This window comes from Streptomyces sp. NPDC096046 (genome assembly GCF_040303285.1).
Classification (GTDB): Bacteria; Actinomycetota; Actinomycetes; order Streptomycetales; family Streptomycetaceae; genus Streptomyces.
In genome coordinates this window covers 1-47,477 of record NZ_JBEOSZ010000031.1, presented here as the reverse complement: position 1 = coordinate 47,477, position 47,477 = coordinate 1, and the positions used below count along the sequence as shown (strand labels likewise).

The 47,477-nt window shown below is 72.3% G+C and carries 25 protein-coding genes and 1 pseudogene; 7 read left to right on the top strand and 19 right to left on the bottom strand.

The genetic code is table 11. The features are described from left to right. Positions 1-670: 670 nt before the first annotated feature. The 8 genes from ABTX62_RS24765 to ABTX62_RS24730 all read right to left on the bottom strand — a co-directional run bounded on the left by ABTX62_RS24765 (position 671) and on the right by ABTX62_RS24730 (position 20,766). Positions 671-2,371, bottom strand: coding sequence for an ABC transporter transmembrane domain-containing protein (locus tag ABTX62_RS24765; RefSeq protein ID WP_352118249.1), 1,701 nt, complete (start codon positions 2,369-2,371; stop codon positions 671-673). Continuing rightward, complete coding sequence (locus tag ABTX62_RS24760) at positions 2,361-13,286, bottom strand: non-ribosomal peptide synthetase (protein ID WP_352118248.1); 10,926 nt, start codon at positions 13,284-13,286, stop codon at positions 2,361-2,363. Before ABTX62_RS24760 ends, ABTX62_RS24765 begins: the two co-directional genes overlap by 11 nt. Before the next feature lie 57 nt (positions 13,287-13,343). Continuing rightward, positions 13,344-15,131, bottom strand: a complete 1,788-nt coding sequence (locus ABTX62_RS24755) for an ABC transporter ATP-binding protein (protein WP_352118247.1) — start codon at positions 15,129-15,131, stop codon at positions 13,344-13,346. A 4-nt stretch (positions 15,132-15,135) separates the two neighbouring features. After that, positions 15,136-16,194 carry an iron-siderophore ABC transporter substrate-binding protein gene (locus ABTX62_RS24750; RefSeq protein ID WP_352118246.1) on the bottom strand — a complete coding sequence of 353 codons (1,059 nt, stop codon included), beginning with the start codon at positions 16,192-16,194 and terminating at the stop codon, positions 15,136-15,138. A 91-nt stretch (positions 16,195-16,285) separates the two neighbouring features. Next, the gene (locus ABTX62_RS24745; RefSeq protein ID WP_352118245.1) at positions 16,286-17,140 is read right to left on the bottom strand and encodes an ABC transporter ATP-binding protein; all 855 of its coding nucleotides are present in this window, start codon (positions 17,138-17,140) and stop codon (positions 16,286-16,288) included. A 39-nt stretch (positions 17,141-17,179) separates the two neighbouring features. Continuing rightward, a complete protein-coding gene (locus ABTX62_RS24740; RefSeq protein ID WP_352118244.1) occupies positions 17,180-18,241 on the bottom strand; it encodes a FecCD family ABC transporter permease in 1,062 nt (353 codons plus the stop codon). Next, positions 18,238-19,299, bottom strand: a complete 1,062-nt coding sequence (locus ABTX62_RS24735; protein ID WP_352118243.1) for a FecCD family ABC transporter permease — start codon at positions 19,297-19,299, stop codon at positions 18,238-18,240. The genes ABTX62_RS24740 and ABTX62_RS24735 overlap by 4 nt, the downstream gene beginning before the upstream one ends. Positions 19,300-19,410: 111 nt before the next feature. Continuing rightward, positions 19,411-20,766: a lysine N(6)-hydroxylase/L-ornithine N(5)-oxygenase family protein gene (locus ABTX62_RS24730; RefSeq protein ID WP_352118242.1), complete on the bottom strand. Its 1,356-nt coding sequence runs from the start codon at positions 20,764-20,766 to the stop codon at positions 19,411-19,413. 247 nt (positions 20,767-21,013) lie between these two features. On the opposite strand from ABTX62_RS24730, the gene ABTX62_RS24725 reads away from it, so the two are divergent. Then, on the top strand, positions 21,014-21,961 hold the full coding sequence (locus ABTX62_RS24725) for a methionyl-tRNA formyltransferase (protein ID WP_352118241.1): 948 nt from the start codon (positions 21,014-21,016) through the stop codon (positions 21,959-21,961). 21 nt (positions 21,962-21,982) lie between these two features. On the opposite strand, the gene ABTX62_RS24720 is transcribed toward ABTX62_RS24725, so the two are convergent. The 4 genes from ABTX62_RS24720 to ABTX62_RS24705 all read right to left on the bottom strand — a co-directional run bounded on the left by ABTX62_RS24720 (position 21,983) and on the right by ABTX62_RS24705 (position 26,879). After that, complete coding sequence (locus ABTX62_RS24720) at positions 21,983-22,684, bottom strand: response regulator (RefSeq protein WP_352118240.1); 702 nt, start codon at positions 22,682-22,684, stop codon at positions 21,983-21,985. Continuing rightward, positions 22,681-24,309 carry a sensor histidine kinase gene (locus tag ABTX62_RS24715; RefSeq protein WP_352118239.1) on the bottom strand — a complete coding sequence of 543 codons (1,629 nt, stop codon included), beginning with the start codon at positions 24,307-24,309 and terminating at the stop codon, positions 22,681-22,683. Before ABTX62_RS24715 ends, ABTX62_RS24720 begins: the two co-directional genes overlap by 4 nt. 121 nt (positions 24,310-24,430) lie before the next feature. Continuing rightward, complete coding sequence (locus ABTX62_RS24710) at positions 24,431-24,919, bottom strand: hypothetical protein (protein ID WP_352118238.1); 489 nt, start codon at positions 24,917-24,919, stop codon at positions 24,431-24,433. A gap of 76 nt (positions 24,920-24,995) precedes the next feature. Next, on the bottom strand, positions 24,996-26,879 hold the full coding sequence (locus ABTX62_RS24705; protein WP_352118288.1) for an ABC transporter ATP-binding protein: 1,884 nt from the start codon (positions 26,877-26,879) through the stop codon (positions 24,996-24,998). 299 nt (positions 26,880-27,178) lie between these two features. On the opposite strand from ABTX62_RS24705, the gene ABTX62_RS24700 reads away from it, so the two are divergent. Together ABTX62_RS24700 and ABTX62_RS24695 are read left to right on the top strand one after the other, a co-directional pair. Then, entirely contained in the window at positions 27,179-28,078 is a 900-nt protein-coding gene (locus ABTX62_RS24700; protein ID WP_352118287.1) for a lysylphosphatidylglycerol synthase transmembrane domain-containing protein, read from the top strand. 264 nt (positions 28,079-28,342) lie between these two features. After that, the gene (locus ABTX62_RS24695) at positions 28,343-29,440 is read left to right on the top strand and encodes a mechanosensitive ion channel family protein (protein ID WP_352118237.1); all 1,098 of its coding nucleotides are present in this window, start codon (positions 28,343-28,345) and stop codon (positions 29,438-29,440) included. Between the two features lie 13 nt (positions 29,441-29,453). On the opposite strand, the gene ABTX62_RS24690 is transcribed toward ABTX62_RS24695, so the two are convergent. Further along, positions 29,454-30,998 (bottom strand): M1 family metallopeptidase, encoded by a 1,545-nt coding sequence (locus ABTX62_RS24690; protein ID WP_352118236.1) that lies wholly within the window; start codon positions 30,996-30,998, stop codon positions 29,454-29,456. Positions 30,999-31,185: 187 nt separating this feature from the next. On the opposite strand from ABTX62_RS24690, the gene ABTX62_RS24685 reads away from it, so the two are divergent. Further along, complete coding sequence (locus ABTX62_RS24685) at positions 31,186-33,405, top strand: NADP-dependent isocitrate dehydrogenase (RefSeq protein WP_352118235.1); 2,220 nt, start codon at positions 31,186-31,188, stop codon at positions 33,403-33,405. A 167-nt stretch (positions 33,406-33,572) separates the two neighbouring features. Here ABTX62_RS24685 and ABTX62_RS24680 read toward each other — a convergent pair whose 3' ends face one another. Continuing rightward, positions 33,573-35,228, bottom strand: a complete 1,656-nt coding sequence (locus ABTX62_RS24680; protein WP_352118234.1) for an ABC transporter substrate-binding protein — start codon at positions 35,226-35,228, stop codon at positions 33,573-33,575. Positions 35,229-35,233: 5 nt separating this feature from the next. Next, positions 35,234-37,399 (bottom strand): amino acid adenylation domain-containing protein, encoded by a 2,166-nt coding sequence (locus ABTX62_RS24675; protein ID WP_352118233.1) that lies wholly within the window; start codon positions 37,397-37,399, stop codon positions 35,234-35,236. Positions 37,400-37,879: 480 nt separating this feature from the next. On the opposite strand from ABTX62_RS24675, the gene ABTX62_RS24670 reads away from it, so the two are divergent. Further along, positions 37,880-38,668, top strand: coding sequence for an N-formylglutamate amidohydrolase (locus tag ABTX62_RS24670; protein ID WP_352118232.1), 789 nt, complete (start codon positions 37,880-37,882; stop codon positions 38,666-38,668). A 212-nt stretch (positions 38,669-38,880) separates the two neighbouring features. On the opposite strand, the gene ABTX62_RS24665 is transcribed toward ABTX62_RS24670, so the two are convergent. From ABTX62_RS24665 to ABTX62_RS24655, 3 genes are all read right to left on the bottom strand, one after another. Further along, positions 38,881-39,471, bottom strand: coding sequence for a hypothetical protein (locus ABTX62_RS24665; RefSeq protein ID WP_502998006.1), 591 nt, complete (start codon positions 39,469-39,471; stop codon positions 38,881-38,883). Further along, positions 39,468-40,043 carry an RNA polymerase sigma factor gene (locus ABTX62_RS24660; protein ID WP_352118231.1) on the bottom strand — a complete coding sequence of 192 codons (576 nt, stop codon included), beginning with the start codon at positions 40,041-40,043 and terminating at the stop codon, positions 39,468-39,470. The genes ABTX62_RS24665 and ABTX62_RS24660 overlap by 4 nt, the downstream gene beginning before the upstream one ends. A gap of 62 nt (positions 40,044-40,105) precedes the next feature. Next, positions 40,106-41,536, bottom strand: coding sequence for a S8/S53 family peptidase (locus ABTX62_RS24655; RefSeq protein WP_352118230.1), 1,431 nt, complete (start codon positions 41,534-41,536; stop codon positions 40,106-40,108). A 170-nt stretch (positions 41,537-41,706) separates the two neighbouring features. Between ABTX62_RS24655 and ABTX62_RS24650 the strand changes: the two genes are divergently transcribed. After that, positions 41,707-44,274, top strand: coding sequence for a CHAT domain-containing protein (locus ABTX62_RS24650; protein ID WP_352118285.1), 2,568 nt, complete (start codon positions 41,707-41,709; stop codon positions 44,272-44,274). A 42-nt stretch (positions 44,275-44,316) separates the two neighbouring features. On the opposite strand, the gene ABTX62_RS24645 is transcribed toward ABTX62_RS24650, so the two are convergent. Beyond that, the gene (locus ABTX62_RS24645) at positions 44,317-46,038 is read right to left on the bottom strand and encodes a LuxR family transcriptional regulator AbsR2 (RefSeq protein ID WP_352118229.1); all 1,722 of its coding nucleotides are present in this window, start codon (positions 46,036-46,038) and stop codon (positions 44,317-44,319) included. 99 nt (positions 46,039-46,137) lie between these two features. Here ABTX62_RS24645 and absR1 point away from each other — a divergent pair. After that, a pseudogene (absR1, locus tag ABTX62_RS24640) lies at positions 46,138-47,221 on the top strand (beta-glucuronidase AbsR1). The last annotated feature ends 256 nt before the right edge of the window (positions 47,222-47,477 follow it).

Here is a 47,477-nt window from a genome sequence, read left to right as displayed (position 1 = left end):
TGGGCCCTCGCCGAGTAGTCCCCTGCCGACCGGTGGAGGCCCGTCGCGCCCACGCGGCGCAGCCGCACATCGGCTCAGCCCCGCGCCCCTAAGGGCATGTCCTCCAGCCCTCTGGGCAGCTCACCGGGCGACCGTGGCCCTCCCGCCCGCGTCGAGGCCATGACCCGGCCGGGTGGCCTCATGCCCCGCTCAGGGACGTCGGCTGGGCCCTCGCCGAGTAGTCCCCTGCCGACCGGTGGAGGCCCGTCGCGCCCACGCGGCGCAGCCGCACATCGGCTCAGCCCCGCGCCCCTAAGGGGTCCTTTCACTGTGAGCGTCCGATCAGGGCACGTGGTCTGGTGCCGTGCATCGCAAGGCGCCGGGAAGCCCTCGTAGCGGAGCTACTAGGGCGTTTCGGCAACGCGGCGAGGTGCGGCACCAGGCCGCGCGACCCGGACGGGCATAGTGAAAGGACCCCTAAGGGCGTGTCCCCCAGTCCTCTGGGCAGCTCACCGGGCGACCGTGCCCTCCCCGCCCGCGTCGAGGCCATGACCCGGCCGGGTGGCCTCATGCCCCGCTCAGGGACATCGGCTGGGCCCTCACCGAACAGTCCCCAGCCGGCCGGCGGGGGCCCGTCGCGCCCACGCGGCGCAGCCGCGCATCGGCTCAGCCCCACGCCCCTGACCGCAGCTCACCGGGCGACCGCCTGACCGTACGCCTCGTCCTCGGACAGCAGGTTGCGGTGGGTGTCGTCCGCCGTGATCGTGCCGTCGTCCAGGACCAGGACCCGGTCCGCCGCGTCCAGGAACGCGGGGCTGCTGGTGATCACGATCGTCGTGCGGCCCCGGCGCAGTTCCGCCACGTTGCGGGCGATGAGCTGCTCGGTGACCGCGTCCACCGCCGTCGTCGGGTCGTGCAGGACGAGGACGTCGGTGTCGGCGGCCAGGGCGCGGGCCAGGGCAAGGCGTTGGCGCTGGCCTCCGGAGAGGTTGGCGCCCCGGTCGCGGACGCCGTAGTCGAGGCCTTCGCGGTGCAGGGCCACGACGTCGGTGAGCAGGGAGGCCTCGACGGCGGCGGGGACCGTGCGGCTGGTGCCCGCGGGGTCGATGTTCGTGCGGAGGGTGCCCGCGAAGATCTCCCCGTCGTACGGGTTGACCAGCATGTGCTCGCGGACCGCCTCGACGGAGAGGTCCGCCAGCTCCTGGCCGCCGAGCCGCACCGTTCCCTCGTACGCGGCGGGCGGGACGCGCACGGCCAGGACGGCGGCGAGGTCGGCCGCCGCCCGTGGCTGGTAGGGGGCGATGGCGACGAACTCCCCCGCTTTCACCTGGAACTTCAGGTCGGTCAGGGTGCCGTGGCGGACGCGGTCGATCTCCAGGTCGCCGCCCGGGGACGGGCGTCCGGAGCCCGGGGTCATGACCGGCGGGGCCGACAGCACCAGCGCCATCCGCTCGGCCGAGGCACGCGCGATCATCACGTACTTGGGCATCTCCGAGAACAGCTTGAGCGGCTCCATGATGAACTGCGCCAGGCCGACCGCCATGACGAGTTCGCCGATGGTGATCCGGCCGTCGAAGGCGAGCCAGCCCGCCGTCAGCGTCACGGCACCGGCGAGGACCGCGTTGAGGGCGAGAGCGGTGCCCGCGTAGGCGCCGTTCACCTTGGCGACGGTGATCGCCTGGTGTCTCGCCTCGGTGCTGACCTTCCGGTAGGACCGGAACGCGGCCTGGTTGCCGCCGAAGCCGTGCAGCGGGCGCAGGCCGGTGATCAGGTCGGCGACCTTCGCACCCGCCCGCGCCACCCGGGCCTGCTGCTCCTGGGTGCTGCTGCCGATCCGTTTGGACATCACGCTGAGGGTCGACAGGATGGCGACGGTCCCCGCGATCACCAGCAGGCCGAGCCGGACGTCGGCCAGGCCCAGCGCGACCGCCGCGACCAGCACCGCGACGAGCGAGCTGATCAGCAGCGGCACCACCTCGATGATGTCGGCGGTCTGGTCGGCGTCCTCGGTGGCGATGGTCAGCACCTCGCCGGACTTGAGGTCGACGTCCCGGGCCACGGGTAGCAGGCCGCAGGCGGCGACCTTCACCCGCCAGCGGTGCGCCTCGGTGGTGTTGGCCTTCTGCAGGATCCGCATGCCGAACCGCCACGACAGCGACACCGTCGTGATGATCACGGCCAGCGCGCCGATCGACAGGGCGAGCGCCTCAAGGCTGCGGCCGTCGCGCATCGCGTGCTCGACGATCAGGCCGAGCGCGATGGGGAAGGCCGTCTCACCGGCCTGGTAGAGGCCCATGAGGAGGGTGCCCCAGGCCATGGCGCCGATGTTGCGGCGCAGGGCGGTGCGGAGGATGGCGGCCCCTTGGCGGGGCCGCTGCGTGTCAGTTGTCATCGAGGTGGCGGGCAATCGCTTCCGGGGTTCGCAGGGTGAACAGATCGCGGATCGTGATCACGGGACCGTACTCGCGGCGGAGCAGCCCGACGAGCCGAACCGCCAGCATGGAGTGTCCTCCCAGGGACACGAAGTCGCTCACCGCGCTCACCTCGTCGTCGTCCAGGTCCAGTGCCTCGGCGAAGTACTCGCACAGCACGGTCTCGGTCTCGGTCTGCGGCCCCCGCTCCCCCGCCGTGGTCAGCGCGCCCAGCGGCTTGGCCTCGGGCAGCGCCTTGGTGTCAGCCTTCCCGTTCACCGTCAGCGGGATGCCGTCGACCTGCGCGTAGTGCGTGGGGCGCAGGAAGTCCGGCAGCCCGGCGCCCACGTCGGCGGCCACCGTCGCGAGTTCCGCGCCCTCCAGCACCAGGTAGGCCGCGAGCCGGTACGCGCCGTCGACCTGCGGGTCGGACTGGGCGACCGCGGCGGCGAACCGCACCGCCGGGTGGGCCGCGAACAGGGCCTCGACCTCGCCGAGTTCGACCCGGTGGCCGCGGATCTTGACCTGCTGGTCGGTGCGGCCGAGGTACATGAGGTTGCCGTCGGGCCGGCGGACCACCAGGTCGCCGGTGCGGTACATGCGCTCGCCGGGGGCGCCGAACGGGCAGGCGACGAAGCGGTGCGCGGTCTGGGCGGGCTGTCCGAGGTAGCCGCGTGCGATGCCGACGCCCGACACGTACAGCTCGCCGGGTACGCCGTCCGGCAGCGGCCGCAGCCACGGGTCCAGGACGTACACGTCCGTGTTGTCGATGGCGACGCCCACCACCGGGTCGGCGCACTCGAAGGTGCCGACGCCGAGGGTGTTGATGGTGTACTCGGTGGGCCCGTACAGGTTGTAGCCGACCGTGCCCTCGGTCTCGGCGAGCCGCTGCCACAGCGTCGGCGTGACGGCCTCACCGCCCAGCAGCACCAGCGCCGGCCGCCGATCGGGGTTGTCGAGCAGGCCCTCGGCCACCAGTTGCTGTGCGTAGGTCGGGGTCACGTTGACGACGTCGATCCCGTGCTCCAGGCAGTACGCGACCAGCCGGGGCGCGTCCCGGCGCAACTCCTCGTCGCAGATGTGCACTTCGTGGCCGTCGGCGAGCCACAGCAGCTCCTCCCACGACATGTCGAACGCGAACGACACGGTGTGGGCGATCCGGAAGACCCGGTGGCCGTGCGCGGCCAGCACCGGTTCGAAGATGCGGCGCTGGTGGTTGATCAGCATGTTGGTGAGCCCGGAGTACTCGGTCACCACGCCCTTGGGCCTGCCGGTCGAACCGGACGTGTAGATCGTGTACGCCGGGTGCCGCAGCCGGTCGGGATCGTCCGGTGCGAACGTCACGTACGGCTCCGCGGCCGGGAGCGGGCGGTCGAGTTCGATCAGCTCGCCGGTCAGCCGGGGTGACACGGCGCTCACGGTGAGGATCAGCTCCGGCCGGGCGTCCTCGACGATGGCGGCGATCCGCTCGTCCGGGTGGTCCAGCTCCAGCGGCACGTACCCGGCGCCGACCCGCAGGACGGCGAACAGGGCCGCGATCCAGTCGAGGGAGCGCGGGACGGCGAGGCCCACCGCCGTCTCGGGCCCGATGCCGCGCGCGGCGAGCACGCCCGCCAGGGCCCGGCTGCGGTCCCGGAGTTCGCCGAAGGTCATCGTCGAGCCGTGGGCGACGAGCGCGACCCGCCCCGGGTCGCGGTCCGCCGCCCGGTCGAACCGGTCGACGACGGTGTCCGTGCCGATGTCGGTGCGTGCGCCCGGCTCGGGCACCGGTCCGAGGCCCCGCAGCGCGCCGACCGGCCCGGTGGCCCGGGCGAGCTCCTCCAGGACGCTCAGGTAGTCGTCGAGGAGACGGCGGGCGTTCCCGGTGTCGCCGTCGCGGTACTCCAGCTTCACCGTGAGCCGGTCGCCGGGCGTGACCACCCAGGTGAAGGGATAGTGGGTGGAGTCGTCGGCCTTCACCGAGGTGATGCCGTGCCGGGCGTTCATCGCGGCGAACGCGTCCATGTCCAGGAAGTTCTGGAGCACGAACAGGTTGTCGAACAGGGTGTCGTGTCCGCCGGCCCGCTGGATCTCGCCGAGCCCGAGGTGCTCGTGTTCCATCGCCTCGACCCGGGCCGACTGGACGGCCGACAGGTAGGCGCCGACCGTGTCGTCCGGGCGGGGCCGGGTCCACATCGGCACGGTGTTGAGCAGCACGCCGACGATGCCGGACAGCCCCTCGCCCTCGCGGCCGGACACGGTCACGCCGAACACGGCGTCCGCGCGGCCCGTGTGCGCGCCCAGCAGCAGTCCGAACGCGCCGGTCAGCACCGAGTTGAGGGTGACGCCGTGTACCCGGGCCGCTTCCCGCACCAGGTCCGACTGTTCGGCGGACAGCGTGTGCGTGAGCGCGCTCGGCAGGTCGTCCGAGAAGGACGGGGACGGTCCGGCGAGCAGGGTCGGGCCCGGGAGGGCGGCCAGTTGGTCCGCCCAGAAGCGCTCCGACTCCGCCGGGTCCTTGGCGGCGAGCGTGCGGGCGTACTCCTCGAAGCCCGGCGTGGCCGGCGCCGGGTCGAGCGGCTCGCCCGCGAGGACGGCACGGTAGGCGTCGAACAGGTCGCGCAGGACGATCTCGCGGGACCAGCCGTCCCACAGCAGCAGGTGGTAGCTGAGCAGCAGGCCGTCCCGGTCGCCGGGCAGGTGCACGACGGTCAGCCGGATCAGCGGCGGTTCGCCCGGGTCGAACCCGGTGTCCCGGTCCCGGGCGCGCAGGGCGTCGATCTCGGTGTCCGAGGACAGGGCGATGGTGCGGACGTCGACCCGTCGCCCGGCCTTGAGGACCTGCACCGGGTTTCCGGCGTCGTCGGTGGCGAAGCCCGCGCCGACGACCGGATGACGCGCGATCACGTGCGCCATCGCCTCGGCCAGCGCACCGGTGTCGAGGCGCCGGTCGAAGGTGAACCAGTTCTGTGCGACGTAGTGTCCGGCGGAGCCCGCCATCTGGGCCTGGAAGAACAGGCCCCGCTGGAGCGGGGTGACCGGGGCGGTGCGCTCGGTCGTGGTCGCCGCGTCCGCGAGCTGCCGGAGGGCGCTGCGCCAGTGCTCGGTGATCTTGTCGGGGATGCCCTCGGCGAGGACGAACTCGGCGAGCAGGCTGCCGGTGGTCTCGTCGGTCCACGCGTTGACCTCGACGGCGTACGGGCTGCCCTGGTCGCCCTCGGCGAGGTGCAGCGCCTGGGACTCGCTGCCCCGGCCGAGGTAGTTGAACAGCACCTGCGGGCGGGCCGTCAGCAGCGGGGCCGTCTGCGGATTGAGGTACCTGAGCCGGCCGTAGGCGACGTGCCCGGCCTCGTCCGGCTGGCGCTCGACGATCTCGCGTGCGGCGGCGAGGGGGTCGGTGTGCGGGGTCAGCCGCACGGGTGCGACGGAGGTGAACCAGCCGACTGTACGGGTGTAGTCGTGGTGTTCGAGGACCGGGACCCGGCCGTGCCGCTCCAGGTCGACCGCTAGGTCGGTGGGCGACGGCTGGATCCGGGTGAGTGCGGTGCGCAGGGCGCCGCACAGCAGCTCGGTGAGGCCGACACCGAGTGTGGCGGGTGCGGTGCGGGTGAGCCGGTCGCTCACGTCGGGGTCGAGGACGACGGTGGTCCGGCGCAGTTCGCCGGGGGCGGGCAGCAGGTCGGGCGCCCGGAGTGCGGTGATCCAGCGGCCGACGTCGTCGACGGTCCGGGCCGACTGGAGTGCCAGGGCTTCGGCGTACTCGGCGTAGGACGTCGTCGGTGGGGGCAGGGGCTCCCCGCGCAGGGCCGCGGCCAGGTCGTCCAGCAGGATCAGCCAGGAGACCGCGTCGACGGCGAGGTGGTGCACGGTGATCACGAGGGTTCGGCTCGCCTCCAGCCATGTGAAGGCGACCACCTCACCGGACTCGGGGTCGAGCCGTCCGGCGGCCTCGTTCGCGACGGCTGTCGCGTCGGTGGTGTCCGGGCGTGTGACGGTGACCTCGCGGGCGGGGCCGGTGCGCAGGGTCCACACGCCGTGTTCCGTCCGGAGCCGCAGCCGGAGGGCGGGATGGGCGGCGACGACGGCGTGGGCGGCGCGTACGGCGTCGGCGTAGCCGGTGCCTTCGGGGGCCCGGAGGGTCCTGGCCTGGGCGAAGCGGGTCAGGGAGCCGCCGAGTTCGCGCTGGCGCAGGATGACCGGGGTGGGGGGCAGCGGGCCGTCTTCGCGGTGGGCTGCCGCCGGTGTGGGGCGGGGTGCGTTCGTACCCAGGTGTTCCGCCAGTGCGCGGGGCGTCTTGAGCAGGAAGACGTCCCTCGGGGTGACGGGCAGGCCCAGTGTCCTGGCCCGGTTCACGACCGCGATCGCGATGATGCTGTCGCCTCCGGCGCGGAAGAAGTCGGTGTCGGCGTCCACGGCAACGCCGGGCAGCGTCTCGATGAAGATCTTGGTGAGTGCGGCTACCGCGGTCGTTTCGTCCGCGGACGCGTTGTGGCTTGTCGCGCCCCGCGGCGGAGCCGCACATTGATACAGCCCCGCGCCGCTGAGGGCACGCTCCACCAGCGCCTTTCGATCCAACTTGCCGTTCACCGTCAGCGGTAGGGCGTCGGTCGTGAGAATCCTGCCCGGGATCATGTGAAGGGGGAGCTTCTTCGACAACTGGCTTTCGACCTCACCCGGCACTCTGCCCACCACATGCGCCACCAGATGGTCCCCGGTGTCCGCCACCGTGACGGCCACGTCGACCACACCCGCGAGTCCGCGGATCGCGGACTCCACCTCGCCCAACTCGATGCGGAAGCCCTTCAGTTGCACCTGGTCGTCGGCGCGGCCGGTGAACCGGAGTTCGCCGTCGAGGGTGCGGATCGCGAGGTCGCCGGTGTGGTACATGCGGGAGCCGTCGGCCGCGAAGGGGTCCGCCACGAAGCGGGCCGCCGTGAGGCCGGGCCTGCCCAGGTAGCCGAGCGAGACCTGGTCGCCGGCGACGTAGATGGCGCCGACCCGGCCCGGCGGCACCGGGCGGAGCCGGTCGTCGAGGAGGTGGATGACCAGGCCGGGGATCGGGCCGCCGATCGGGCTCACGTCGTCGCCGGGACCGAAGTCGGCGTCGGTCAGGACCCGGTGGGTGACATGGACGGTGGTCTCGGTGATGCCGTACATGTTGACCAGCTCGGGGACGGCCGTGCCGTGCCGCTCGACCCAGCCGCGCAGCCGCCCCGGGTCCAGTGCCTCGCCGCCGAAGACGATCCGGCGCAGTGCGGGCAGCGGCTCGTCGGTCAGCCGGTCGGCCTCGATGAACTGGTAGAAGGCCGACGGCGTCTGGTTGAGCACCGTCACGCCGCGTTCGCGCACCAGCCGGTGGAAGTCGACCGGGGAGCGCGTCAGCGCGTACTCGGGCACCAGCAGCTCACCGCCGTACGCCAGCGCGCCCCACAGCTCCCAGACCGCGAAGTCGAAGGAGAAGGAGTGGAACTGGACCCAGACGTCCTGCGGGCCGAAGTCCATGGCGGGCCGGGTGTTGGCGAGCAGGGTCACCACGCTGGAGTGGGGGACGACGACGCCCTTGGGGCGGCCGGTCGACCCGGAGGTGTAGATCACATAGGCAGGGGTGTGCCAGTCGGGCTCGGGAACGGGGTGCGCGGAAGCGGACGAGGGCTCCTCGCCCTGCACCAGGACGCGCGCCGGCACTCCCGCCCGGTCCAGCAGCCGCGTGAAGCGGTCGTGCTGGTCGCGGTCCACGAGGACTGCCTGAGGGACCGCGTCGGTGAGGATGTACTCCAGCCGTTCGTCCGGGTACGCCGGGTCCAGCGGGACGTAGGCGCCGCCCGCGCTCACGATCGCGACCAGGGCGACGACCTGTTCCAGGGAGCGTGGGACGGCCACGGCGACCTGCTTGCCCGGGCCCACTCCGGCCGCGCGCAGCGCCGAGGCGAAGTCGTTCTTGGCGGCGGACAGTTCGCCGTAGGTCAGGGAACGGGTGGCGCCGTCGAGGGCGCACTGGGTGACGGCGGTGGCCGCGGGGTCGCGGCGGGCGGCGGCGTCGAAGAGTCCGCCCAGGGTCGTCGGGGTGACGGGTGCCGGTCGCCGTGCGCTCCCGGGCGTCAGGTCGTCGACCGGGGTGTCCGGGTGGGTGAGCAGACCGGCCAGGGTGCGGGTGAAGGTGCGCAGGACGGTCCGGGCGGTCGGCTCTCCCAGCAGTTCGGCGTCGTAGATGAGGTTGAAGCGGGGGCGGCCGTCGGGTGCGCGCTCGACCACCAGGGTCAGCGGGTAGTGCGGGGCGCCCTCGTTGACGATGTCCGTGATGGCCAGGGTGTCGCCGGGTCGCCGGAGCGACGTCGTGTCGGTGGCCACGTCGAACACCACGAGCGTGTCGAAGAGGGAGCCGGTGCCGGCCTGCCGGGCGATGCGCGCCAGGGAGACGTGTTGGTGCGGAAGGATTGCGCCCTGGTGGTCGCGCACCGAGGCGAGCAGGTCGCCCGCGGAGCTGCCCGGCGACCAACGGGCGCGTACGGGGACGGTGTTGATGAACAGGCCGACCATGTCCTCGATGCCGGGGACCTCGGCGTCGCGGCCGGAGACCGTGGAGCCGAACACGACGTCCCGGCCCTGGAGGATGCCGCCCAGGGTGACGGCCCAGGCGCTGTGCACGGCCACGCTCAGCGGCACGCCGGCCTCGCGGACGGCGGCGTCCATGTCGCCCTCGGGTTCCACGGCGGTGTCGGCGAACCGGTCGGAGGGGGTGTGTCCCTCGGCGACCAGTGAGGGGCCGGGCAGTCCGGCGAGTTCCTCGCGCCAGACGCGGTCGCTCTCCTCGGCGTCGCGTCCGGCGAGCCAGTGCACGTAGTCGGCGAAGCCGCCGAGCGGGTGGACGGTGCCCGGCGCGTGGTACTCGGCGAGCAGCGCGCGGAGCATGGGAGGCACGGACCAGCCGTCGGCGATGATGTGGTGCACGGTCTGCACCAGGACGTTCCGGCCGGAGCCGGCGCGGACGAGGGTGTAGCGCATCAGCGGGCCGGTGGCCAGGTCGAAGCCGGTGCGGCGGTCCTGTTCGGCGAGGTCGCGTATCTCCTCGTCGGTGATACCGGGGCGGTCCAGCGTGGTGAAGGGTGCTTCGGCGCCGTTGTCCAGGACGGAGACCACCCGGCCGTCGGCCAGGGCCGTGAAGCGGGCGGCCAGGTTCGGGAAGAGGGTGAGCAGCCGGGTGGCCGCCGCCGCGAGCCGGTCGGCGTCCACCTCGCCTTCCAGGGTGAGGAGTTGCTGCTCGACGTAGGCGCCGGCGGAGTCGTCGTCGAAGACCGAGTGGAAGTAGAGGCCTTCCTGCAGCGGGGTCAGCGGCAGGATGTCCCGCAGCCGCGGGCCGTCCAGGGTGTCGACGTCGGCCTGGGTGAGCGGGACCAGGGGGAAGTCGCTGGGCGAGTGGCCGCCCTGGTCGAGCGCGGCGAGTCCGGCCAGGGCCGTGCGGAAGTAGTCGCCGAGGGTCGTGATGTCGGCGTCGGTGAACATGCCGTCGGGCCAGGAGATGGTGGTGACCAGTTCGTAACCGCCGGTCGCGGAGGGTTCGGCGATCGCGTTGAACTCCAGGGCGCGCGGCAGGCGCATCCTGGGGTCGCGCTTCTCGCCCAGTTGGCCGGTGGTGCCCGCGAGTTGCCAGTCGCCGGGGGCGCCGGCGGCGAAGCGGCCCAGGTAGTTGAAGAGCACCTGGGGTGCGGGGGCGTCGAACTCGCTGTGGGTGAGGTAGCGCAGGGCGCCGTAGGAGACGCCGTTGTCCGGTACCCGGGCGAGGTCCTCCTTGACCGCCTTGAGGGCGGCGGTGAGATAGGCGGGAGCGGTGAAGTCGGCTGCCGTGCCGGGGTCCACGGTCACCGGGAAGAGGGTGGTGAACCAGCCCACGGTGCGCGACAGGTCGGGTTCGAAGCCGGCGGAGCCCGCCACGAACCGCCCCTCGCGGCCGTGGCCCTCGAGCTCGATGTGGGCGAAGGTCTGGTCCTGGCCGAGGTCGCGGCGCCGACGGGCGAGGGCGACGGCGAGCGCGGTGAGCAGGACGTCGTTGACGCCGGCGTGGAACTTCGCCGGGATTTCGTTCAGCAGGGCGGCCGTGACCTCCGGGCCGGCCGAGACGGTCCGCAGGCGTTCGTTGGCGACGGTGTCCGTCCTGGCCAGGGCGCGGTGGGCCAGCGGCTGGTCCTCGCCGGGCAGGGGGCGCCGGTAGGAGGAGCTGTCGGCGTCGAACGCGGCGCGTTCCAGCAGTTGGGTCCAGCGCCGGAAGGACGTGCCCGTCGCGGGGAGTTCGATGGGCTCGCCGGAGGTGAACTGCCGCCAGGCGGTGGCCAGATCCTCCATCAGGACGCGCCAGGAGACGCCGTCGACGACCACGTGGTGGGCCACGAGGACGAGGTGGCGGGCCCGGGGGCGCCAGACGGCCCGGAGCATCGCGCCGCCCGCGGGGTCCAGTCCCTCGGTGGCGAGGGCGATGCACTCGTCGAGCGGCCGGTCGCTCTGCTGCCAGCCGGGCTCGGCACGGTCCGCTTCGGGGATGTCGAAGCTCCAGCGGTTGCCGCGTACCAGCCGGGCGCGGAGCATGTCGTGCCGGGTGACGAGCGCGGTGAGGATCGCGTCGAGGGCGTCGGCGGTCAGTTCCGCGGGGGTGTTCAGGACGACCGACTGGACGAAGCCGTCGATGGCGTCCGTGGTCTCGCCGAGCCACTGCACGATGGGCGAGCCGACGACGGTGCCGGTCGCGACATCGGCGTGGTCGACGGTGGAGACGTCCTCGCGGCTCGCGACCGCGGCCAGCGCGCCCACGGTGCCGTGGGTGAAGATCTGCCGGGCCGTGATGTGCAGGCCCCGCTCGCGCAGCGCGCTGAGCAGGGAGATGGCCAGGATGCTGTCGCCGCCGAGCTGGAAGAAGTCCTGGTCGACCCCGACCTCTTCGAGGCGCAGCACCTCCGCGACCGCGGCGCACACCGCGCGTTCGTCGTCGGTGGAGGGGCGCACGAGTGAGCCGGTCTCGATCGTGGGCTCGGGCAGCGCGTTGCGGTCGAGCTTGCCGTTCGCGGTGAGGGGGAACTCCTCCATGACCACGATGTGGGTGGGCACCATGTACTCGACCATGTGCGCGGCGGCCCACGCCTTGACCTCGTCCGCCCGCAGGTCCTCGCCGCCGGCGGCCGGTATGACGTAGCCGATCAGATAGGTGCCGCCGGCGGCGTTCTTCTTCGCGACGACGCAGGTGTGCCGTACGCGCGGGTGTTCGGCGAGACCGACCTCGACGTCCTCGATCTCCAGCCGCATCCCGCGGATCTTGATCTGGTTGTCGGCGCGGCCGAGGAAGTCGAGCGAACCGTCGGGGGCGAACCGCGCCAGGTCGCCGGTGCGGTAGAGGCGGGAGCCGTCGTTCGCGAAGGGGTTCGCGACGAAGCGGGAGGCGGTCAGGCCGGGCGCGCCCACGTAGCCGCGGCCCAGGAGGAAGCCGCCGACGTAGAGTTCTCCGCCGACGCCGACCGGGACGGGGCGCAGTTCGTCGTCCAGGACGTAGAGCTGGGTGTTGGGGTTGGCTTTGCCGATGGAGGTCGACAGGCGTTCCGCGGCGCCCCGGTAGATGACGTGCGAGACGCCGATGGTCGTCTCGGCGGGGCCGTAGCCGTGGTACATGGGGATGTCGAGTCGGGTGCGGAACCGCTCGTACAGCTCGGGGGTGAGCACCTCGCCGCCGCACCAGACGTGCCGCAGGCTGTCCAGGCGGCCGGAGTCGCCCGCCATCTCCAGCAGGACGTCCAGCATGGACGACACCAGGTAGGTGAAGGTGACGCGTTGTTCGGCGATGACGCTCAGCAGGTGGTGGGGGTCGCGTTCGCCCCCGGGCCGCAGGACGACGAGCCGGCCGCCGGAGACCAGGGGCAGGAAGATCTCGTTGATGGAGATGTCGAAGGACAGCGGCGCCTTGAACAGGGAGGCGTCGTCGTGGCCGAAGCCGAGGATCTCGTTCACCTGCCACAGCAGGCGCTCGCTGATCGCCTCGTGCCGGATCATCGCGCCCTTGGGCCGCCCGGTCGAACCGGACGTGAAGATGACGTAGGCCAGCGCGTCGCCGAGGACGGTGAACGCCGGCCCGCGCGCCGGGTACGAGCCGTACCGCCAGTGGCCGAGGTCGACGGCCACGGCGTCCGGTTCGGCCGGGTCGTGGTCGCCCGAGGTGTTGAGCTGGAGGACGACCCGGGCGTCCTCGATGACGACGGCCCGGCGTGCGGCGGGCCACTGCGGATCGAGCGGTACGAAGGCGCAGCCGGCCTGGAGCACGGCGAGCAGGGCGACGACCATGTCGGCGGAGCGGGTCAGGGAGATGCCCACGACCTGTTCGGAGCCGAGTCCGCGGGCGAGCAGGTGGTGGGCCAGCTGACCGGAGTGTTCGGCCAGTTGACGGTAGGTCAGGGACCGGTGCTCGTCGACGACGGCCACGGCGTCCGGCCGGGCACCGGCCTGCTCGCGGAACATCTCCACGATGGTGGGGCGGACCCGGTCGGCCCGGTTGTCGTTCCATTCGCCCAGGGTCCGGAGCCTGGCCGCGATGCTGGACGGGCCGATGGTGCCGAGGGGCCGGTCCGGGAAGTCGGCCAGGTCGTCCAGCGCGAGCTGCGCGTCCTGCGGCCGGACCCCGTCGGGGACTCCGAGTGTGCGGCCGTCCGGAGCGATGTCCCAACCTCCGGGGGCGGTCCCGCCGTTGTCGACCCAGCCGAGGACGTCGGCGAAGAGGGTGCCGGGGGTGAGGTCGATCCCCTCGGGGCTCTCGCCCGTCGCCCAGTACGACAGTCCGATGGCGCAGGCTTCGGCGATGGTCCTGTCCGGGTAGTCGCCGATCCGCCGGCGCACCTCGGCCAGACGTGTGGGAGAAGGCAGTGTGAGACGAGCGCGCGGTTCCATCATCGAAGACTCAGCGTCCCTTCCAGAATATGGAGTTAGGCTAACCTAAATAAGGGTTGCCTAACTACCCTCTCTCCAGGCCCGCCACAGTCGTGCGTACCGGCCGCCCAGAGCCACCAGTTCCTCGTGTGCGCCCTGCTCCACGACCCGGCCCGCGTCCAGCACGGCGATCCGGTCGGCGGCCATCGCCTGGGTCAGCCGGTGCGCCACGAACAGCGTGGTCCGGCCCGCACAGGCGGCCTGCACGGCCCGCTCCAGTTCGGCGGCGCCCTCGCTGCCGGCCTCGGCGGTCGACTCGTCGAGCACCACCACCGGTGCCCGGCCCAGCACCAGCCGCGCCAGGGCGATCTGCGCGACCTTGGTGACGTCCAGGCGCTCACCGCCCTCGCCGACCGGGGTGTCGAGCCCCTCGGGCAGTGCGCGGACCCAGCCCTCGGCACCGACGGTGCGCAGCGCGTCCAGCAGTTCGGCGTCGGTCGCCCCCGGCGCCGACAGCCGCAGGTCGTCGGCGAGCGACCCGGAGAACACGTGCGTCTCCTGCGTCAGGATGCTCACCAGGGCCCGCGCCCCCGCCTCGTCCAGATCGGCGAGGTCGGTCGACCCGATGCGCACCGACCCGGCCTCCGGGGTGCCGATGCCGGCGATCAGCGCGGCCAGGGTCGTCTTGCCCGCGCCCGTGGCGCCCACCAGGGCGAGGGAACTCCCCGCCGCGATCCGGAGGTTGACGTCCCGGAGCACCGGCTCCTCGGAACCGGGGTAGCGGAACGTCAGCCCTTCGACGGTCACCGGGTACGCCCCGGCTCGCGCCACCGCGACGGACTCGTCGCCGACCAGCCGCTCCTCGGCGGACTCCCCCAGCACCCCGACCAGGCGGGTCAGGCTCGCACCGGACTTCTGCGCCTCGTCGAAGGTGAACATGATGGCGCCCAGCGGGGTGAACAGCCGGTGGAACAGCAGCGGGGCCGCCGACACCTCGCCCAGGGTGGCCGCGTCGGCCTCCAGCAGGGCGTACCCCGCCACGAGGATCAGGACCAGTCCGATGAACTCGGCGCGGTTCTCCCGGCCCACGAACCGGCCGAAGAACCGGAACACCTCGATCCCGAGATCGCGCACCCGCCACGACTCGGTGGTGACCTTCTCGCGGAAGGCACTCTCCAACCGGTACGCCCGGACCGTGTCGATGCCGTTCAGGCCACTGATGAACGCCTGCGCCCGGTCGGCCTGGGCCACGCGCTGCTTGCGGTAGAGCGGGGCGGAGCGGGGCAGGTACCAGCGCAGCGCCAGCGCGTACGCGGGCAGCGCGCCGGCTCCGGCCAGACCGAGCCGCCAGTCCAGGCCGAACATCCCGAGCGTGGCGATGACGACCAGGACGCCCGCCGAGAACACCGTCGGGACGGCCGTGCGGATGCCCTTGGAAATGACGGCCACGTCGTCACCGACCCGGGAGAGCACGTCTCCCCGGCCGACCTGCTCGATCCGTGCGCTCGGCATGCCGAGCACCGCCCGGACGGCGCCTTCGCGCAGACGCGCGAGCAGATCCGCGCCGAGCCGTCCGATCAGGTAGGTCGACACGGCGGTGGCCGCCGCGCCGAGCAGCGCGGCGGCACCGATCAGCACCCCGATGGTCACCAGGACCGAGCGGTCCTCGCCCGTGACGACCCCGTCGACCACCCGGCCGAGCAGGAGCACCGGGAGCACCTGGAGCGCGGCCCCCGCGACCGTGGTGAGCACGGTCGCGGCCGTCAGCCCCGGCATGGTGCGGCAGTGCTCCGCGACCCATCGGGTGGCCTCGCGTCCCGTCGTCGTGCGCAGGGTCGCCGGGGCGACGCGCGTGTCGGTGGTGCTCACTTCCCTACTCGACCGACTTGACGAGTTCGTCGATCGCGTACGGCATGGACAGCAGGGTGCCCTGGGAGATGGCCGCGCCGACCGCCGGGCCCTCGCTGTCGAGCAGGTAGGACACGTTGCCCTTCTTCACGGCGTCGAGGTTGGCGAACAGCTTGAACTTCTTGAGCGCCTCGGTGTCGGCCTTGTCGTTGATGACGAAGATGCGGTCGACGTCGACGAGGTCGATGCGCTCCGGCGAGAGCGTGGTGTAGAAGCTGCCGTCCGCGACCTTGTCGATCTCGGTCTGGTACTTGTAGCCGATGCCCGTGACGAGCCGGCCGCGCACGTCGGTGGAGGTGAAGGGCGCCACCGAGTCCTTGTACCAGGACAGTGCGACGGCGGTCTCCTTGCCGAGCTCGGGGTGCGCCTTCTTGGCCGTGTCGAGCTGCCCCTGGATGTCGTCGACCATCTTCCGGCCCTCGTCGGCCTTGCCCAGGGCCTTGGCGATGTGCAGTGCGTTGTCCTGCCAGGGAGCGCTGAAGGGCTCCTTCTCGCCCTTGGTGCGGGCGACGGTCGGGGCGATCTTCGAGAGCTTGTCGTAGGCGGCCTGGTCGATCTCCGAGTAGACCGCGACGATCAGGTCGGGCCTGAGGGCCGCGATCTTCTCGTAGTTGGGGCCCGAGTCGCCGTTCTTCATGACGACCTCGGGCTTGGTGTCGCCCCACTTGTCCTTCACCCAGGGCCACTGGGTGTTGATGTCGGGGCTCTTGCCCGGCGGATTGGGGTACTGGTCGACCATGCCGACGGGCTTGATGCCGAAGGCCAGGATGGTCTGGTCGTCGGTGTAGCCGACGGAGACGACCCGCTGGGGCGCCTTCTCGACCGTCGTGTTTCCGAAGGCGTGCTCCACGGTGACCGGGAACGCACCGGCGGCCGCGGCCCGGGTGCCCTCACTCTTGCCGTCCGCCGAGTCCGCCGAGCCGGAACCGCATCCCGCGAGGAGACCGACGCCGAGGGTGGCCGCGGACAGGACCGCCGCCAGCCGCCGCCATGGCTTCCCGGGCGTCGTTCGATGGAGGAGCATCCAAATCCCCTTGCTTTCGCGCTAGTTCGCTGCACCCTCGCCTAAGGGCAGGCAAACCTTATCGCGAGAGAATGAGGTTAGCCTAGCCTTACTAAGGGCGGGGCGTCGGGATGTGTTCCGGCTGCACGTGGGTCCGCCCGATCGGCACGACGAGCGGCCGGTCGCCGACCGGGTCCTCGATCACCTGGGCACGCAACCCGAAAGCCTCGTGAAGCAGTTCGGCGGTGACGACGTCCCGGGGGTGCCCCTGCGCCAGGATCGAGCCCTCCCGCATCACCACGAGGTTGTCGCTGTAGCGGACGGCCAGGTTGAGGTCGTGCAGCACCATGACGACGGTACGGCCCGACTCGTGCAGGTCGTCCACCAGATCGAGGACGTCGACCGCGTGGGCCAGGTCCAGATAGGTGGTCGGCTCGTCCAGCAGGAGCAGGTCCGTGCCCTGAGCCAGCGTCATGGAGATCCACACCCGCTGGCGCTGTCCGCCGGACAGCGCGTCGACCGGGCGGTCGGCCAGGTCGGACACCCCGGTCATGGCCAGGGCTCCCGCCACCACGTCGGCGTCGTCGGAGGACCACTGCCGCAGCCAGCTCTGGTGCGGGTGACGGCCCCGGGCCACCAGGTCGGCCACGGTCAGCCCTTCCGGCGCGACCGGCGCCTGCGGGAGCAGGCCGAGCTTCTTCGCCACGTCCCGGGTCCTGAGCCTGGCGATGTCCTCCCCGTCCAGGACGACCGTCCCCCTGGCCGGCTTCAGCAGCCGGGACAGGGTGCGCAACAGGGTGGACTTCCCGCACCCGTTGGGGCCGATGATCGTCGTGATCACACCGGGCGGTATCGCCACGTCGAGCTCGTCGATGACGACCCGGCCGCCGTAGCCGACCGTGACGCCTCGGGCTGCCAGCCGCGGCGTGCCGCCGACCGCGGCCTCGGTGACGGACTGTGCGACCACGGGTCCCCCCTTGATTAGGTTCACCTGACTCTTGTACATCTACCGGAGGTTCGCCCGCACCAGCAGATAGACGAGGAAGGGCCCGCCGATCGCGGCGGTGACCACGCCGACCGGGAGCGAGACCGGCAACGCCGTACGGGCGACGAGGTCCGAGCCGATCAGCAGCAGCGCGCCCACCAGGCCCGAAGCCGCCATCGGGGGTGTGGGGCAGCGCGCCAGACGCATCGCCACCTGCGGCGCCACCAGCGCGACGAAGGGGACCGGTCCCGCCGCGCTCACCGCCACTCCGGCCAGCAGCACCGCGCACAGCAGCAGGACGGCCCGCACCCGCGTGTACCGGACGCCCAGGCCGGCGGCGACCTCGTCACCGAAGTGCATCGGACGGAACTGGAACGCCACACAGGACACGACGGCCAGCAGGACGAGCCCGCACCACAGGGCCGCCCAGACCTCGCTCCACGAGCGGTCCTCCAGCGAGCCGACCAGCCAGGCCTGGGCCCGGGCCACGTCCCTGATGTCGGCCGTGACCAGCAGCCAGGTCGTGATCGCCTGCATCACGGCGCTCACCGAGATGCCGATGAGGATGAGCCGGAAGCCGTCGATCCCGCGCCGCCACGCCAGGAAGTACACCAGCAGGCCCGTGCCGAGTCCGCCCGCGAGCGCCGCCGCCGGCAGGCCCACGGAGCCCGTGATCGCAGCGGTGGTCCCGCCCGAGACCGTCACCAGGCAGACCGCGACCGTGCCGGCCCCCGAGGTGATCCCGAGAACGTCCGGGCTGGCCAGCGGATTGCGCGCGACGGACTGCGTGATCGCGCCGGACACCCCGAGCGCGACGCCCACGACGAGCCCGGCCAGGGCGCGCGGCATCCGCAGGTCCATGATGACGAACTCGTCGACCTGTTCGCCCCGTCCGAGGATCGTGGCGATCACCTGCGGGAGGCCGATCGGGAAGTCCCCCACGCCGATGGACACGCAGAACACCAGGAAGGTCGCCGCGGCCAGCAGCAGCGTGACGCCCACGATCCAGGGCCGCCAGACGAACGACACGCGGCCGAACCGCACACCCGGCGGCAGCGACGGCTTCACCTCGGTCACGTTCATGCTTTCCTGAACTTTCCGCGCCACACGAGAACCGCGAAGAAGGGGGCGCCGAGGAGCGCCACGAGGACGCCCGCGTCCAACTCGCCCGGCCGGACCACCAGTCGGCCGACGATGTCGCACAGCAGCAGCACCACAGCTCCGAGCAGACCGGCGTACGGCACGAGCCAGCGGTAGTCCGGCCCGGTCAGGTACCGGGCGACGTGGGCCACCATGAGCCCGAGGAAGGCGACGGGCCCGCACGCGGCCGTCGCCGCGCCCGCCAGCAGTGTGATGGCGGTGATGCCGACGGTCCGGCTCAGCGCGATGTTCACGCCCAGCCCGCGGGCCACGTCGTCGCCCAGGTTGAGCAGGTTGAGGGAGGGCAGCGTGATCAGGGCCAGCAGCAGCCCGACGCCGATGAACGCCGTCACCGGCCAGATGACGTCGAATCCGACACCGGCGAGGGATCCCGCGTTCCAGAACCGCAGGGCGTTCAGCGCCGCTTGGTCCGACAGTGCGACGGCGGTGGTCATCGCCGCGAGGAGCACCGTGACGCCCTGGCCGGCCAGGGCGAGGGTCAGCGGGTTGCCGGCTCCCCGTCCGATGCTCGCGAGACCGAACACCACGACCCCGGCGACGGCCGCCCCGGCGAAGGCGAACCAGACGTACTGGAACGGGTCGCCGAGCCCGAACACGGCGATCGCCACGACGACCGCGAACGAGGCACCGGAGTTCACGCCCAGCAGGCCCGTGTCGGCGATCGGATTGCGCGTGAACCCCTGGATGAGCGCCCCGCCGACACCGAGAGCCGTGCCCGCGACGATCCCGAGGACCGTACGGGGCACCCGTACGGTCTCCACGATGAGCCTGATCTCCGTGAGCCGCCTGTCGGCGTCCGGGGTTCCGGCCAGGGCGTTCCACACCTCGGTGGGGCTCAAGGCGCGGGCGCCGACGGCCAGCGAGAGGACCACGGCGATCACGAGGACGCCCAGGAGGGTGCCCAGACCCACGACCCGTCGCCGACGGATCTGCGTCGTGCCCCTGGAAGCGGGGCGCTCCACTGCGACAGTCGTGCCCATGACGACGTACGTTATCCCTTGCGCTGTCGGCGAGTTGACCGGACGTGCCTCCCTGGAGGGGGGTCCGCGAAACCCCGCCGGCCGCGTCCCCGACCTCACGGGTCAGTACCTCTAGCGGGCCGTGCTGCCCGTGTCGTCGGCGAGGGTCCGCTGCTGGTCCGCGGCGGGTCCGGCCCCGCGGCCGAGGAGCGAGTCGAGGATCTCGCCCACCCTGATGGCGGTGTTGGAGAGCAGCGACGAGGTGATGCCGTGTGTGTGCTCCGTGCCGCCCTGCAGGTAGATGCCGCAGCGCAGGGCGGGGTCGGTCGCGATGCGCCAGTCCCGCTCGACACGGACGCGGCCCTGGGCGTCGCGCAGGCAGCTGTCGGCGACCTCGCCGAGCAGGCTGGTGGGATCGGCGGGGCTGTAGCCGGTGGCCAGGACCACGACGTCCGCTTCCAGGTCGGTGTCCTCGCCGGTGACGAGGGACGTCACCGTGACCTGGACGCCGGACCGGGTCTCCTTGACGCCGGTGAGCCGGGAGACGTTGAGGAACCGCAGACGCTCGGTGCCGAGGACCTTCTCCTGGTACGACTGCCGGTAGAGGTCGTCGATCAGATCGATGTCCACCACGGAGTAGTTGGTGTTGCCGTGGTAGTCCATCAGCCGGCGCTTGACGTCCTCGGGCGCGGCGAAGTACTCGTCGACCGCCTGCGGGTCGAAGATCCGGTTGGCGAAGCTGCTGTCGTCGGCGGGGCTGTAGCCGTAGCGGGAGAAGACCGCGCAGACCTCGGCACCCGGGAAACGGCGGTGCAGATAGGCCACGTTCTCGGCGGCGCTCTGTCCGGCGCCCACGACGACGAAGCGGGAGGGTGCGGTTCCCTCCAACTCGTCCACCCTGGCGAGCAGTTCGGAGTTGTGCCAGACGCGTTCGCCGCGCTCGACGCCCTCGGGCATCAGGGGGCGCAGGCCGGTGCCGACGACGAGGTTGCGGGCCCGGTGGACTTCGAGGCCGCCGCCCGACCGGACGGTCACCTCCAGGTGGTCCACGACTCCGCCCCGGGTCACGGGAGCGACGCCGACCACCTCGTGGCCGTAGGAGACCATGTCGTCGACCTGGGCCGCCGCCCACTCGAAGTAGTCGTGGAACTCCACGCGCAGCGGGAACAGGTTTTTGTGGTTGATGAAGTCGATCAGCCGGCCCTTGCTCTGCAGGTAGCAGAGGAAGCTGTACTCGCTGGCCGGGTTCCGCAGCGTCACCAGGTCCTTGAGGAAGGAGACCTGCATGGTGGCGTCGTCGATGAGCATGCCGCGATGCCAGCCGAAGCGGGGCTGCTGCTCGAAGAAGTGAGCGGAGACCGCCCCCTGCCTGGCGACGCGGGAGTTGTGCTCGCGGAGCGCGATCGCCATGGCCACATTGGACGGCCCGAAGCCGATACCGATCAGGTCGTGGATCGGTGGTGTGTCACCAGGAAGAACCTGCGACATGTCACTCCCATCGTGCGGGGCAGCCGCGTGTCAGGTGTGGAGGGAACGAAAGACGGGCATGCCAACGGAGCGGCACACCAAGGAACTTAGGTGAGCCTAAGCTAAACCTGAGAGGGTGTCGACAGGGCAAAACGGACTCCACCGAACAGCCCTCCGCCCAACTGGGCCATCCTGCACTCCCGTTGCACACTAAGGTAAGGCTTGCTTTACTTGCTTCGGCCAACACCTTGCTCTGAGGAGGAACCCCATGCGGGTCGTCATGTTCGGTTACCAGACCTGGGGGCACCGCACCCTGCGAGCCCTCCTGGAGTCCGAGCACGACGTGGTGCTGGTCGTCACCCACCCCAAGAGCGAGCACGCCTACGAGAAGATCTGGAGCGACTCGGTCGCCGACCTCGCCGAGGAACACGGCGTCCCGGTGCTGATCCGCAACCGGCCCGACGACGAGGAGCTGTTCGAGCGCCTCAAGGCGGCCGACCCGGACATCATCGTGGCCAACAACTGGCGGACGTGGATCCCGCCGCGCGTCTTCGGTCTGCCGCGCCACGGCACCCTGAACGTGCACGACTCGCTGCTGCCGAAGTACGCCGGGTTCTCCCCGCTGATCTGGGCCCTCATCAACGGCGAGTCCGAAGTGGGCGTCACCGCGCACATGATGAACGACGAGCTCGACGCCGGCGACATCGTCCGGCAGGAGGCCGTGCCGGTCGGCCCCACGGACACCGCCACCGACCTCTTCCACAAGACCGTCGACCTCATCGCCCCCGTCACCATCGGCGCGCTCGGCCTGATCGCCTCCGGACAGACCGAGTTCACCCGGCAGGACCGCACCCGGGCGTCCTTCTTCCACAAGCGGGCCGACGAGGACAGCCGCATCGACTGGAACTGGCCGGCCGAGGATCTGGAGCGCCTGGTGCGCGCCCAGTCCGAGCCGTACCCCAGCGCCTACACCTTCCACCGGGGCAAGCGGCTCGACGTCCTGGCGTCGTTCGTGTCCGAGGGCCGGTACGGCGGCACGCCCGGCCGCGTCTTCTACCGCGAGGGCGACGGCGTGGTGATCGTCGCCGGCGCCGACGCGCGCACCGGACGCAACCGCGGACTGGCCATCACCCGCGTCCGCACCGAGGACGGCCGGGAGCTGCCCGCCGCCGAGTACTTCACCTCCATGGGCGGCTACCTCACCAACCAGCCCTGACGTGCCGGCCCCGGGTCGGGCTCAGGCCCGCCAGCCGTAGCGGCGTTCGGGCCGGCCGGCGGCGCCGTAGCGCAGGGACACCTCCGCGCTGCCGGTGCCGTGGAAGTACTCCAGGTAGCGGCGGGCGCTGACCCGAGACACGCCGGTGACGGCTGCGCACTCGGTGGCGGACAGGGTGCCGTCCGCCTCGCGCAGGGCCCGCTCGACGAGGTCGGCGGTCTCCACGCTCATGCCCTTGGGCAGGGTGGACGCCGGTGCGGGGACGGACGCGCCGGCCAGGACGCGGTCCACGTCCGCCTGGCCCCGGACCACCGTCGTGAGCAGCCGGCCCCGCTGCGCGGCGTAGCGCTCCAGGCGAAGACGCAGATCGTCGAACTCGAAAGGCTTGAGCAGGTAGTCGACCACGCCGCGGCGGACCGCCCCGCGCACGGTGTCGGCCTCCGTCGCCGCACTGATGACCATCACGTCGCAGTCGTGGCCCGCGGTGCGCAGCCGGGGTATGACGTCCAGCCCGAACAGGTCCGGCAAGTACAGGTCGAGCAGGACGAGGTCGGGGCGCAGTGCGTCGACCGCCTCGATGGCCTGTCCGCCCGTGTGGGCCGTGCCGACGACGCGGAACGGCTCGACGCGTGCGACGAACGCGCGGTGGACTCTGGCCACCATGAAGTCGTCGTCGACCACCAGGACGTCGATCGTGTCCGCCTTGTCGCTCGCTGCGGTCATGGTGCCGCTCCTTCCGCCACCGTGCCGGTGAGGTGCCTGACGGTCATGTGTGCGGTGAACACGGCCCCTTCGGGGGTGTTGGCCACCGAGATCTCTCCCCCGTGCCGTTCGCAGACCAGCTTGGTCAGGGCCAGTCCGATGCCGCGCCCGCCCTCGCGCGCGGCCTTGGTGGTGAAACCGTGGGAGAACACCTCGCGGGCCAGCTCGGGCGCCACGCCCGGCCCGGAGTCACGGACCACGATCTCGACACCGGAGACGTCCTGCCGCAGCGCCACCTCCACCCAGGCGTCGTCCTGTGCGCAGGCCGCGTCGACGGCGTTGTCCACCAGGTTGCCCACCACGGTCGCCACGTCGGCGGCGTCCTCCGGGGCGAGCCGCTCCAGCGCGGTGTCGTCCGAGATCCGCAGGCTGACCTTCCGTTCGGCCGCGAGGGACGCCTTCGCCATCAGCAGCGCGGCCACCGCCGTGTCCCGGACGCGGCGGCTGAGGGTGACGTCCAGGGACTGCCGGTGCCGGCTCAACGCGCGGATGTAGCGCACGACTTCGTCCTGCTCGCCGATCTGGATCAGCCCGGAGATGGTGTGCAGCTGGTTGGCGAACTCGTGCGCCTGGGCGCGCAGCAGCTCCGAGGAGCTGCGGAAGGAGCCGATCTCCCGCTCCAGGCGTGCCAGTTCGGTGCGATCGCGCAGGGTGGTGACCGAGCCGAGGGACCGGCCGTCCTTGGTGACGGTCATCCGGTTCATCACCAGGACCCGGCCGTGGCGGACGACGACCTCGTCGCGCTCGCCGGCGGCGGTGCCGGACAGCACGTCGCGCAGTCGCCCGTCGATGCCGAGCCCCTCCAGGCTCTGGCCGACGCAGTCCTCGGGCAGGTCGAGCAGCCGGCGGCCCATGTCGTTGACGAGGGTGAGCCGGTGCTGCGGGTCCAGGGCGATCACGCCCTCGGCGATCCCGTACAGCATCGCCTCACGGTGTTCGGCGAGCCCGGCGATCTCGCCCGGCTCCAGTCCGAGGGTCTGCCGTTTCACCCGGCGCGCCAGCAGCCAGGAACCGGCGACGCCGAGTCCGCTGGCGATGCCCAGATAGGCGATCAGGTAGGAGGAGGCGCCGCTGAGCCGCTGCCACACGGTCGGATCGGCCTCGCCGATCATCACCGTGCCGAGGATCCGGCCGAGGTTCTCCTCGGTGGCCCCGAGGACGGGGACCTGGGCGGCCAGCTCGCGGTTGCCGTCCAGCGTGAACGGCCCGGACCAGCCCCGCCCACGCGCGGTGCCCGGCCCCAGCCGCATCCGCTCCCCGACCACCGTGGGATTCGTGGAACTGACGATCCGCCCGGCGCTGTCGGCCACCGTCACCGAGGTCACCCCGGACTGCGCCTGTGTGGCGAGCACCAGCGGGGCGAGCGCCTCTCCGGACGCGGGGCGCGTGAGCTGGCTGCGCACCAGGGGGTTGGCGGCCAGTCGTTCGGCGAGCGCGCTCACCCTGCGTCCCTCGACGCGGTTGAAGGTGGCCTGGGACTGGGCCAGGGAGACCGCGGCGACAGCCAGCAGCACCACTACGACGATGGCGAGCTGGAGCACCAGCATCTCGCCCGCGAGCGAATGGCGACGGAAGGTGGCGACCACGACGATCTTTCTCCGGGGCCGCCGCGACAGGGGCGGCTCATCTGCCGAGTCGCACCATCATGACGTCCACCAGCGCAAACCGAAAGAGACGTGTCGGGAGAAGGTCCGGTCCGCGGTGACGTCAGGAGGCGTTCGCGCGCGGGCCGACGCCGGTCAGCTTCCGGACGGTGCCGCCGAGCTTCGCGCGGAGCGGCTCCAGCATCGCGGGCTTGGCGCTGACCACCCAGCGCGTGCCGACCAGGTAGGTGCCCCCGTACACGCGGGCCGCTTCCAGCCAGGTCTCCTTGAATTTCTCCTCGGGGAAGGTGGTGATGAGGTAGGTGCCCTTCTCGGTGCGGCACACGCCCTCACGCAGTTCGTCCGCCTCGGTGCGGATCTTCGCCTTGCAGCCGGTCAGACCGGCGATGACCTCGACCTTCGCCGGCGCGACCACCCCGGCGGCGGGTGCCGCCGACACGCTCGGCGGCACCGCCGCCCCGCGGTCTTCACCGCCGCCGCAGGCCGTGCCGAGGGCGAACACGGCCAGGACCCCGGCCGTGGCGGCGGCGTGCCGCCGGGCGCGGGACGGGGTCCGCCGGGTGGATCGTACGTGCGGTCGCTGCTGGAACACTTCGCCTCTCCGGGTGCGGCTGTCGGCAGGAGTACTCGACGGGAGTACGGACAGGTCCGGGCAGGTGTTCACCGCTCTAGGCGGCCTCCTCCACCGCCGTCGCCCGTGCCCCCTCGAACTGGGTGCGGTACAGCTCCGCGTACCGCTTCCCCGCCGCCAGGAGTTCCTCGTGCGTGCCCCGTTCCACGATCCGGCCGGCCTCGACGACCAGGATCTGGTCGGCCGCGCGGACGGTGGACAGGCGGTGGGCGATCACGACCGCCGTGCGGCCCGCGAGGGCTTCGGCGAGGGCTTCCTGGACGGCCGCCTCGGAGGTGTTGTCGAGGTGGGCGGTGGCCTCGTCGAGGATGACGACGCGCTGGCGGGCCAGCAGCAGCCGGGCGATGGTCATGCGCTGGCGTTCGCCGCCGGAGAGGCGGTAGCCGCGTTCGCCGACGACGGTGTCGAGGCCGTCGGGCAGGGACCGCACGAGGTCGTCGAGGCGGGCCCGGTGCAGGGCGTCCCACACTTCCTCGTCCGTGGCCTCGGGGCGGGCGAGCAGGAGGTTGGCGCGGACGGTGTCGTGGAAGAGGTGGCCGTCCTGGGTGACCATGCCGAGGGTCTGCCGCAGCGACCGCGCCGTGAGGTCGCGGACGTCGACGCCGCCGACGCGCACGGCTCCCCCGTCGGTGTCGTACAGGCGCGGCATCAGCTGCGCGATGGTGGACTTGCCCGCGCCGGAGGAGCCGACGAGCGCCACGGTCCGGCCGGGTTCGGCGCGGAAGGACAGGCCGTGCAGGACCTCGTCGCCACCTCGCTTGTCCAGGGACGCGACCTCCTCCAGGGAGGCCAGGGAGACCTTGTCGGCCGCGGGGTAGCCGAAGCGGACGTTCTCGAACTCGACCGCCACGGGACCGTCGGGCACCGGGCGCGCGTCCGGCTTCTCCTCGATGAGCGGCCTGAGGTCGAGCACCTCGAAGACACGCTCGAAGCTGACCAGGGCGCTCATCACCTCGACGCGCGCCCCGGCGAGCGCGGTCAGCGGCGCGTACAGCCGGGTCAGGAGCAGCGCGAGCGACACGACCGCGCCCGGTTCCAGCGAGCCGCGCAGGGCGAACCAGCCGCCGAGGCCGTAGACCAGGGCCAGGGCGAGAGCGGAGACCAGCGTGAGGGCGGTGATGAAGGCGGCCTGGGCGGTCGCCGTCCGGATCCCGATGTCCGCGACCCGGCGGGCTCGTGCGGCGAACTCCTCCGACTCCTGCTCCGGCCGCCCGAAGAGTTTGACCAGGGTGGCGCCGGGGGCCGAGAAGCGCTCGGTCATGCGGGTGCCCATCGCCGCGTTCAGCGTCGCCGCCTCCCGCTGCATCCGGGCCATCCTGCTGCCCATGCGCCGCGCCGGGATCACGAACACCGGCAGCAGCACCAGCGCGAGCAGGGTGATCTGCCAGGACAGCGTGAGCATCACCGCGAGGGTGAGCAGCAGGGTGACGAGGTTGCTGACCACTCCGGAGAGGGTGTTGCTGAAGGCGCGCTGGGCGCCGATGACGTCGTTGTTGAGCCGGGAGACGAGGGCGCCCGTACGAGTGCGTGTGAAGAACGCGATCGGCATGCGCTGCACATGGTCGAAGACGGCGGTCCGCAGATCGAGGATGAGATTCTCCCCGAGCGTCGCGGACAGTCTCCGGCCGAGGATGCCCAGCGCCGCCTCCGCCACCGCGATCAGCGCGATGAGCAGGGCGAGGCGTACGACCCTGCCCTCGTCGCCGCCCGACACGATCGTGTCCACGACCCACCCGGCCAGGACGGGGGTCGCCACGGCGAGCAGGGCGGTGCCCACGCCGAGCAGGACGAAGAGGGTGATGCGGCGCCGGTGCGGGCGGGCGAACGCGCCGATGCGGCGCAGGGTCGCCAGGGCGAAGGGGCGGCGCTCCCGTTCGGCGTTCATGACGCTGTGCAGCTGTGTCCACGCTGTGGTCTCCATGCTCATGGGGAAGACCGTAGAACCTCAAGCATCATTGAGGTCAAGGAGCTCGCCTATCGCCCCGGCATCCCGCACAATCGGCCCGATCCCGCTCTTCTCCGTCCCTCCGCGCAAAGGCCTCGATGACGCTCCCCACACAGCCGCATCCCGCGCGCCATACCCAGTCCCCACTTACGCAACCCGGAGTTGGCCCGGCCTGGACAGCCTCTGGTGATGTGACAGCGGTACAGCTCCCCGAACTCCCCCCGGGACGGCTCCCCCGTCGCGTCCCGGTCCGCCGCCTGCGGCAGATCCTGTGTCTGCTCCCACTCCTGCTCGTCACCGTGGTCGCGGTGCAGCACCGGTCCGTGCTGGCCGCGGGTTTCGCTCATCTGGGCACCGCCCAGTGGCCCTGGCTGCTGGCCGCGGCCGGGGCGACCTGTCTGACCTGGGTGGCCGCCGCCTGCACCCGGCAGGGCGCGGTGGTCGAACGACTGCCCCGGCAGCGGCTGCTGGCCACGCAGTTCGCGGCGGGCGCGGCCAACCACCTGCTGCCGACCGGGCTGGGCGCGAGCGCGGTCAACCTGCGGTTCATGACGGTGTGCGGGCTGCCGCTCGCCCGCTCCTCGGCCGCCCTCGCTCTGTATCTGCTGGCCGAGAGCATCGGCCGGCTGGCGTTGCTGGGTGCCCTGCTCATCGCGTTCCCCGACGCGCTGCGCCTGGGCGCGCTGATGCCGGAGACGGCGTTCGGCCCGCTGCTGGCAGGTGTCGCCGTGGTGCTCGTGATCGCCGCGTCCGTGCTCGGCCTCGTACGGCGGCTGCGCTCGGCCCTGGTGTCCTTCCTGCGGACGGCGCTCGGTGAGGCGCGCTCGGTGCACAGGCGTCCGGCGCGGGCCCTGGCGCTGTGGGGCGGGGCCTTCGCCTTCCCGGCGCTGCAGGCCTCCGTCCTGGTGCTGGTGGGGCGGGCGCTGGGGCTGGACGTGCCGGTCGCGCACATGGCGGTGGCCTATCTGGCGGCGACCGTGGCCGTCGCCCTGGTGCCGACGCCCGGCGGCATCGGCTCGGTCGAGGCGGCGCTCGTCATGGCGCTGGTGGCCACGGGCGGCCCGGCCGCGGTGGCCACGGCCGTGGTCCTGGCCTTCCGGGTCATCACCGTCTGGCTCCCCCTGGCGCCGGGCGCGCTGACCCTGGCGGCGCTGGTGCGGCTGAAGGTGATCTGACCCGGGTGGCGCGCCGGCTCGGTCACGCGGCAGGAGCGCGCGTGACCGTGCGTCATGTGCGCTGACTCACCCTCCGCTCACCCCCGTCCGCGGTACGGAACCCCGTGCGGGATACGGCAGGATGAACGATCGTGCCGACCGCGGGTCAGGGTGGTCGGGCACCTTCGTGCATCCCGGAAAACGAGCAGGTGACGACGTGACGAGACTTCACATCCGGCCGTTGGCGGCGGCGTGCGCCGCAGTTCCCCGCACCGGGGGTGACCGGTGAACCGGGACCTCACCGTGGACGATCTGCTGTTCGCCGGCATCGCCCTCGCCTCGGGTCTGCTGGCGGCGTTCGCGCTGCGTGTCCTGCTGCGCTGGCTGGGCGGGCACGCCGACCGGACGCGCTGGAGCGGGGACGACGTCATCGTGCACGCGCTGCGGGCCGTGGTGCCCTGGGCGGCGGTCGTGGGCGGCGTGGCGGGCGCGGCGGCCGTGCTGCCGCTGACCCGCACCGTGCAGCACACCACCAACCAGGTGCTCACCGTGCTGCTCATCTTCGTGGCGACGGTGTCGGCGGCCCGGGTGGTGGCCGGACTGGTGCGCACGGTCACCCAGTCCCGCTCCGGGGTCGCCGGCTCGGCCACGATCTTCGTCAACATCACCCGGATCCTGGTCCTGGCGATCGGCTTCCTGGTGGTGCTCCAGACCCTGGGCATCTCCATAGCCCCGCTGCTCACCGCCCTGGGTGTCGGCGGTCTGGCGGTCGCGCTGGCGCTCCAGGACACCCTCGCCAATCTCTTCGCGGGCATCCACATCCTCGCCTCCAAGACCGTCCAGCCCGGTGACTACATCAAGCTCAGCAGCGGCGAGGAAGGCTACGTCGAGGACATCAACTGGCGGCAGACGACCATCCGCAATCTGTCCAACAACCTCATCGTGCTCCCCAACGGTCAGCTCGCGCAGGCGAACATGACCAACTTCATGCGCCCGGAGGAGCAGCTGACCATCCTGCTCCAGGTCGGGGTCGCCTACGACAGCGATCTGGAGCACGTGGAGCGGGTGACCAACGAGGTCATCGCCGAGACGATGACCGAGGTCGAGGGCGCGGTGCCGGACCACGAGCCGATCATCCGGTTCCACACCTTCGGCGACTCCCGGATCGGCTTCACCGTCATCCTGGGCGTCGGCGAGTTCAGCGACCAGTACCGGATCAAGCACGAGTTCATCAAGCGCCTGCACAAGCGCTACCGCGCGGAGGGCATCCGCATCCCCGCCCCGGCCCGGACGGTGGCCTTGCAGCAGGGTCCGGTCGGCATCCCGCAGCAGCGGACCGGCGAGATCGAACCGGGCGGGCTGAGCCACGCCCGGTTCGACTGAGGCGCTCCGTCCCCTACAGCGTCGCGGAGTTGTCGTGGTGCCCGCTGTCCCTCCGGTCGCGCGGCGCCGAAGGGGACGGCGCGACCGGCGTCACGGTCCAGTCCGGGTGGCCCGGCATCCGCGGCGTCCTCGTGCCGTACAGCCACTCCCGCAGGAAACCGGTCAGGTCCTGGCCGGAGACTTCCGAGGCGACGGCGATGTAGTCCTCCGTGGAGGCCGAGGAGTCGCGGTGGCGCGCGAGGAAGGCGCGCTCGACGGCGTTGAAGGCGGCCTCGCCGATCTGCTGCCGCAGCGCGTAGAGGACGAGGACGCCGCCGAGGTAGCGCTGGCTGTCGAACAGGTTGGACGCGTGGGGTGCGGCGACCGGCCCGGAGGTCTGGCGCCACCGGTCGCCGAGGGCATAGGTGTCCTTCATCCGGGCTTCCATGGTCGTCATGCCCTTGGAGTCGGGCCAGCCGCGCTCGTAGCGGTACAGCAGTCCGTAGAAGTCGGCGTGGCCCTCGTTCAGCCACAGGTCGGCCCAGGTGGCGGGGCTGACGCTGTTGCCGAAGTAGGAGTGGACCAGCTCGTGCATCATGTGCGAGCCGATCTTGCTCTCCTCCTGGAGGAGGTAGTTCGGCTTGTAGATCGTGAGGGTCTGGGTCTCCAGACCGGTGAAGTCGAAGGCGTCCGGGGCGTCGCTGTTGCAGGGCAGCAGGCCGTACGTCTCGAAGGGGTACGCGCCGAGCCGCTGCTCGGCCCACTCCACCAGGGCCGGGGTGAGCGCCAGGGCGGGTTCCAGGGCGGCGGCCCGAGCGACGGGGACGACGTCCCGCAGCGGCAGGCCGTGCGGTCCCTGCCGGTCTTTGATCACGTAGTCGCCGACGGTGATCTGCACCACCTCGGTCGCGATCGGCGAGCGGGAGCGGTACGTGTACGCGGTCCGGCCACCGGCCAGCTGCTCGGTGCGCTCCAGCCGGCCGCTCGCGACGCCCCGCAGCCCGGCGGGCACGGTGAGGCGGAAGGTGAAGTCGGCCTTGTCGGAGGGGTGGTCGTTGCAGGGGAAGACGGTGTGCGCCAGGTCCGGCTGGCAGCAGACCGCGAAGCCGTCCGGGGTGGCCACCCAGCCGCCGGCGGGCGGCGGGATCCGGCGCGGGTCGGCGCCGTAGGTCACGCACACCGTGACCCGGGCCCTCGCCGCGAGCCGGCGGGCCGGGGTGACCCGCAGCTTCCCGGCCACCTGCTCGAAGGCGGCCGTGCGGCCGCCGACCCGTACGGAGCGGATGTCCAGGCCGAGCGCGTCCAGGGAGAAGCGGCTCAGGGCCTGGGTGGTGCGGATGCGCAGGGTCGCGGACGCCTCGACGAGCCGGGTCGTGGCGTCGTACGCGAAGTCGAGGTGGTAGGCCGAGACGCGGTATCCGCCATTGCCCAGGGCGGGATAGACGGGGTCGCCGAGGGTCTCGGAGCCCCGGTCGGCGCCCGTCCTGCCGGCCGCCCGGGCCGGGACCCCCGTGGTCAGTGCCGCCGCCGTGCCGATGAGGGCGATCGCCGGGGCCGTCACTCTGGTGCGATATCTCATGGTCCGCTTTCGCTCGGACGGCCGGGTGGTCAGATCCGGCCGTGGCCTGGAGTGAGTGATCCCTCTCCAGGACATGGGAACGAGCCGATCGGTTGCACGAAACTGGACGCGGACCCCTGTCGAGACGAGGTCGATCACGAGATATCTTGATGTCGAGCAATGTTGCAGACGTGGAGCGGAGCACCCGGTGACTGACTCGACCATCATCTATACGCACACTGACGAGGCCCCCGCCCTGGCGACGTATTCCTTCCTGCCGGTGGTCCGGGCTTACGCGTCACAGGCGGGTGTCCCGGTGGAGACCCGCGACATCTCGCTGGCCGGACGCATCATCGCCCTGTTCCCGGAGTACCTGACCGAGGACCAGCGCATCCCGGACGCCCTCGCCGAGCTCGGTGAGCTGGCCAAGACGCCCGCCGCCAACATCATCAAGCTGCCGAACATCTCTGCGTCCATCCCGCAGCTCAAGGCCGCCGTCGCCGAGCTGCAGGGCCAGGGCTACGCGCTGCCGGACTACCCGGACGACCCGAAGACCGACGAGGAGCGCGAGATCCGCGCCCGCTACGACAAGGTCAAGGGTTCCGCCGTGAACCCGGTCCTGCGTGAGGGCAACTCCGACCGGCGCGCCCCCGCCTCGGTCAAGAACTACGCCAAGTCCCACCCGCACCGCATGGGCGCCTGGACCGCCGAGTCGAAGACGAACGTGGCGACCATGGGACAGAACGACTTCCGCTCCACCGAGAAGTCCGTCGTGATCGCCGAGGACGGCGCGCTGCGCATCGAGCTCGTCGGCGACGACGGCACCACCACGGTGCTGCGCGAGTCCGTACCCGTGCTCGCCGGTGAGGTCGTCGACGCCTCCGTGATGCGCGTCGCCGCGCTGCGCGAGTTCCTGACCGCCCAGGTCGCCAAGGCCAAGGCCGAGGGCGTGCTGTTCTCGGTGCATCTGAAGGCCACGATGATGAAGGTCTCCGACCCGATCGTCTTCGGCCACGTGGTGCGCGCCTTCTTCCCGAAGACGTTCGCCCGGTACGGCGACAAGCTCGCCGCGGCCGGCCTCACCCCGAACGACGGTCTGGGCGGCATCTACAAGGGCCTGGAGGCCCTGCCGGAGGGTGCCGAGATCAAGGCCTCCTTCGACGCCGAGCTCGCCGAGGGCCCGGAGCTGGCGATGGTCGACTCCGACAAGGGCATCTCGAACCTGCACGTCCCCTCGGACGTCATCGTCGACGCTTCCATGCCGGCCATGATCCGCACCTCGGGCCACATGTGGGGCCCCGACGGTCAGGAGCACGACACCCTCGCGGTCCTGCCGGACTCCTCCTACGCGGGCGTCTACCAGGCCGTGATCGACGACTGCCGGGCCAACGGCGCCTACGACCCGTCCACCATGGGCTCGGTGCCGAACGTCGGTCTGATGGCGCAGAAGGCCGAGGAGTACGGCAGCCACGACAAGACCTTCGAGATCGCCACCACGGGCACGGTCCGCCTGGTCGACCAGAACGGCACCGCGCTCATCGAGCAGAGCGTCTCGGCCGGCGACATCTTCCGCGCCTGCCAGACCAAGGACGCGCCGATCAAGGACTGGGTGAAGCTGGCCGTCACCCGCGCCCGCGCCACCGGCGACCCGGCCGTGTTCTGGCTGGACGAGACCCGGGCGCACGACGCCAACCTGATCGCCAAGGTCCACACCTACCTCGCGGACCACGACACCGAGGGCCTGGACATCCGGATCCTCAACCCGGTCGAGGCGACGAAGCTGTCGGTGGAGCGCATCCGCCGCGGCGAGAACACGATCTCCGTCACCGGCAACGTCCTGCGCGACTACCTGACGGACCTGTTCCCGATCCTGGAGCTGGGCACCAGCGCCAAGATGCTGTCGGTCGTCCCGCTGATGGCGGGCGGCGGCCTGTTCGAGACGGGTGCCGGCGGCTCGGCGCCGAAGCACGTGCAGCAGCTGGTCAAGGAGAACTATCTGCGCTGGGACTCCCTGGGTGAGTTCTTCGCCCTGGTTCCGTCCCTCGAGCAGTTCGCGAAGGTCACGGGCAACGCCCGCGCCCAGGTCCTGGCCGACACCCTGGACCGCGCCACGGCGACCTTCCTCAACGAGGACAAGTCCCCGACCCGTCGCGTCGGCGGCATCGACAACCGCGGCAGCCACTTCTACCTGTCCCTGTACTGGGCGCAGGAGCTGGCCGGGCAGACCGAGGACGCGGACCTGGCGAAGGCCTTCGCCCCGCTCGCCGAGACGCTCGCCGCCAACGAGCAGAAGATCGTCGACGAGCTGAACGCCGTCCAGGGCAAGCCCGTCGAGATCGGCGGCTACTACCAGCCCGACCCGGAGAAGGCGGCGGCGGCCATGCGCCCGTCCTCCACGTGGAACGAGGCCCTGGCGTCCCTGAGCTGACGCCCCGGGCCGTATCGGGCCCCCGGCTCCGCCCCGGCCGGCACCACGCCCGGCCGGGGCGGAGCCGTCTCCGCCCTCACCACTCCCGGGTGGCGATCGGCTGTGACCACGGGGTCCTCGGCCCTCTGTGCAGGGGTTCGGCCGCTACTCCGGCACAGCGGCGGCCTTCAGCGTGTGCTGCTCGGAATCACGCAGTTCTTCGGCTGTTCCCGGCCGGCGGGCCAGCCGATGCCGACGAACTTCAGCGTGCCGCGGCCCGCCCGCCCCGGGTCCAGTTCGACCACGGCGACCGGCTTGTCGTACGGATTTCCGCCGCTGGTGAGGCAGATCAGACCGCTCGTTCCCTTCACCCGGTGCCGCGACTGCAGCTTGGACCACTCCGTGCCGACGTCCCTCAGGCCGGGTACCTGCTCGGCGGCGTCGCCCTGTACCTCGTGCAGGGCGGTGCCGATGGTGAGGAGACCGTCGTAGACGAGCATCGTCCGGGAGTCTTCGAGGTTCGGGACGGAGCCGAGATCGGTCCCCTCCTGGAGGGTGGCCTCGATGAGCTTGTTCAGGTCGTCCAGGGCCGCCTTCGGTTCGGTGAGGTACTGAGGGAGCTCGTCGGCGGTGGGCTCGCGGTCGTGGCTCGCGTTCCACCTCTTCTTCCATGCTTTGAGCTCGGTGCTCCAGGCGGCCGGGTGCGCGGGGGCGGCGTACTGCACCGTCACCTTCGCTTCGCCGCCCGTGCCGCGCAGCTGCGCCCAGTCCTTCTCCGACATGCCCTGCCGCAGCGAGGCGGCGTCGGAGCCGCTGATGATCGTGTAGTGCCGGTTCCCGCAGGGCTGTTGGGCGAGTTTGAGCGCGAATATCCGCAAGTGCAGTGTGCGGCCCGCGAAGTAGACGGTGTCGGCCGGCGAGTCACAGATGTTGTTGGCGATCTGGGTGAACTGATTGCCGGTCGACCCCGCCTCGTAGATCCCCGGGGACTCGAAGGGCATTGCGGCGGGCCCGGCCGGGCCGGCCTCCTTGATGCCCCGGAACGCGTCCGCCAGCGACTCGTCGTAGGCGTCCTGGCGGGTGTCGAAGACCATGACCGTTCGGGCGTCCTGCCGCCCGCGTTCACCGTTGAAGTCGGCCAGGGCCTTCGCCGCGCCGTTGTTGGTGGGGATGATCCGGGCCAGACCGGGGAATCGCTGCTTCGCCGCGCCGTCCGCGCCGTCCTCGTTCGCGATCCGGTCGCCGCTGATCCGGGAGGCGAGCACTGGGATCCCGTGCTTCGTCAGGCGTTCGACGGCCTTCTCCGTGGCGTCAAGGCTGAGGTTGAAGCCCGTGACGGCGCGCAGCCGGTCCTTCGACGAGCCGGCCATGCCGATCAGGGTGTCCACGACCTCGTTCTGCTGCCCGTAGTTCCGTCCTGGGTTGGCCAGAACCAGCCGGATCCTGGGCAGTTCGCCCTCACCCGCGTTGGCCTGCCGCTGCCCCAGGTACGCGCCCTGGAGGTCGCTGCGCATCTGCCGGCGCAGTGTCGGCTGGTCCGACTGGAGCGGCAGCATCATCGCCACGGTGACATGGGGCTGCTGGGCGATCCGGTCGTTCTCCTTCTTGATGGCCCGGGCCACGGCCCGGATCTCGCGTGTGCCGAAGTCGTATCCCTCGCCGTTGACACCGATGCACTCGTCGTCGATCCGCTCGACGCCGCCGGCGCAGGTATCGGGTTTCTGGGCGGCGGATCCGCCGTACACGACGGCGGCCACGAGCACCGCCAGGCCGAGCAGCGCGTAGAGGATCTGCCGCCACCTGGGCAGCCCCGTCCATCTGGGTCTCGACAGCCGACTGGGCATCCCCGTTACCTCCGTCGCCCGAGCTGATCGGTGCAGGAACAGCGAAGCAGTGGCCGCTGGTTCGCCGCCAGGCCGCTCCACTCGGTGGCCGTCGGGCCGAGATCCCCGGCGCCGTCGAACTCCATGATCGACAGACGCTCCAGCAGGCCGGCCAGCGTGCGGGCCATCTCACTCCCGGTCGGCCTGGTCCGCTCCTCGCACAGCCACACCGCGTGCAGCAACTGGTCGACGGTGCGGCGCAGCGCGGGTCCCTCCATGGACACCAGACCCTGGGCGCGCGCACGGCGGGCGTCCGCGCCGCCCGGATACGGAGCCTGCGCGATCTCCAGCAGCTCCGCGCACCACTCCCGGGGGCGGCCGGGCAGCGTGGCGGCGAGGTGGCGGACCACGTCGTCCGCGCCGCCCGAGACCAGGTGGTGGTTCATCCGGTGCGCTGTGAGGGAACGGAACGCCTCGCCGCTCGCCGCCCCGTCGTCCGCCGAGCGCAGGGCGTAGTGGTCGCGCAGCAGATGGTGGTCGGCGTGCCAGGCGGCGCCGTCGGGGCGCAGCCCGTAGAGCCGGTGCACGAGCAGCTGACGCAGCCCGAAGTCCCCGATGAAGTGCCGTTCACAGCCGGGCCACCCGGTCTCGGTGAGCAGCTTGGCGATCTGATGCGCTGTCAGAAGGGTGACACGGTGTGCCTGATGGTGGAGCAGCAGGACGTCTGCGCATTCCGTGTCGTGGGCCACCGACAGATGGGTGAGCAGATCGAGCCACTGGTCACGGTGCTCGTCCGGCAGCCCTACCGGCAGTTGGTCCAGGATCAGCTCCTCGAGCAGTACGTCCGTCACCGGCCGTTCGGCGGCGCCGTCCGGGTGGCGCAGCGGGGCGTCGAGGAGGTCCCGGTCGTTGGCGTCCGCCGGCATCCGGAAGGTGGCGGCTGCTGCGGCCAGCCGGATCACCGTGTGCGGACGCCCGCCGCTCAGCCGGGCCACGGCGGCGACGACACGGCGGCGGTTCGCGCCGCTCTCCGGCTCCGTGCGCCGCTGTCTTCGCAGGGTCTCGTCGCGGAGCTGGTCACCGGTGAGAAAGGGCATCCGCAGCAGGAGCACTCCGTCGGCCAACGGCGCCTGGTCCGGTTGCGGGCCCGTGTTCCGGGACCATGTGGCCGGGATTCCGTCGGCGGGCCGGTACTCCGCCGGGTACCCCGCGTCCTCGGGCGACAGCCCTCCGTACAGGAAGGCGCCGCCGTCCTCCCGGCGGGCCGTGCCCACGATCACCACGCGGTCGCGCTGTCCCTCCCGCCGGTCGGTGAGCACGGCCCGCAACAATCGCTCTCCCAGCGGCGAGTCGGCGTGGTCCAGGAGCAGCGCGGGGCGGCCGACGCGGCTCAGCCAGCCGACCGTGCCCTCGTACGCCGCCTCGATGTCCTCGCGCAGCGCCCGGAAGAGGAAGCGCTCCGCCACCTCCCGTGCCTCGGCCCCGGCCTTGAAGTCCGTGGCGAGATCGAGCAGCCCGTGCTCCGGCTGGTGGCCCGCGGTGGGATAGGCGCCGTAGATCCGCGTCAGTTCCCTCCTGCCCTTGGGCGCCGCGTTCGCGAACAGGGCCTCCAGCACGGCGCCGGCCACCGAGGCGCCGTATGCGCCGAGCAACTGTCCGGCGAGGGTGTTCAGCAGATTGCGGATGACTCCGATGAGCACGTTCCGCCAGAACCCACCGGTCGCCAGTCCGCGCAGGCCCTGCTGCTGGGGCAGGTTCTCGTAGCGTTCGACTTCCGTCCTGACCGCTTCGGGGCTGCGATCCGCGGCGCCGGTCGCGATCATCGCGAGGCCTGCGAAGAACCGCGGAAAGACGAAGGGGCCGCCCGTCCCCTGCCATGCGCGCAGCCGCCCGGCGACGTCGACCAGGGCCTCGGTGGTTTCCGAGCGGGCGCCCGGTTCAGGCCCCGCGTCGTCCTCGTACGCCCGTGACGCGCAGTCCAGGTAGATCACCGGCACTTTGGCGGCGAAGCGGTCGCGCACCGACCGCAGCAGCCGCCCCTTGCCCATCCCCGGGCCGCCGGTGAGCAGCACGACGGGAAGGTCTGGTCCGTACAACAGCTTGCTGCCACCGCCCGAGGGCGTGCGCCCGAGCAGGCGCGCGAAGAAACCTTCCTCTTCGAGAAGTCTCTCGAACCCCAGATCCTCACCCACGGATCCCCCATGGAGACTCTCCCGCCCGGGAGCGGATGATCGACGTTACGGAGGGAGATCAGTGGAACACGAAACGCTCGCTGGGACAACGTCCGTACGGCGAAAGGATGTTGGCGATGAAGCGCGCCCAGGCGCAAGGACTGCCCGAACTAATGGTTCCGGTTCGGCTTGGATGTCGGCGCCGGTCGTGATCGTGTCCCTTGCCTGTCGGACACGGAGCAGCGGGGGGCCGGGCATGACAGACAGCGAGCATGGGCCGGACACGTTCGAGGCCCGGCTACAGCGGCAGGCGCTGCACCTGCGCCGGGCTGAGGGCAGAACGCGGTGGCCCGTCCCTGCGCCGGACCGGGAAGCGGGCGGAGTCGACCGGCAACGGGACACTGTCTGCACACCGCCGACCTGCTGACTGGCGTCTTCACGCTCTCAAGGATCCTCAAGGAACGTCATCCACCAACCGACAACGCCCCCCGGAGCCCCCTCGTGACCGACGTCCAGCCCTCCTTCGAGCTGCTGCCCGGCGACCGGCAGTCGCCCGTGATCCTCCATGTTCCGCACTCCGCGCGGGAGATACCGGACGACGTACGGGCGGGCATCGTGCTGGACGACGGGGAGCTGGCGCGGGAGCTGGACCACATCACCGACGCCCACACCGCGCGGATCGCCGGGGCGGCGGCGGAGCGGGCGGGGGTCCCACCGTGGCGGTTCGTCAATCGGCTGTCGCGGCTGGTCGTCGATCCGGAGCGGTTTCCGGACGAGCGGGAGGAGATGCTCGCCGTCGGGATGGGAGCGGTCTACACACGGACCACGCACGGCCGGGTGCTGCGACCCGAGGACATCGACGCCACGCCCCTCGTCGAGCGGTACTTCGAGCCGTACGCGCGGGCGATGACGCGGGCGGTGGCGGACCGGCTGGAGGCCACCGGCCGGGCCGTGATCATCGACGTGCACTCCTACCCGAGCCGGAAGCTGCCGTACGAACTGCACGGGGAGGGGCCGCGCCCACCGGTCTGCCTCGGTACCGACTCCTTCCACACGCCTCCCGCGCTGCTCGCCGCGGCCCGGGAGGCGTTCGGGGAGACGGAGCTCGACACGCCGTTCGGCGGGACCTACGTCCCGTTGGAGTTCCACTGCAAGCGGCCCGAGGTGAGCGCGCTCATGGTGGAGCTCCGCCGGGACACCTACATGACCGAGCCGGGCGGTCCCCCCGGGCCCGGCCTGGAGCGACTCGCCGCCGCGCTGACCGGACTCGTCGACGCCGTGTCCCGCTGATCGGGCCGGAACCGGGCGCCCAGGTGTGCTGTCCGGACAGCACACCCAGAGGGCTTCTGATGGATCTACGTGGAAGAAGGAGCGGCGTTCGGTGCGTGCGATCGGCGTGCGCCGTGAACGGTCATGTGGCGGAGCCACCTGTCCGTTCACGGCGTGCGGCGAGCGTGCGTGCCGGGCGTCGTGACGCCGCGGAGATCCATCACAGAAGCCCCCTAGGCCCGCAGCCACTCCGTCACCACCACGTCCCCGCCGGTGCGCAACCGGAGGGCGAACGGGCCGGACAGCGGCACGTCGCCCGTGAAGCGGCCCAGGTCGTCGGCCGTGAGCGGGGAACCGGGCCGCGGTCCGCCGAGGATCTCGATACTGGCCGGCTGCGGCGGCAGCACCTGGCCCATCAGCCCCTGCGCGGTCACCTCGACGTCGACGGTCACCTCTCCCGCCCGGAAGGTCAGCATCCGGGGCGTGTCGGTGACGCCCCGGACGGGGAGGGCGTCGACCAGCGAGTCGAAGGTCAGCTCGGCCACGTGCGCGTCGAGGTCGTGCAGCGCGTAGGCGTCGACCGCGATCTGCTGGAGCTCCGCCGGCACCGGGTCGAGGACGGCGGCGGCCTGCCGCAGCTCCTCCTCCAGCATCCCGGCGGCGAACTCCTGCCCCCCCAGGTTCTGTTCGCCGGACGGGTCGTCGTCGTACAGGTCGTCGTCGTACAGGTCGTGGTCGTACAAGCCGTCGTCGAACCGGCCGTCGTCATAGCGGCTCTCGTCGTGCCGGGCGCCCTCGTACCGGTCGCCGTTCATGTCGCTCATATCGCCCCCCGTGCCTCCAGCCGGGCCCGCAGACGCCGCAGACAGCGCTGGCGCAGCGGCCCGATGCTGCCCACCGCGATCCCGAGCGCGGCGGACACGTCCTGATAGCTGGGCGGTGGCGTGGCCATCAGCACGCGCAGCAACTGCCTGCACCGCTCGCCCAGTTCCTCGAACTCCTGCCACAGCCGCCGGACGCGTTCACTCTGCGCGGCGGCCTCCTCCGAGTCGAGCAGCGACTGTTCCGGCGTGCCGTCCTCGCTGACCCGGTCCAGCAGCCGCGGATCGTCCGTCAGGGTCAGCCGCTGGGCACTCCGGATGACCTTGAGGCACTCGTGGCGCGCGGTGCTGGCCAGCCAGGCGCCCGCCTTGCCGGGCTCCCGGAGCCGGCCGAGGTGCTGGGCGAAGCGGAACCAGGCCGTCTGGTAGACCTCGTGGGCGTCGGCGTCGGAGAGCCGGTGGGCCCGGACGACGGACCAGACGAGCGGGCTCAGCCCTTCCACGAGTGCCTTCCAGGCCGCCGCGTCACCGTCGGCGGCTGCCCGGACGAGCGCGCCGGCATCAGTACGGTCCACGGCAGCCCCACCCCTCGCATACGGCACGTCATCGTACGCCGTGGAGGGGGCGGCCCCGGCCCTCACAGCGCGGGGCCGAGGCGCACGACCGGGACCGGGCGCCAGGTGGGCGGACGCAGCGCCGGGACCTGCGCGCCGCGCACCTGCGCGAACCCCGCCTCGGCGGCCAGCAGTTGCCGCCGGGCCGCGCGCGGGTCGGTCTCCTTGTGCGCCGTCATGTGGGCGGCGACCAGGCCGGCGGTCACGGGGGTGGCGAAGGAGGTGCCGCTCCACTGCGCGTACCCCTCGAACATCACCTGGTCCGGCTTGGCGGCGTCGCCCTCGTCGCTCAGCACGCCGCTGTGGCGGGGGTGCTGGCAGGTGCAGCCGTAGGAGAAGCCGTAGCGGCAGGCGTCGTACGTGGAGTGCTGGTACACGTACGGGACGGGTGCCTCGAAGCCGGTGAGGGCACTGGTGAGGCGCTCTCCCGGGGCGTAGACCTTCACCCAGGGGCCGTGGTTGGAGAAGCAGGCGCCGGACTCGCCGTCGCTGCGCAGGGCGCCGACCGACAGCACGGAGTCCTCCCAGCCGGGCAGATCGGCGTAGGCGGCGGGCCAGAAGGGCGCGGCACTGGCGTTGTTGCCGGCGGCGGCGACCAGCAGGGTGCGCTGCTCGCGCAGTTCCCGCATGAAGTTCTCGACGCCGAGCAGGCCGTCGGTGCGGCCGTTGGAGGTCCCGGCGGAGAGGCTGAGCACGTCGGGCCAGCCGCCCGCGTCGACGGCCTCGAAGAGCTTCTCGCCGAACTCGGACTCCAGGACGGCACCCGCGTCGTTGAGGCTGCCGCGCACGGTGATGTCGGTGTTGGGCGCGACGGCGGCGACGAGCCCGGCGATGAACGTGCCGTGGCCGACGTACTGCTGGAGGACGCCCCGGTCGTCGCATTCCCGGACCTGGGCGTCGCCGCCGGTGTGGGCGAGCAGGCCGCAGGAGCGGTAGTCGTGCGTGAGGCCGGTGTCGACGACGAGGACGCCGACGGCGGTGTCCGGGTCGTGGGGCGTGTCGGCGGCGGCCGGGTTGGGCGGCTCGCTGAGCGGGGCGGGGACGGGTTCGTCGCCGGGGCAGGCGTTGACCGCGATGTGCACGACGTGGTTGCGGGCGACCATCCGGCGCCCGGCTCGGGACTCGTGCTCCCGGACGGAGCGCAGGGCGCTTGCGACGGCGCGGTCGGTGTCCCGGCGGCCCTCCCCGGGGTCGCCGACGCGGATGCGGGTGATGCCGCTGCGGTTGGCCTGCGGGCCCGCCCGGCGGATCTGCTCCTGGTCGAGGTCGGGTGCGACCGTGAAGTGGGCCCGTACCGTGTCCTCGACGATCCGGGCCTCCTCGCCGTCGCGGACGAGGACCACACCCTTCTCGTACATGAACTCCGCCGAGTCCTCCGGGCCCATCGCCAGGGGGACGTCCGGCATCGAGCGCTGGATCTGGTCGAACTGCTCGTGGAATCGCTGAGGTGCCATGGCGGGTCCTCCCGTTGGTGCGACGGCGTGGGCCGGTGCCGCTGAGCGGTCGTCAGCATGAGCCGCTTCGCCGTTCCTTGATACAGCGCGACACCTGTGGGGTGCACTCCGGGGCCACTACCATCCGAGGAGTGACAGCGGGAAGCGACTCGGTTACGGAACTGCTGCCGATGGTGTTCGCCGACCCGGGCGAGGCTCTCGCCAGGGCCCGGGCGCTGCTCGACACCGACCCCTCCCCGCTTGAGGCCTCCGTCGCCCACCAGGTCATCGGTATCTGGCAGCGGGACTTCGGTGACCTGCGGCTCGCACTGCGCCATCTGCGGCGCGCCCGGGAGTGCGCGGCACGCGTGGACTCCGCCGACCGGGAGGCGGACGTGCTGGCCACCCTGGGCGTGGCGCTGGTGCACGCGGGCCGCACCCGGGAGGGTCTTGCGGCGTTCGAACGGGGTGTGGCGCGCGGCGGCGGGCACACCAGGGCGCGGGTGCTGTACCGGCGGGCGTACGTGTGGTGGGTGCTGGGTCACCATCGCGAGGCGCTGGAGGACGTGCGCCGGGCGGTGCCGGTGCTGCGGCAGGCAGAGGACGTGATCTGGACGGCGCGGGCGCTGACCCTGCGGGCCACCGTGCATCTGGCCCTGGGATCGGTGGAGCGGGCGGAGGCGGACTTCACCGCGGCGGAGGCACTGTGGGACACCACCGGCCAGGAGCACGACAAGGCCGACGCGGTGGAGAGCCGGGGCCTGGCCGCGTACCGGTCGGGGGACGTGCCGGTGGCGCTGCGGCTGCTGGACGAGGCGGAGGATCGGTACGCCCGGCTCGGCACGCCGACGTTCATGCTGAACATCCGGCGCTGCGAGGTGCTGATGGCGGCCGGGCTGGCGCCCGAGGCGCTGGCCGAGGCGGACGCGGCGATCAGCAGACTGGACGGGATCGGCGGGCAGTCCACCCGCAAGGCGGAGCTGCTGCTGGCCGCCGCACGGGCCGCGAGACTGGCCGGAGACGCACACACGGCGATCGCCCGCTCGGCCCTCGCGGTACGGCTGTTCGCCGGGCAGCGGCGCACCTGGTGGGAGACGCACGCCCGGCTGGTACTGATCGAGGCACGGCACGCGGCCGGACGCGGCTCGGGGCGGCTGGTCGCCGACGCCGCCGCGGTGGCGGGGAAGCTGGCCTCCTTCGGCGCTCCGGCCGCACCGGAGGCGTCGCTGCTCGCGGGCCGGATCGCGCTGGACCTGGGCTGGACGGCCGACGCGGAGCGGCACTTGGCCGTGGCCGCGCACAGCCGGCGCAGCGGTCCCCCGCTGGCGCGGCTGACGGGCTGGGCGGCGCAGGCGCTGCGGGCTCAGGCCGCCGGGTCGGCCCGGGGCGTGCTGGAGGCCTGCCGGCGGGGACTGGACGTGCTGGACGACCACCGGATGACGCTGGGTGCCTCGGAGCTGCGGGCGCGTGCCACCGAACAGGGCGCGGAACTGGCGGCGTTGGCGCAGCGGGCGAGCCTGGTCTCCGGCGGGCCGCGGCGGCTGCTGGTGTGGAGCGAGCGCTGGCGGGCCACGGCGCTGTCCACCCCGCCGACGCGGCCGCCCGCCGACCCGGAGCTGCTCAGCGGCATGACCGCCTTTCGTGAGATCGCCTCGCGTGCGGAGGCCGCCCGGATGGAGGGCCGGCCGGTCCCGGCACTGGAGCGCGAACAGCGGCGCCTGGAGCGGGAGATCCGCTCCCGAACCCTGCACATACGGGGCGAGGCGCTCGGGGAGGGGGCCCGGTTCGACGTCGGCCGGCTGCTGGAGCACCTGGGTGGCGAGGTGCTGCTGGTGGAACTCGCCGTCCTCGGCGGCCGGGTGCAGGTGCTGCTGTGCGGGCGGGGACGGGTGCGCCGGTTCGAGGCCGGGCTGCTCGCCGAGGCGGAGACCGAGGCCGAACACGTCCAGGCGGGGCTGCGGCGGCTGGCCCATCCCGGGGCGGAGGCCCGGCTCCCGGTGGTGGAGGCGGCGGGGCGGCGGCTGGAGGAACTGCTCCTCGGACCGGCCGCGGCGCACCTGGGCGGCGGTCCGGTGGTGATCGTGCCGCCGGGGCGGCTGCACCGGGTGCCGTGGGCGCTCTTGCCCTCGCTGCGGGAGCGGGTGCTCAGCGTGTCGCCCTCGGCGGGCAGTTGGCTGCGGGCCCGGGAGACGGCGCCGCCCGCGGACGGCTGCCCTGTGCTGGTGCGCGGTCCTGGCCTGGCGACCGGTGGCGCCGAGGTGCCCGAGCTGGCCGGCCGGTACGGGTGCGCCACCGTACTGGAGGATGACGAGGCGCGGGTGCCGCGCGTGCTGGAGGAGCTGGACGGGGCGGCCCTGGCGCACATCGCCGCGCACGGCACGTTCCGCGCGGACAGTCCGCTGTTCTCCTCCCTGCGGATGGCCGACGGGCCGATCGTCGTGCACGACTTCGAGCGGCTGAACCGCAGTCCCTACCGGATCATCCTGTCCTGCTGCGACACCGCCCGGCTCGCCTCGGTCGGTGCCGACGAGCTGCTGGGCCTGGTCACGGCGTTGCTGCCGCTGGGCACGGCCGGGGTGGTGGCGTGCAGCGCGCCGGTGAACGACGCCGCCGTGGTGCCGCTGATGCTCGCGCTGCACAAGGGCCTCGACGCCGGGCTGTCCCTGGCGGAGGCGCTGCGCGACGCCCGGGCCGCCCTGCCGGGCGACGCGCTGCACCAGGCCACGGGCTGGGCGTTCTCGGCGTTCGGGGCGGCCTGACCCGTCCCCTGTCCGGGTCAGGCCGCCGGTCGTGGTGCCGGCTCAGGCCGGTTGCGCCTCCGGCGTGCGCTCCAGCCACGGCAGGGCGCCCCGGTCGCTCGCGCCGAGCCGTGCGTAGGCGCTGTACAGATGGTTGCCGACGGTGCGGATCGACAGGGTGAGGCGTTCGGCGATCTGCCGGTTGGTCAGGCCGGCCGCGGCGAGGGCGACGATCTGCCGCTGGCGGGCGGTGAGTTCCCCGAGGACCAGCCCGGACAGTGCCGGGGTGCGGGCGCCCTGGCAGCGCCGGGCCAGGGCGACGGCCCGGGTGCGGGAACGCCGGGCGGCGCGCGGGTCGTGGTGGGCGGCCACGGCCTGGGCGTACGCCTCGGCGGCGAACAGCAGGAAGCCCCGCCGCTCCAGTTCCCCGGCCACCTCGTCCAGGTCCGGTCCGTCGGCGCGGGTAAGGGCGTCGGCGTGCCGGGCGAAGACGCCGTCGAGCCGGTCGATGACCTTCTCCGGGGCGCCGAGGCGCACGGCGTCGTAGGGGTCGACGACGGCCGCCGGGTCCAGGTCGCCCGGACCGTTCACGGCCGCCGCCGCGCAGGCGAGTTCCGTCCGGCACGCCGGGTCCCCGGGGGCGCCCCGCAGGCCTTCCCGGGCCCAGGCCGCCGCCTCTCCCACCTCCCCGCGCAGCCGCGCGAACCGGGCGCGCACCGCGGCGTACCGGCCGGGCAGCGGGCCGCCCTCGGCGACCGTCCACTCCCCCACCGGTGTGGGCATCGCCCGTACGTCGTGCTGGTCGATCCGGTGGGCCAGGGCTGCCGCTTCGGCGTCGAGGGCGGCGACGTGCGCGTGGGGAGCCGGGGTCAGCCGCCGCGCCCTCAGCCGGCCCGCCGCGGCCCGGAGCACCGGTCCGTACAGCGGGTGGGCGAGCCGGACGGCGCCGTGCTCGTCGACCTCGATCAGGCCGTCGGACTCCAGGACTTCGAGGGCGTCGAGGTCCAGGTCGTCCAGGTCCGACGGCAGGGGTTCGGCGAAGGCGAGGCGGTCGAGGGCCTCTCGTTCGAGGGGGCGGTCGCGGCCGAGGACGGCTGCGGTGCGCTCCCGCACGGCCGGGGTCAGCGGAACCGGGCCCCGCCAGGCCCGTTCGCCGGTGTCCGGGACGGGCGTCAGCAGCCCGCGCACCGCCGTCAGCAGGTCGCGCAGCAGCCGCAGATCGCCCTGGCTCAGGCGGCGCAGCCGGTTGACGGTGAGCGCGTCGAGAGGGCCGGCGCCGGCGGTGAGGAGCCGGCCGGTCTCCTCCTCGGGCAGCGGCTTCAGCGCGAGCCGGGGCAGGAGTTCACCGGTCCACAGCCGGGCGATCGCGCCGGGCACCGGGCTGCCGTCCGTGGCGACGACCAGCAGCCGGGTGCGCCCGTGCACGGCCAGTTGGTGGACCAGGGCGGCGGAGGCGTCGTCGAGAAGGTGCGCGTCGTCCACCAGCAGCGTGCGGATGCCGGAGAGCGACCGGACCGCGCGGTGCAGGGTGACCGACTCGGGCAGCAGATGGGCGAACGCGGCGAAGGGGATGGTCCGGCTCTCGGGCGTACCGGCCGCCCGGGCCCGGTCGGTGCCGCGGACCGCCTCCACGGCGAGGCGCGTCTTGCCGCAGCCCGCCGGGCCCGTCACCACGATGCCGCGCCGCACACCGGTCAACGACCGGCGGACCAGCTCCAGTTCGTCATCCCGCCCGGCGAACGGCCAGGGCGGCTCCAGCGTCGTCGCGTGCCTCTCGTAGGTCATCACACAGGTATGAGCGCGGCTACTCACTTCTGATACAGGGTGACTTGAGTAGCCCCCGACTCAGGCCCCCGGGACGGGCCGCAGGGCAGGCTGTGACCCATGACCGCACGCTACTGCTCGCTGGCACAGGCGCCGGCGCCCGCCTTCGCACCGGGGCTGGCGGCCGAGCGGCTGAGCGCACTCACGAGCGGGCGGCGGATGTGGGTCAACGGCACCGTTCTGCACTACTGGTTCTTCGACGGCGACACCGACGCCTCCGTCATCCCCGTGCCGGGGAGGGGGATGACGCGGCGGGTGTCGTGGGCCGGTGCCGAGGAGCAGCGGGACGTGGTGCGCGCGGGTTTCCGGGAGTGGCAGGACCTGGGCATCGGGATCACGTTCGCCGAGGCGGACGACCGCTCGGAGGCCGAACTGCGCATCGGGTTCCAGGCCGGCGACGGCTCCTGGTCCGCGGTGGGCCGGGCGGCACTGCCGGTCGGCCGGCCCGAACGCACCATGAACTTCGGCTGGGACCTGACCGCGCCGGGGGGACGTGCGACGGCCCTGCACCAGATCGGGCACGCGCTCGGCCTGCTGCACGAGCACCAGGGCCCGTTCGCCGGCATCCACTGGGACGACGAGGCCGTGTACGCCGAGCTGGCGGGCCCGCCCCACCACTGGAGCCGGGAGCGGACGCACTACAACATCCTGCGCAGGCTCGGCCCCGACGAGGTGGACCACCGTCTGGGACCCGCAGTCGATCATGGAGTTCCCGTTCCCGTCGGGGCTGATCCTGGAACCGGAGCAGTACCGCGGTGGCCTGCATCCGCCCGGCACCCTGTCCGCCGCCGACAAGGAGGCGGTGCTGCCCTGGTATCCGCCGGCGCATCCGCGGGGTGCGCCCGCGCTGGTGCCGTTCCGTTCGGCACCCCTCGGGCTCGGCGCGGGCGAACAGGCGGACTTCGTGATCGACCCGCCCGAGACCCGCACGTACACGCTGGGCACCTTCGGCGACTGCGACGCCGTCGTCGTGGTCTTCGAGGAGCGGGACGGGCAACCCCGCTGTCTCGCCGGACAGGACGACGGGGGAACTCCGCACAACGCCACGATCGGCGCCCGGCTCGTCAAGGGCCGCCGCTACCCCGTCCGCGTACGCCTGTACTCCGCCTGGGGTTCCGGCGAGACGGCGGTGATGTGCTGGTGACGGCACTGATGCGCCGCGCGGACACCTGAGCCGCAGTCCGGCACCGGGGGAGCGGTCGAGGACGTCGCCCATGGGGGTGGGCGACGTCCTCGACCACGCCACACGCGCCGGTGGGCGGGAAGCCGAGGGCACGGCCACGCGGCGGATTCAGGCCCGGGGCCAGGGGGCTTCTGATGGATCTACGTGGAAGAAGGAGCGGCGTTCGGTGCGTGCGATCGGCGTGCGCCGTGAACGGTCATGTGGCGGAGCCACCTGT

Bases quoted from the DNA above. Each gene is read 5' to 3' on its own strand.
- ABTX62_RS24705 (WP_352118288.1), bottom strand. From the start codon at position 26,879: ATGGAGACCACAGCGTGGACACAGCTGCACAGCGTCATGAACGCCGAA.
- ABTX62_RS24760 (WP_352118248.1), bottom strand. From the start codon at position 13,286: ATGATGGAACCGCGCGCTCGTCTCACACTGCCTTCTCCCACACGTCTG.
- ABTX62_RS24730 (WP_352118242.1), bottom strand. From the start codon at position 20,766: ATGTCGCAGGTTCTTCCTGGTGACACACCACCGATCCACGACCTGATC.
- ABTX62_RS24740 (WP_352118244.1), bottom strand. From the start codon at position 18,241: ATGAACGTGACCGAGGTGAAGCCGTCGCTGCCGCCGGGTGTGCGGTTC.
- ABTX62_RS24665 (WP_502998006.1), bottom strand. From the start codon at position 39,471: ATGAGCGACATGAACGGCGACCGGTACGAGGGCGCCCGGCACGACGAG.
- ABTX62_RS24690 (WP_352118236.1), bottom strand. From the start codon at position 30,998: ATGAGATATCGCACCAGAGTGACGGCCCCGGCGATCGCCCTCATCGGC.
- ABTX62_RS24655 (WP_352118230.1), bottom strand. From the start codon at position 41,536: ATGGCACCTCAGCGATTCCACGAGCAGTTCGACCAGATCCAGCGCTCG.
- ABTX62_RS24765 (WP_352118249.1), bottom strand. From the start codon at position 2,371: ATGACAACTGACACGCAGCGGCCCCGCCAAGGGGCCGCCATCCTCCGC.
- ABTX62_RS24650 (WP_352118285.1), top strand. From the start codon at position 41,707: ATGGTGTTCGCCGACCCGGGCGAGGCTCTCGCCAGGGCCCGGGCGCTG.
- ABTX62_RS24750 (WP_352118246.1), bottom strand. From the start codon at position 16,194: ATGCTCCTCCATCGAACGACGCCCGGGAAGCCATGGCGGCGGCTGGCG.
- ABTX62_RS24725 (WP_352118241.1), top strand. From the start codon at position 21,014: ATGCGGGTCGTCATGTTCGGTTACCAGACCTGGGGGCACCGCACCCTG.
- ABTX62_RS24645 (WP_352118229.1), bottom strand. From the start codon at position 46,038: ATGACCTACGAGAGGCACGCGACGACGCTGGAGCCGCCCTGGCCGTTC.
- ABTX62_RS24680 (WP_352118234.1), bottom strand. From the start codon at position 35,228: ATGCCCAGTCGGCTGTCGAGACCCAGATGGACGGGGCTGCCCAGGTGG.
- ABTX62_RS24720 (WP_352118240.1), bottom strand. From the start codon at position 22,684: ATGACCGCAGCGAGCGACAAGGCGGACACGATCGACGTCCTGGTGGTC.
- ABTX62_RS24735 (WP_352118243.1), bottom strand. From the start codon at position 19,299: ATGGGCACGACTGTCGCAGTGGAGCGCCCCGCTTCCAGGGGCACGACG.